The 57297-nt window shown below is 59.3% G+C and carries 46 protein-coding genes and 6 pseudogenes (1 of these 52 only partly in view); 22 read left to right on the top strand and 30 right to left on the bottom strand.

Going from position 1 to position 57297, the window contains the following annotated elements:
* Nucleotides 1-657: the 5' portion of a sensor histidine kinase gene (locus tag KGA85_RS20025; RefSeq protein WP_223456919.1), read on the bottom strand. It extends 237 nt beyond the left edge of the window; 657 of the gene's 894 nt are visible here — the first part of the coding sequence; the start codon lies at nt 655-657; the stop codon falls past the left edge of the window.
* A 502-nt stretch (nt 658-1159) separates the two neighbouring features.
* Entirely contained in the window at nt 1160-1630 is a 471-nt protein-coding gene (locus tag KGA85_RS20020) for a hypothetical protein (RefSeq protein ID WP_150726326.1), read from the bottom strand.
* A 463-nt stretch (nt 1631-2093) separates the two neighbouring features.
* On the opposite strand from KGA85_RS20020, the gene KGA85_RS20015 reads away from it, so the two are divergent.
* Together KGA85_RS20015 and KGA85_RS20010 are read left to right on the top strand one after the other, a co-directional pair.
* On the top strand, nt 2094-3029 hold the full coding sequence (locus KGA85_RS20015) for a chemotaxis protein CheV (protein WP_223456904.1): 936 nt from the start codon (nt 2094-2096) through the stop codon (nt 3027-3029).
* A gap of 88 nt (nt 3030-3117) precedes the next feature.
* Nucleotides 3118-3924: an MOSC domain-containing protein gene (locus KGA85_RS20010; RefSeq protein ID WP_223536619.1), complete on the top strand. Its 807-nt coding sequence runs from the start codon at nt 3118-3120 to the stop codon at nt 3922-3924.
* 84 nt (nt 3925-4008) lie between these two features.
* Here the strand turns inward: KGA85_RS20010 and KGA85_RS20005 are convergent, their stop codons facing one another.
* The 8 genes from KGA85_RS20005 to KGA85_RS19970 form a co-directional block, all read right to left on the bottom strand.
* Nucleotides 4009-4293 carry a pyrimidine/purine nucleoside phosphorylase gene (locus KGA85_RS20005; protein ID WP_007940055.1) on the bottom strand — a complete coding sequence of 95 codons (285 nt, stop codon included), beginning with the start codon at nt 4291-4293 and terminating at the stop codon, nt 4009-4011.
* Between the two features lie 69 nt (nt 4294-4362).
* Nucleotides 4363-4905, bottom strand: coding sequence for an exonuclease domain-containing protein (locus tag KGA85_RS20000; RefSeq protein ID WP_223456895.1), 543 nt, complete (start codon nt 4903-4905; stop codon nt 4363-4365).
* A 71-nt stretch (nt 4906-4976) separates the two neighbouring features.
* On the bottom strand, nt 4977-6938 hold the full coding sequence (locus KGA85_RS19995; RefSeq protein WP_223533340.1) for an acetyl/propionyl/methylcrotonyl-CoA carboxylase subunit alpha: 1962 nt from the start codon (nt 6936-6938) through the stop codon (nt 4977-4979).
* A gap of 121 nt (nt 6939-7059) precedes the next feature.
* Nucleotides 7060-7857: an enoyl-CoA hydratase/isomerase family protein gene (locus tag KGA85_RS19990; protein WP_223533339.1), complete on the bottom strand. Its 798-nt coding sequence runs from the start codon at nt 7855-7857 to the stop codon at nt 7060-7062.
* The gene (gene atuD, locus KGA85_RS19985) at nt 7854-9011 is read right to left on the bottom strand and encodes a citronellyl-CoA dehydrogenase (RefSeq protein WP_015094073.1); all 1158 of its coding nucleotides are present in this window, start codon (nt 9009-9011) and stop codon (nt 7854-7856) included. The genes KGA85_RS19990 and atuD overlap by 4 nt, the downstream gene beginning before the upstream one ends.
* A 24-nt stretch (nt 9012-9035) precedes the next feature.
* Nucleotides 9036-10652, bottom strand: coding sequence for a geranyl-CoA carboxylase subunit beta (atuC, locus tag KGA85_RS19980; RefSeq protein WP_223456888.1), 1617 nt, complete (start codon nt 10650-10652; stop codon nt 9036-9038).
* 3 nt (nt 10653-10655) lie between these two features.
* A complete protein-coding gene (locus KGA85_RS19975) occupies nt 10656-11525 on the bottom strand; it encodes an SDR family oxidoreductase (RefSeq protein ID WP_223456886.1) in 870 nt (289 codons plus the stop codon).
* Nucleotides 11526-11537: 12 nt separating this feature from the next.
* Nucleotides 11538-13340 carry an acyclic terpene utilization AtuA family protein gene (locus KGA85_RS19970; protein ID WP_223456884.1) on the bottom strand — a complete coding sequence of 601 codons (1803 nt, stop codon included), beginning with the start codon at nt 13338-13340 and terminating at the stop codon, nt 11538-11540.
* 178 nt (nt 13341-13518) lie between these two features.
* Here KGA85_RS19970 and KGA85_RS19965 point away from each other — a divergent pair, with 178 nt between their 5' ends.
* The 4 genes and pseudogenes from KGA85_RS19965 to KGA85_RS19950 all read left to right on the top strand — a co-directional run bounded on the left by KGA85_RS19965 (nt 13519) and on the right by KGA85_RS19950 (nt 19154).
* Nucleotides 13519-14145, top strand: a complete 627-nt coding sequence (locus KGA85_RS19965; RefSeq protein WP_223456883.1) for a TetR/AcrR family transcriptional regulator — start codon at nt 13519-13521, stop codon at nt 14143-14145.
* 93 nt (nt 14146-14238) lie between these two features.
* Nucleotides 14239-15033 carry a substrate-binding periplasmic protein gene (locus KGA85_RS19960; protein ID WP_223456881.1) on the top strand — a complete coding sequence of 265 codons (795 nt, stop codon included), beginning with the start codon at nt 14239-14241 and terminating at the stop codon, nt 15031-15033.
* Nucleotides 15034-15212: 179 nt separating this feature from the next.
* A complete protein-coding gene (locus tag KGA85_RS19955) occupies nt 15213-17885 on the top strand; it encodes a hypothetical protein (protein ID WP_223456879.1) in 2673 nt (890 codons plus the stop codon).
* Between the two features lie 267 nt (nt 17886-18152).
* Nucleotides 18153-19154, top strand: a pseudogene (locus KGA85_RS19950) (GNAT family N-acetyltransferase).
* A gap of 133 nt (nt 19155-19287) precedes the next feature.
* Here the strand turns inward: KGA85_RS19950 and KGA85_RS19945 are convergent.
* Nucleotides 19288-19836: an RNA polymerase factor sigma-70 gene (locus KGA85_RS19945; RefSeq protein ID WP_223456877.1), complete on the bottom strand. Its 549-nt coding sequence runs from the start codon at nt 19834-19836 to the stop codon at nt 19288-19290.
* A 395-nt stretch (nt 19837-20231) separates the two neighbouring features.
* Between KGA85_RS19945 and KGA85_RS19935 the strand changes: the two are divergent.
* Nucleotides 20232-24618 (top strand): annotated as a pseudogene (locus KGA85_RS19935) (amino acid adenylation domain-containing protein).
* 220 nt (nt 24619-24838) lie between these two features.
* Here KGA85_RS19935 and KGA85_RS19930 read toward each other — a convergent pair.
* A complete protein-coding gene (locus tag KGA85_RS19930; protein WP_223456873.1) occupies nt 24839-25165 on the bottom strand; it encodes a helix-turn-helix domain-containing protein in 327 nt (108 codons plus the stop codon).
* 457 nt (nt 25166-25622) lie between these two features.
* Between KGA85_RS19930 and KGA85_RS19925 the strand changes: the two genes are divergently transcribed.
* The 6 genes from KGA85_RS19925 (at nt 25623) to KGA85_RS19900 (ending at nt 33528) form a co-directional block, all read left to right on the top strand.
* On the top strand, nt 25623-26678 hold the full coding sequence (locus KGA85_RS19925; protein WP_223456871.1) for a hypothetical protein: 1056 nt from the start codon (nt 25623-25625) through the stop codon (nt 26676-26678).
* A gap of 560 nt (nt 26679-27238) precedes the next feature.
* Nucleotides 27239-27754 (top strand): CS1 type fimbrial major subunit, encoded by a 516-nt coding sequence (locus tag KGA85_RS19920; protein WP_223456869.1) that lies wholly within the window; start codon nt 27239-27241, stop codon nt 27752-27754.
* Between the two features lie 104 nt (nt 27755-27858).
* Nucleotides 27859-30381, top strand: a complete 2523-nt coding sequence (locus tag KGA85_RS19915) for a TcfC E-set like domain-containing protein (protein ID WP_223543335.1) — start codon at nt 27859-27861, stop codon at nt 30379-30381.
* Between the two features lie 50 nt (nt 30382-30431).
* Nucleotides 30432-31652, top strand: a complete 1221-nt coding sequence (locus KGA85_RS19910) for a hypothetical protein (RefSeq protein ID WP_223533336.1) — start codon at nt 30432-30434, stop codon at nt 31650-31652.
* Between the two features lie 57 nt (nt 31653-31709).
* Nucleotides 31710-32447: a molecular chaperone gene (locus KGA85_RS19905; protein ID WP_223456863.1), complete on the top strand. Its 738-nt coding sequence runs from the start codon at nt 31710-31712 to the stop codon at nt 32445-32447.
* Between the two features lie 268 nt (nt 32448-32715).
* A complete protein-coding gene (locus KGA85_RS19900) occupies nt 32716-33528 on the top strand; it encodes an alpha/beta fold hydrolase (RefSeq protein WP_223456861.1) in 813 nt (270 codons plus the stop codon).
* Nucleotides 33529-33622: 94 nt separating this feature from the next.
* On the opposite strand, the gene dsbG is transcribed toward KGA85_RS19900, so the two are convergent.
* The 4 genes from dsbG to KGA85_RS19880 form a co-directional block, all read right to left on the bottom strand.
* The gene (gene dsbG, locus KGA85_RS19895; protein WP_046040574.1) at nt 33623-34390 is read right to left on the bottom strand and encodes a thiol:disulfide interchange protein DsbG; all 768 of its coding nucleotides are present in this window, start codon (nt 34388-34390) and stop codon (nt 33623-33625) included.
* Entirely contained in the window at nt 34366-35220 is an 855-nt protein-coding gene (locus KGA85_RS19890) for a TlpA disulfide reductase family protein (RefSeq protein WP_223456853.1), read from the bottom strand. Before KGA85_RS19890 ends, dsbG begins: the two co-directional genes overlap by 25 nt.
* On the bottom strand, nt 35220-36962 hold the full coding sequence (gene dsbD, locus KGA85_RS19885; protein ID WP_223543334.1) for a protein-disulfide reductase DsbD: 1743 nt from the start codon (nt 36960-36962) through the stop codon (nt 35220-35222). Before dsbD ends, KGA85_RS19890 begins: the two co-directional genes overlap by 1 nt.
* Nucleotides 36963-37085: 123 nt before the next feature.
* On the bottom strand, nt 37086-37922 hold the full coding sequence (locus KGA85_RS19880) for a tetratricopeptide repeat protein (RefSeq protein ID WP_223543333.1): 837 nt from the start codon (nt 37920-37922) through the stop codon (nt 37086-37088).
* 304 nt (nt 37923-38226) lie between these two features.
* Between KGA85_RS19880 and KGA85_RS19875 the strand changes: the two genes are divergently transcribed.
* The gene (locus KGA85_RS19875; protein WP_008020398.1) at nt 38227-38907 is read left to right on the top strand and encodes a response regulator; all 681 of its coding nucleotides are present in this window, start codon (nt 38227-38229) and stop codon (nt 38905-38907) included.
* Complete coding sequence (locus KGA85_RS19870) at nt 38904-40229, top strand: ATP-binding protein (protein WP_223533334.1); 1326 nt, start codon at nt 38904-38906, stop codon at nt 40227-40229. Before KGA85_RS19875 ends, KGA85_RS19870 begins: the two co-directional genes overlap by 4 nt.
* A 111-nt stretch (nt 40230-40340) precedes the next feature.
* On the opposite strand, the pseudogene KGA85_RS19865 reads toward KGA85_RS19870, so the two are convergent.
* Nucleotides 40341-40616, bottom strand: a pseudogene (locus tag KGA85_RS19865) (IS481 family transposase); the annotation flags it as partial.
* Between KGA85_RS19865 and KGA85_RS19860 the strand changes: the two are divergent.
* Together KGA85_RS19860 and KGA85_RS19855 are read left to right on the top strand one after the other, a co-directional pair.
* Nucleotides 40601-41576 (top strand): annotated as a pseudogene (locus tag KGA85_RS19860) (aminotransferase class III-fold pyridoxal phosphate-dependent enzyme); the annotation flags it as partial. The pseudogenes KGA85_RS19865 and KGA85_RS19860 sit on opposite strands and share 16 nt — an antisense overlap.
* Before the next feature lie 81 nt (nt 41577-41657).
* Nucleotides 41658-41819: pseudogene (locus KGA85_RS19855) on the top strand (MbtH family protein); the annotation flags it as partial.
* Between the two features lie 242 nt (nt 41820-42061).
* Here the strand turns inward: KGA85_RS19855 and KGA85_RS19850 are convergent.
* From KGA85_RS19850 to KGA85_RS19810, 9 genes and pseudogenes are all read right to left on the bottom strand, one after another.
* Nucleotides 42062-42976: a metal ABC transporter substrate-binding protein gene (locus tag KGA85_RS19850; RefSeq protein ID WP_223536653.1), complete on the bottom strand. Its 915-nt coding sequence runs from the start codon at nt 42974-42976 to the stop codon at nt 42062-42064.
* Nucleotides 42977-43876, bottom strand: a pseudogene (locus KGA85_RS19845) (metal ABC transporter permease).
* Entirely contained in the window at nt 43876-44637 is a 762-nt protein-coding gene (locus KGA85_RS19840; RefSeq protein WP_223536656.1) for a metal ABC transporter ATP-binding protein, read from the bottom strand. The pseudogene KGA85_RS19845 and the gene KGA85_RS19840 overlap by 1 nt, the downstream one beginning before the upstream one ends.
* Nucleotides 44634-45560, bottom strand: coding sequence for a metal ABC transporter substrate-binding protein (locus KGA85_RS19835; protein ID WP_223536659.1), 927 nt, complete (start codon nt 45558-45560; stop codon nt 44634-44636). The genes KGA85_RS19840 and KGA85_RS19835 overlap by 4 nt, the downstream gene beginning before the upstream one ends.
* A gap of 35 nt (nt 45561-45595) precedes the next feature.
* On the bottom strand, nt 45596-46168 hold the full coding sequence (locus tag KGA85_RS19830) for a DUF6162 family protein (protein WP_223536662.1): 573 nt from the start codon (nt 46166-46168) through the stop codon (nt 45596-45598).
* The gene (locus KGA85_RS19825; protein ID WP_223543332.1) at nt 46165-46494 is read right to left on the bottom strand and encodes a hypothetical protein; all 330 of its coding nucleotides are present in this window, start codon (nt 46492-46494) and stop codon (nt 46165-46167) included. The genes KGA85_RS19830 and KGA85_RS19825 overlap by 4 nt, the downstream gene beginning before the upstream one ends.
* Nucleotides 46491-47033, bottom strand: a complete 543-nt coding sequence (locus KGA85_RS19820; protein ID WP_223543331.1) for a thiamine pyrophosphate-binding protein — start codon at nt 47031-47033, stop codon at nt 46491-46493. The genes KGA85_RS19825 and KGA85_RS19820 overlap by 4 nt, the downstream gene beginning before the upstream one ends.
* Nucleotides 47030-48232, bottom strand: coding sequence for a PepSY-associated TM helix domain-containing protein (locus tag KGA85_RS19815; protein ID WP_223456831.1), 1203 nt, complete (start codon nt 48230-48232; stop codon nt 47030-47032). Before KGA85_RS19815 ends, KGA85_RS19820 begins: the two co-directional genes overlap by 4 nt.
* A 289-nt stretch (nt 48233-48521) precedes the next feature.
* Nucleotides 48522-48980, bottom strand: a complete 459-nt coding sequence (locus KGA85_RS19810) for a VOC family protein (protein WP_223456830.1) — start codon at nt 48978-48980, stop codon at nt 48522-48524.
* Nucleotides 48981-49270: 290 nt separating this feature from the next.
* On the opposite strand from KGA85_RS19810, the gene KGA85_RS19805 reads away from it, so the two are divergent.
* From KGA85_RS19805 to KGA85_RS19790, 4 genes are all read left to right on the top strand, one after another.
* Entirely contained in the window at nt 49271-49540 is a 270-nt protein-coding gene (locus KGA85_RS19805; RefSeq protein ID WP_223543330.1) for a hypothetical protein, read from the top strand.
* Nucleotides 49541-49641: 101 nt separating this feature from the next.
* Nucleotides 49642-50256 (top strand): LysE family translocator, encoded by a 615-nt coding sequence (locus KGA85_RS19800; RefSeq protein WP_223543329.1) that lies wholly within the window; start codon nt 49642-49644, stop codon nt 50254-50256.
* 206 nt (nt 50257-50462) lie between these two features.
* Complete coding sequence (locus KGA85_RS19795; RefSeq protein WP_223456828.1) at nt 50463-51620, top strand: cysteine desulfurase family protein; 1158 nt, start codon at nt 50463-50465, stop codon at nt 51618-51620.
* Between the two features lie 65 nt (nt 51621-51685).
* On the top strand, nt 51686-53494 hold the full coding sequence (locus KGA85_RS19790; RefSeq protein WP_223456826.1) for an aminopeptidase P family protein: 1809 nt from the start codon (nt 51686-51688) through the stop codon (nt 53492-53494).
* 158 nt (nt 53495-53652) lie between these two features.
* Here KGA85_RS19790 and KGA85_RS19785 read toward each other — a convergent pair whose 3' ends face one another.
* Both KGA85_RS19785 and KGA85_RS19780 read right to left on the bottom strand, forming a co-directional pair.
* Entirely contained in the window at nt 53653-54243 is a 591-nt protein-coding gene (locus KGA85_RS19785; protein WP_223456823.1) for a 2-hydroxychromene-2-carboxylate isomerase, read from the bottom strand.
* A gap of 36 nt (nt 54244-54279) precedes the next feature.
* Nucleotides 54280-55008, bottom strand: a complete 729-nt coding sequence (locus KGA85_RS19780; protein ID WP_223456821.1) for an SDR family oxidoreductase — start codon at nt 55006-55008, stop codon at nt 54280-54282.
* Nucleotides 55009-55101: 93 nt separating this feature from the next.
* Between KGA85_RS19780 and KGA85_RS19775 the strand changes: the two genes are divergently transcribed.
* Nucleotides 55102-55662, top strand: coding sequence for a TetR/AcrR family transcriptional regulator (locus KGA85_RS19775; protein ID WP_150755959.1), 561 nt, complete (start codon nt 55102-55104; stop codon nt 55660-55662).
* A 14-nt stretch (nt 55663-55676) separates the two neighbouring features.
* Here KGA85_RS19775 and KGA85_RS19770 read toward each other — a convergent pair whose 3' ends face one another.
* Complete coding sequence (locus KGA85_RS19770; RefSeq protein WP_223456820.1) at nt 55677-55958, bottom strand: hypothetical protein; 282 nt, start codon at nt 55956-55958, stop codon at nt 55677-55679.
* Nucleotides 55959-56127: 169 nt separating this feature from the next.
* Nucleotides 56128-57015, bottom strand: a complete 888-nt coding sequence (rhtA, locus tag KGA85_RS19765) for a threonine/homoserine exporter RhtA (RefSeq protein WP_223543328.1) — start codon at nt 57013-57015, stop codon at nt 56128-56130.
* Nucleotides 57016-57297 lie beyond the last annotated feature (282 nt).

Raw genomic sequence — 57297 nt, 5'->3', positions numbered from 1 at the left:
CTGCAGGCACACCAGCAGATTTTTGGCCTGGGCATGTCGCAGGATGTTGGTGACCGCTTCCTGGGTGATGCGGAAAGCCGCCACGGCCATTTCCTCCGGTATGCCGGTCAGGCGCTGCTGGCATTCCAGGCTCCAGTGCACCGGGGTGTTGGCCAGGGTCTTGAGCAGGTGTGCCCGCAGACTGGCTTCCAGCCCGAGGCTGGTCAACTGCCGGGGATTGAGAATGGCGGATACGTCACGAACTTTGGCCAGGGTTTCTTCCAGCGTGTCGCAGAGGACCGAGCATTGCTCCTGGAGTTCTTCGGGCATCCGGCGTTTGAGCCAGTCACTTTGCAGTTTGGCGGCGGTCAGCAATTGACCGATGTCGTCATGCAGTTCCCGGCTCAGCCGGTGACGCTCGTTTTCCTGAACCTGCAACAGCCGGTCGGCCAGTTCCTGAGGCTGGAATTTGATGGATTTGCGCGAGAGGCAGTACTGCACGGCAACACTGGCCAGCGCTGCAACGCTGAGCACCAGCAACGACAGGGGCAACGGGATGGACAAGCCATAGACCAGTAGACTGCCGAGGGTCGAGCAGGCGCATAGCAACAGCGTGAATGTGCGTGCATATGCTCGGGAAGGTGGCCACATGGCGATTGACTTGAGGCTGGCGTGCATAGCGGATGGAGCCAATGGATGTTCGCTGCGGGCTGACCGGTCATGCTGGCTGACAGGCCCCTGTTTTCTAATGTGGAGCGCCGACTTCAACGGGATGTACTTTTTGCTGGAGAGTTCAGCTCCGAACCGGAGCGAGCTGTATCCGGCTGCATTCACACTGCCATTAATTGGCGTCAACTAACAGGCGGCATAGTAGCACTTAAGATACCGTTGGTCGCGTCCGTATGTATGTCCGAAAAGTCAGGAGTCCAGTCGTCTGGACGACGGTTCCATAATGAAACAAGTTGGTTGTTGCCGTCGCAAAATGCCGATTGCCCCTGGGTTTTGTTGTTGATACCAGGCAATGCCCTGGTCAAGACCAGCGCGCAATTGTCGAAGGGCAATAGTGGTTGTTAATAGATGTCGCTTATAGCTATGAAATATTCATCTGCGACATGTGCGCACTCAAGTTACAGCGCGGTATTGATAACCAGAACACGCCATACGGCATGGTTTGGCAAGTTCAGGCCTGTCGTTCCGAATAGGATACGAGGGTGAACGGCCTGGAATTGACCGGTGGTCGAAATCGGCTTTGCCCGACCTGAAAGGCAAAGGCTTCGATCAGGGTGACCTGCTCGCTGTCGTCGAGACTGAGCTGTCCGGTGGTCTGGTCGATGAGTTCGAGTTGCCAGGCAATCAGGGTCAGGCAGTCTTTCAGGGCACTCAGCGCCTCGTCGTGCAGGCTCATGGTGTTCTGGGCGTGGTTCAGCAGGCCATGAATATGCAGAGAAAATTCTGACACGGCCGCCAACGCCAGGGCATCGGCCTTGTTGGCCAGCTTGAGCAGTATGCTGAGCATGCAGTCGATGGCGTCCTTGTCATTGCTGATCAACTGCAGATGACTCAGGCATTCCTCGGTTTTAGCCAGGAGTGTTTCAGCTTCGACGAGAAACTCGGGGAGCCGCTGGGCCCACTCTTTACGGTCGTTCGGCATACTTATCTCCACAACGTCATTTCAAATGAGGGGGATATGGTGTGTGTCGACAAGGGCGGTCGGGACCCCGGCATTGCCGAGTCGTCGGGTGAACGAGCTGCGGCTGGCCCGGAGGCAGGCTGGGGAACACGAGAGGGTGGTTGGCCACTGACTTGCGATCGCACACAAAAGCCTGACTCCGTTCATGCAATGAGAATGGCGTCACATTAATGGCTATTGGATATTGCGAACATCAGGTTGCACCTGATTGTTGATAGGGGAATCCCTTACACAGGGGAACCTTTCGCACGAACAAGGGTCGCGTGGCGCAGAAGTGCAGCAGATGTAATCACAGCGCCAGTAAAGCATGATGTCAATATGACATCAATACCCGGCGTGGCATTTTAGAGAGGGTCAAGCTTCGGCAAAAACAGCCGATAACCTTTCTTAAGTGAATTCATCCGAACAAGACCAGGAGTCATTGATGGCCGGCATTCTCGACACGGTAGACCAACGCACGCAACTGGTGGGTGAGAATCGCCTGGAAATCCTCATGTTCCGGCTCGCTGGACGGCAATTGTTCGCGATCAACGTCTTTAAAGTACAGGAAGTCCTGCAACTGCCAAAGTTGACGCTGATGCCGCAGCGCCATCCTTTTGTGTGCGGCGTGGTCAACCTGCGTGGCCAGACCCTGCCGGTGATCGACCTGTCCCAGGCCATTGGCATGCGCCCGTTGGTGCCGGGGCCTGGCAGCACGATTATCGTCACCGAATACAACCGTTCGGTTCAGGCCTTCCTGGTCGGTGGTGTGGACCGGATCGTCAACATGAACTGGGAAGCCATCCTGCCGCCTCCGGGCAGCGCCGGTCGCGAGCACTACCTGACGGCCATCAGCAAGGTCGATGATCAACTGGTGGAAATCATCGACGTCGAAAAGGTCCTGGCCGAAATCGTCCCGTACAACGCCAAAGTCTCCCGCGATAAGCTCGAAGATCCGGTGCTGGAACGTGCCCGTGGCCGTGAGGTGCTGCTGGTGGATGACTCGAATGTGGCCCTGGCGCAATTGCGCGATACCCTGGGACAGCTGGGCGTGAAGATGCACATCGCCAGCGACGGGTTGAAGGCCTTGAACATGCTCAAGGCCTGGGCCGATACCGGCGTACACATGACCGACAAACTGCTGATGGTCTTCACCGATGCGGAAATGCCGGAAATGGATGGCTATCGCCTGACCACCGAAATCCGCAACGACCCGCGCCTGCGTGGCTTGTACGTGGTGCTGCACACCTCGCTGTCCGGCAGCTTCAATGACTCGATGGTCAAGAAGGTCGGCTGCGACAATTTCCTCTCCAAATTCCAGCCGGACAAACTCGTCGACGTGGTGCGCCAGCGCCTGATGCTTGACGAAGTACCGGCGTAAGAAGGGCCTGCGCAACCACACATTTTGCTCTTTGATTCGATCATCAAGCTCGTATAGGGTGGCGTTTTTACCTACCAGGGAGCTGGCCATGTTGCGTCTGAGCGCGCTGTATCGTTATCCGTTGAAATCCGCCCAAGGCGAGAGGCTGCAAGCGATCGGTCTCGATAAACTCGGGCTGGACGGCGATCGCCGCTGGATGCTGGTGGACGAGGCCAGCGGGCGCTTCCTGACCCAGCGTGCGGTGGCGCAGATGAGCCAGTTGTCGGCTTTGTGGAATGCCGAAGGCGGCTTGACCCTCAGCGCGCCCGGCCATTCGCCGCTCGACATAGCTTTGCCTGGTAACGATGCACAACTGCGAGGCGTGACGATCTGGCGCGATACCTTGCGAGTCCCCGATACAGGCGATGAAGCAGGGGCCTGGGTCAGCCAGTTCATCGGAAAACCGACACGCCTGGTGCAAGTGCCGCTGGATCGGGCACGGATGACGGAGGCCGGCTACGGCAAGGATGACGATCAGGTGGCGTTCGCCGATGGCTATCCGCTGTTGCTGATTGGCCAGGCCTCTCTCGAGGACTTGTCGCAACGGGTCGGGCGTCCGTTGGAGATGCTGCGTTTCCGGCCGAATCTGGTGATCGAAGGCAGTGCAGCGTTCGCCGAGGACGGCTGGAAGCGTATCCGCATCGGCGAGGTCGAGTTCCGCGTGGTCAAGTCCTGTTCGCGCTGCATCCTGACCACCATCGACCCGCAAACCGGGGAGCGCAGCGACGACCGCGAACCCTTGGCCACTTTGCAGAAATACCGTTCCCAGGCGGACGGCGCAATGTTCGGCCAGAACCTGGTCAACGACGGCAACGGTCGACTCGAAGTCGGCATGCCGGTGGAGATCCTCGAGTAATTTTGCGCAGAATAAAAAATGCCCGTGTCGAAAAACACGGGCATTTTTTATTGCGGCGACTTTTTTGGTTGAGGCCCCGCAGGCTTAGCCGCGGTATTCGCACAGGTAAGCGGTGTCGACGGCAACTTTCAGTTGGAACTTGCTGTTGGCCGGCACGTTGAACTGGCTGCCGGCGGCGAAGGTTTCCCAGTCGCTGCTGTCGGGCAGTTTGACGGTCAATGCGCCGCTGACCACGTGCATGATTTCACGCTGGCTGGTGCCGAATTCGTACTCGCCCGGAGCCATGACGCCGATGGTCGCTGGACCTTCTGCGGTGCCAAAGGCGATCGACTTGACGGTGCCGTCGAAGTACTCGTTGACTTTAAACATGGGCGATTCCTCGAAAAGGGCTAAAAAGGGCCGGCCAGTATGCACAAGGCCCTGAGTGTCGTCACCTGTCTAAAGCGGAAGAACCAGCGGCAGCAGGCGTGCGGTATTGCGCGCATCTTCCAGCGCCCGGTGTTGCTGGCCGGTGAACTGCAGGCCGGCCAGTTGCAGGGCACCGTTGAGCCCCAGCGGGCGTTCCAGGCGTCGGGCCTTGGCAAAGCGCTGTTTGAGGTTCATGTGCGGCACGTTGGCCAGCATGCTGGCGAGTCCCAACTGCTGCCAATCCTGGAGCAGTTGTTTGCGATCGTAATCGCCCCAGCTGGCCCAGCCTTCAAGTCGTGTGTGGTGTTGGCCGAGCCAGCGTTCAAACGCCGGCCAGACTTCGCCCAGCGGTTGCGCGGCATCGATGTTGGCTTGGGTGATGTGCGTCAGCTCGCGGCAAAACGGCGTCAGCAACGGCCGCCGCAAAGGCCGGACGAAGCGCTGGAACTGGTCCAGTTCGCGTCCCTTGCGATCCACCAGGGTGGCGCCGATTTCAATGATTTCCATATCCGTTACGGGCCAACCCCCCTCATCGGTGGTGGCCTCCAGATCAATAACCAGCCAGTGAGGCATTGCAGGTTTCCTGGTATCCGCGTCCTGATAGGCTTTGAGCGTAGCCAAACCCGGCGGTTCCGCCTAGCGGCTTATTCGACCTCCAACAGAATCTGCCGGTTTTTCACCTGATCCCCGATTTTGACTTGCAAGCGTTTCAGAACACCGTCGATGCCCGACTTCAATGGGTGCTCCATTTTCATCGCCTCCAGTACCACCAGCAGTTGGCCCTTGGTCACCTGGCTGCCTTCGTTGACCAGGACGTCGACAATCGCGCCGTCCATCGGCGCCTTGAGGGTGCCAGAGCTGACACTGGCCTGGCCGGTAACTTGCACCTGGGTGCGATCCACGAACTGCAGACTGCCCGGCCGGGTAAACAGCCAGAGACGCCCGGCCTCCAGGCGATAAGCGTGGCGTTGGCGAACGCCTTCGATTTCGAGGGTGGCCCAGCGTCCGTCGCTGTGGATGATCTTCAGTTCGAGGCTGCGCTCGGCGACCTGAATGCGCAACGGCTGGCCCGGGATCGCCTGCAACGCTACCGGCCAGTCCTGATCTTCAAGGCCGATGCGATAGTGCAGCGGCACACTGGCGTTGTTGCGCCAACCGCAAAGTGGGGCCGGGTGAGCCTGTGCTGCAGCCTGATAGAACAGGGCGGCGGCGATGGCCAAGTGGTGTGCGCCTGGGGTTTCGGGATGCAGGCAGGCGTGGTCGGCGAAATGCTGCGCGATGAAACCGGTACTGAAATCACCGCTGGCGAACTGAGGGTGTTCCAGCAGGCTGGCAAGCAGGCGTTGATTGCTTTGCAGCCCCAGCAGCACGCTGTCTTGTACGGCCCGCAGCAGTTTGCGCCGGGCTTCTTCGCGGGTGGCACCGTGGGCGATGAGCTTGCCGAGCATCGGGTCGTAGAAAGGACTGATGACCTGGCCTTCGATCAGGCCGTGGTCGATCCGTACGCCGTCCTGTAACGCCGGCTCCCAGGCCACGACGCGCCCGGTTTGCGGCAGGAAACCCTGGGCCGGGTCTTCGGCATACAGGCGCACTTCCATGGCGTGGCCCTTGAGTTGCACCTGTTCCTGGCGCAGCGGCAATGGTTGCCCCTCGGCGATGCTCAACTGCCAGGCCACCAGGTCCAGCCCGGTGATCAGTTCGGTCACCGGGTGCTCCACTTGCAGTCGGGTGTTCATCTCCAGGAAATAGAACTGCCCGCGCGCATCCAGCAAAAACTCCACGGTGCCCGCGCCGACGTATTTCACCGCTCGCCCGGCCTTGAGCGCCGCCTCGCCCATGGCTTGGCGCAGCTCAACGGTCATCACCGGGCAGGGTGCTTCCTCGATGACTTTCTGATGCCGGCGCTGTACCGAACAATCGCGCTCGCCGAGGTAAATCAGGTTGCCATGCCGGTCACCGAACAACTGGATCTCGACGTGACGGGGTTCGACCAGTGCCTGTTCGAGGATCAGTTCGTCGCTGCCAAAACCGTTCAGGGCTTCGGAGCGCGCGGTGCGAATCTGTTCCAGTAAATCGCTGGCGTCGTGCACCAGGCGCATGCCGCGTCCACCGCCGCCAGCGCTGGCCTTGATCATCAACGGATAGCCGATGCGCTCGGCTTCGCGGCTCAGGGTGGCGTCGTCCTGCCCAGCGCCTTGATAACCGTTGATGCACGGCACACCGGCTTCGATCATGGCGATCTTCGACAGGCGCTTGCTGCCCATCAGTTCGATGGCCTCGGGGCTGGGGCCGATGAAGGTGATGCCGGCGTCGCGGCAGGCGAGGGCAAACCCGGCGTTTTCCGAAAGGAAACCGTAGCCCGGATGGATTGCATCCGCGCCCGTGCGCCGAGCCGCGTCGAGGATGGCCGGGATGTTCAAATAAGACTGTTGCACCGGGGCCGGACCGATGTTGACCGCCTCGTCGGCCATCTGCACGTGCAGTGCATCGGCGTCGGCGTCGCTGAACACGGCGACCGTGCGATAGCCCAGCGCCTGGGCCGTGCGCTGGATGCGGCAGGCGATTTCACCGCGGTTGGCGATGAGGATTTTTTTGAGTCCGGGCATGGGTTGTTCCCTTGGTTTTGCGATGTCTGTTCGGGCCTCTTCGCGAGCAAGCCCGCTCCCACAGGGGAATGCATTCCAGTGTGGGAGCGGGCTTGCTCCGGGCGGCGTTCCGACGAAGCTTTTAAATGGCCCACCCCGGTTTGCGCTTTTGCACGAAGGCCATCGTTCCCTCGATGCCTTCGGCTCCGGTCACTGCCTCGCTGAACCATTCAGCCGCTTGATCAAGCAACTCATCCGACGGCTGTCCGGCACTCGCCAGCAAGAGTTTCTTGGTCATCGCATTCGCCCCCGGCGCACAACACAACACATGGGCCAACACCTCATCGAGACGTTCGGCCAGGGCCTGCGGATCATGCTCGACAAAATGCACCAGCCCCATGCGCCGTGCCTGGTGACCATCAAAACGCGCCGCCGTCAGGGCCAGGCGCCGGGCCTGGGTCAAGCCGATGCGTTGCACCACGAACGGCGCGATCTGCGCAGGCAACAGGCCGAGGCTGGTTTCCGGCAGGCCGAATTGCGCCTGGTGATCGGCCAGGGCGATATCGCTGACACAGGCCAGGCCGAGACCGCCGCCGAGCACCGCCCCCTGCAGCACCGTGATCACCACTTGCGGTGCGTGTTGCACCTCTTGCAATAGCGCGCCGAACACCCGGTTCAAATCCCGGTGCGCAGTTGGGCCTTGAGCGCGGGCGTTGGCCATGTCCTTGAGGTCGCCGCCGGCACAGAAGTGCCCACCGACGCCGCCGATCACCAGTGCGCGAACGCCTGGTTTATCGCGTACCGCGGTCAGCACCGAGCGCAATTCGGCGACCATTTGCAAGCTCATCGCATTGCGGCATTCCGGGCGGTTGAGGGTGATGTGCAGCACGCCGTTGTGCAGTTCCAGCAGCAAAGTCTGGCAAACCGGCAGGTTGTTCATTTCTTTTTCCCCGGCAGAATGCCCATCAGTTTGCAGATGATCCCCAGCATGATTTCGTCGGCGCCGCCGCCGATCGACACCAGCCGTACATCGCGGTAAGCCCGGGCCACCGGGTTGTCCCACATGAAGCCCATGCCGCCCCAGTATTGCAGGCAACTGTCACTGACTTCGCGGCCCAGCCGCCCGGCCTTGAGCTTGGCCATGGAGGCCAGGCGCGTGACGTCCTGGCCTTTGACGTATTGCTCGGTGGCTTGATAAACCAGCGCCCGCAGGCATTCGATTTCGGTTTGCAGTTCAGCGAGGCGGAAGTGGATCACCTGATTGTCGATCAGCGCGTTGCCGAAGGTTTTGCGCTCCTTGCAGTATTCGATGGTGCTGTCGACGCAGTACTCCAGGCCCTTGATCATGTTGGCCGCGCCGAACAGGCGTTCCTCCTGGAACTGCAGCATCTGCATCATGAACCCCGCACCTTCGTGGCCGATGCGGTTGCGCTGCGGTACGCGCACGTTGTCGAAAAATACCTGGGCGGTTTCCGAGCTGCGCATGCCGAGCTTGTCCAGGTGCGAGCTCAAGCTGATGCCCGGCGTGTTCATCGGCACCATGATCAGCGACTTGTTGATGTGCGGTTTGTCGTCCGAGGTGTTGGCCAGCAGGCAGATGAAGTCGGCGCTCGGCGAGTTGGTGATCCACATCTTGCTGCCGTTGATCACGTAATCGTCGCCGTCCTTGCGCGCCGTGGTTTTCAGCCCGGCGACGTCGGAGCCGGCGCCGACTTCGGAGACGCCGATGCAGCCGACCTGCTCACCGCTGATGGCCGGGCGCAGGAATTCTTCGCGCAGCTCATCGGAACCGAATCGGGCCAACGCCGGGGTGCACATGTCGGTCTGCACGCCGATGGACATCGGTATGCCGCCGCAATGAATGGTGCCGAACTCTTCGGCGGCGACGATCGAATAGCTGTAGTCGAGCCCCATGCCGCCGAATTTTTCCGGTTTGGAAATGCCCAGCAAGCCAAGATCGCCGGCCTTGCGGAAGATGTCGTGGATGGGGAAGCGCCCGGCCTTTTCCCATTCCTCGACGTGCGGGTTGATCTCGTGCTCGACGAATTGGCGCACGGTGCGGCGCAGTGCTTCGTGTTCCTGGGTGAAGATCATTTTTATTGTTCTCCTTGAGCCGGCCTAGAGCCGGGCTACGCCAAAACTGTTGGCTTGCAATGGCCGCACCTGGGCCTCGTGACAGATATCCAGCAGGTAACCAAGCAAGGTCCGGGTATCGCGCGGGTCGATCAAACCGTCGTCCCAGAGGTTGGCGCTGCCGTAGAGCGCCGTGGCCTGGCTGTCGAGTTTCTGCGCGGTGACCTGTTCGAGCATGTCGAGCATTTTCGGATCGGGCACCAGGCCGTCCTTGGCCTGTTTGGCCTCAGTGACGATGCGCAGCACTTTGCCGGCTTGCGCGCCGCCCATCACGGCGGTGCGGCTGTTGGGCCAGGCGAAGATGAAGCGCGGGTCGAGACCGCGCCCGCACATCGCATAGTTGCCAGCGCCGTAGGAACCGCCGACGACGATGGTCAGCTTCGGCACCCGGGCGTTGGCCACCGCTTGAATCATCTTCGCGCCGTGCTTGATCACGCCTTGCTGTTCCGATTCGGTGCCGACCATGAACCCGGTGGTGTTGTGGAAAAACAGCAGCGGCGTCTGGCTCTGGTCGCACAGCTGGATGAACTGGGCCGCCTTGCTCGCGCCTTTTGGCGTGATCGGGCCGTTGTTGCCGATGAAGCCACAGGCGCGGCCCTGAATTTTCAGATGACCGCACACAGTCTGCTGATCGAACTCGCCCTTGAATTCAAGAAAGTTCGAAGCGTCGGCGAGACGGGCGATGATTTCGCGCACGTCGTAGGGCTTTTTCGGGTCATCCGGGATCAGGCCCAGCAGTTCGTCGATGGGGTAGAGCGGTTCCTCCCAGTGACGTTCGGGTAGTGGAGGCAACTGCTCGTTCCACGGCAGCAAGGCGACGATCTCGCGCACCTGACGCACACCATCGGCGTCGTTTTCAGCCAGGTATTCGGCGGTGCCGGCGGTTTGTGCGTGCATCTCGGCGCCGCCCAGCTCTTCATCGGTGGCGACTTCGCCGGTGGCGGCCTTGAGCAGTGGCGGGCCGGCGAGAAACAGCTTGGCCTTGCCGCGTACCACCACCACGTAATCCGACAAACCCGGTTGATAGGCGCCACCCGCCGTGGCCGAGCCGTGCACCACGGTGATCTGCGGCAACCCCATGGCCGACATCCGGGCCTGATTGGCAAAGCTGCGCGCGCCCTCGACGAAAATCTCCGCTGCGTAATTGAGGTTGGCACCGCCGCTTTCGGCGAGGGTGATCACCGGCAGTTTGTTTTCCATGGCGATCTGTTGCAGGCGCAGGGATTTCTTCAAGCCGCTGGGGGAGATGGTCCCGCCCCTGATCGCGCTGTTGTTCGCCACCACCAGCACGCGCACGCCGGACACGTAGCCGATCCCGGCGATCAAACCACCACCGGCGGAACTGCCATCCTTGTCGTCGTGCAATTTGTAACCGGCCAGGCTGGCCAGTTCGAGAAACGGCGCGCCGGGGTCCAGCAGCAGATTGAGGCGCTCGCGAGGCAGCAATTGGCCGCGTTTTTCGAACTTCGGCTTGGCTTCGGCCGCCTTGTTCAGCAGGTTCTGTTCGAGCACGCGAACTTGCTCGATGGCGCTCAGCATCGCCGCACGGTTCCTGGCGAACGGTTCGCTGTGGGGATCGAGTTGCGACTGAATCACCGGCATGGGTTATTCCTTGTCCTTCAACACGTCGGGAAGGTACGCACGGTGAAAACCGTTGTACGACTCGCTGTTGGTCGCCTTGTGGATTGGCCAGGCGCGGCCGCCGAGGCTGGCGGCGCCGTCGATGCGCAAGGTGCTGCCGCTGACGAACGCCGCTGCAGGGCTGAGCAGGAAAACAATCGCCGCGCTGACTTCCGATTCGGTGCCGATGCGCTTGAGCGGCACGTGTTCGCGCAGGGTCGGGATCACGGCCTTGAAGGCGCCTTCGTAGGTGTCCATGCCGCTGGAGGCAATCCACCCCGGCGCCACGGCGTTGACCCGCACCCCGGCATGACCCCATTCGTAGGCGGCGGTCTTGGTCAGGTTGTCCATGCCCGAACGTGCCGCGCCGGAGTGGCCCATACCGGGCATGCCGCCCCACATGTCGGCGAGCATGTTGACGATGGCGCCGCCGTGCTTGCTCATGGACTGGTTGAACACTTCCCGGGCCATCAGGAAACCGCCCACCAGATTGGTGCGCATCACGGTTTCGAAACCCTTCTGATTGATCGAGGCCAAGGGTGACGGGTACTGCCCGCCTGCGTTGTTGACCAGGCCATGAATGGGGCCATGCTTGCGGATCAATTCGCTGACCAGGTGCTGCACCAATTCTTCCTCGCGGATGTCGCAAACCGCCCAATCGGCCTTGCCGCCGTCCTCGGCGATCTCCGCCGCAACGGTTTTGAGCTTGTCGGCCCTGCGTCCGACAAGCAGCACATGGGCACCGAGGGCCGCCAGTTCGTGGGCGGTGCAGCGGCCGATGCCAGTGCCGCCCCCGGTGACGATGATGTTTTGACCGGCAAACAAATCGGCTTTGAAAATCGAATCGTAGGCCATGGCGGCAATCCTCTAGTTGAACTGGTCGGCGATGCGCTGCGGCACCGGGATCTGGATTTCCAGCAGCTGCTGGGCGAAGGCCTTGCCTTGCGGATCGATGCGCAGGCTGGCGACACCGCCGCCGCCGAGGGCGTTTTCCAGCAGGAAATTCAGGCTGTGGCTGGCGGGCAAGTACCAGCGTTCAACCCGCCCGTGGATAGGATCGAGGACGTGGCCCATCCAGTCGACGATCACTTCCGGGGTCAAGGCTTCGGCAATCCATGGCAGGAATTCGGGCGCGCGGGCTATGACGCCGATGTTGCTGTGGTTGCCCTTGTCGCCAGAGCGGGCGACCGCCAGTTTGACCAGGGCCACGCTGGCGTCGGCCAGGCCAACCGGTTTCGGTGGCGCGAGCGGGGCTGGCAGGTCCAGCGGGTCGAGCACATCGAGGGCGGGCAGGGCACACGGGTGGCGCTGGCCCATGAAATCAATGTCCAGCGTGCAGGCGGTTTTGTCGATGAGGAACGAGAACAGCCGGATCAGCGTATACACCGTCGGCCGGCCACCGACAATGCCGGTCAGCCCCGGCGCCATGCCGGTGGCGGCCTGGGCTATTTCCCGGGAGAACACGATCAAAGCTTGCTTGTCCGGATGGCGCACCGCGAGTTTGATCACCACTTCGCGACTATCCTGACGCTGGCCGTGGGGGCCGTAGGTGGCCTCGCTGCCCAGCAACTCGATACTCACGTCGCTGTACGGCGCCCAGCCGCGTTGGCGGAACATTTCCGAGGTCTTGTTGGTGATCGCATCACCGACCCGCCGGGCCTTGTCGACGGCATCGATACCGGCGATCAGGCAACTGGCGGTGCAGCGAAAACCATCGGGGTACGTGGCGCTGACCTTGTATTGAGCGGTTGGCGGCAGGCCTTTGGCGCCGTGCACTTGCACCGCGTTCTTGCCTTGTTGCAGCAGTTTGACCTGAGTGAAATCGCACACCACGTCGGGCAGCAGATACGCCCGCGGGTCACCGATTTCATACAGCATCTGTTCGCCCACCGTCAGCGGCGTGACCAGCCCGCCCGTACCTTCAGGTTTGCTGACGATGAACTGGCTGTCGGCGCTGACTTCGACGATGGGAAATCCGATGTGTTCGTAGTCGGGCACGTCGCGCCAGTCGGTGAAGTTGCCGCCCGTGCACTGGGCGCCGCATTCGATGATGTGCCCGGCCAATGCCGCCTGGGCGAGCTTGTCGTAGTCGTGCCACGACCAGCCGAACTCATGCACCAGCGCGGCGCTGACCACCGCACTGTCGACCACGCGTCCGGTGATCACGATGTCCGCCCCCAGGCGCAAGGCTTCGACAATGCCGGGTGCGCCGAGGTAGGCATTGGTCGAGACGCACATCGATGGCAGGGGCGCGCCGCTGAACATTTCATGAATGCCCAGGTTGCCCAGCTGTTTGAATTGCGGCTGCAGGTCATCACCCAGCAGCACGGCGATCTTCAGCGCCACCCCGGCCTTGTCGCAGGCTGCTTGCAGGGCGGCGGCGCAGGCTTGGGGATTGACCCCGCCAGCATTACTGATGACCCGGATGTTTTGCTGCGCGAGCTGCGGCAGCAAGGGCGCAAGCACTTCGATGAAGTCGCCCGCATAGCCGGCCCGGGGATCTTTCATCCGTGCGCCGGCCATGATCGACAGGGTGATCTCGGCCAGGTAATCGAAGACCAGATAGTCCAGATGCCCGTGTTCCACCAGTTGCGCGGCAGCGGTCGAGGTGTCGCCCCAGAAGGCGCTGGCGCAACCGATGCGAATTGTTTTAGGCGCAGTCCATTCCATAGCCACCTCCAACCGAAGTGCGTCGACATTACCAAGCAAGCGCTTGGTTTGTAAATGACTTGATTATCTTCTGCCCAAGCGCTTGCTTGGTTGCATCCATGCGCTTAAATTGCCCGCGCAACCCCGCTGTTTTCGGGGGGATCGGCGTTATTGATTGAACGACTGTAGGAGAGAACGGGTGGACGAGCAAAAAGCCCTGAAGGTGATGCGCCAATTGGTCGACGACGGCCAATTGACCGACCCGGACAGCGCCCGTGGCAAGCTGCTGCAAGTGGCGGCCCACCTGTTCCGCAATAAAGGCTATGAACGCACGACCGTGCGCGATCTGGCCGGCGCCGTGGGCATTCAGTCCGGGAGTATTTTCCATCACTTCAAAAGCAAGGACGAAATCCTGCGCGCCGTGATGGAAGAAACCATACGCTACAACACCGCGTTGATGCGCGCGGCCATCGCCGAGGCTGGCAATGTGCGCGAGCAGGTGCTGGCGCTGATCCGCTGTGAATTGCAGTCGATCATGGGCGGGAGCGGCGAGGCCATGGCCGTGCTGGTCTACGAATGGCGCTCGCTGTCCGAAGACGGCCAGGTCAAGGTCCTGGCGCTGCGGGACGTCTACGAAGACATCTGGCTGCAAGTACTGGGCGAAGCCAAGACCGCTGGTTTTATCCGCGGCGATGTGTTCATCACCCGACGCTTCCTGACTGGCGCATTGTCCTGGACCACCACCTGGTTTCGCGCCGGCGGCAGCATGAGCCTTGATCAATTGGCCGATGAGGCGTTGATTCTGGTGCTGGAAGACCGGCAATAAGTTAGTGTTGGCCAGCATTGAACTGGCTAACTGGAAGAAACCGCCTAGCTTGAATGCATTGATGCTGTTTTATTGAGGAGTGGGGTCGTTTTGATGGGTTCGCCAATTCGGTCAGCTTCGCGGCTGTTACTGTCGATGTTTGCGGCGTCAACGATGATGCCGTCCCAGGCTGCGCAACTGGTGCGTATTGGTGCCGCGCACTTTCCGCCTTACACCGTGCGCCCGGAATCCGGGGCCGATACCGGGTTGCTGCCGCAACTGGTCGAGGCCCTGAATGCATCGCAAAGTGACTACCAGTTTGTCCTGGTGCCCACTTCCATTCCCCGGCGCTTCGGTGACTTCAAGCAGGGCCGGGTCGACATGGCCATCTTCGAAAATCCCGCCTGGGGTTGGGAAGAGATCCCTCACACGGCCGTCGACATGGGGCTGGAAGACGCCGAGATTTTTGTTGCGCAACGCCTGCCCGATCGACAGCAAAGCTATTTTGCCGACCTGAACGGCAAGCGCCTGGCACTGTTCAGCGGCTATCACTACGAGTTCGCCAACTTCAATGCCGACCCCCAGTACCTCGCGAAAAACTACAACGCCACACTGACCTATTCCCACGACAGCAATCTGCTGATGGTATTGCGCGACCGGGCCGACATTGCCCTGGTCACGCGCTCCTACCTGAGCGACTACTTCTTGCGCAATAAAAAAGTCGCCGATGAATTGCTGGTGTCCCAGCGCGTCGACCAGATCTATCACCACTACGCCATTCTGCGTCCGACCGCGCCCATCAGCGGCGAGGCCTTCGGCAAGTTGTTGCAAGGCTTGCGGGACAACGGCCAGATGCTGAGGATTTTCGATCCGTATAAGATTGCGCTGGTGCCGACGATACGGGAATAAGGCGACATTGCAGGATGGATACATTTTTGACCGCGCCATTCGTCGAACAAGTTCTTTTTCTAGAGCAAAACTGTCAACTTTGACAGTAGCCACAACCTTCTTGCCGAAGATTAGATAGCCGTATGGTCCCGTGTGGAAGCGGGGGGCGGTTAATCCTCTATCTGCAAGGAAGATTCGACATGGCAAAAAAATTGTCTAAAAGAGTTCCCAAGGAACCGCGTTCCGTTGCGGAGTTACCCATTCCGATAGTTGCGCATGCCTCTTCCAATAGCACGCTCGATCCCATGCTGGTGCTGCAAGGTGCCAAGGTAACGGTTGCATTTGAGGGGATGAGTCGTGACCACAAGATTCAATTGTATTGGGTCGGTCCGCCAGGTCCAGGCCAGCCGACGCTACCCGTCCGGGATGGCAGTGACAGCGGCAGCATCGATATTGAGATCGACGTCTCTGTGGTCGGTGCCTGTATCGGCAGGACCGTGCCTATCAGGTACACCGCTACACATAATGGTAAGACTGAAACGTCCCTGACGCTTGAGTTGACGGTGCAGCAAATGGAATCGAAAGATTTGCCGGCACCGGAGTTTCTCGATGTGTCGACTGAACATGGCGCTCGTTGGCTGGACATGCGCAAATTCGCCGGCGATGTCAGGCTTCATCTGAATCCCTGGCCGCTTATGGCGCAGGGCCAGCGGCTGTGGATTCTAGCGGTCGGCAATGAACACCATGTCGGCAACTACAGGTTCCAGTGGGTGCTGGAAAATCATCGGGTGACTCCGCTGGACATTCGACTGGGTTTCAGGGACGTGTTGTCCCGCCTTTGGGCGGGGGGGAATGAAGACTACTCTTCAATAACCTTGCAAGCGGCTGTCACTTTCGACGCTGCCCTAGGTGAGCCGCCAGCAGATCCGACGGTTTCCTTGCTCCCGGCAAATGCCCTTGAGCTCAGGTTCACTACTGAAAACCTGCGAGTGGGTGAACCGGAACTGCACTTGCTAGCGCCGAGCGTGCTGGAGGCCACGGAATGCGGAGCAGAGGGGTGCCTGCTAAACCCCATCAACGCAAAAGACGGCGCGACGATTCACGTGGCTTACGAGGGGATGGCACAGACCGACTGGGTGTGTGCCTATTTCGAGGGGACTGCTGGTGCCGGGACTCCGTCGCTGGCTTGTAAGTACGGATCGAACAATGGTTTTGTCGATTTCCAGGTACCGGCTTCGGCGATCAGTGCCAACTTGTGTAAATCGGTCACTGTGCGCTACACGGTCTTGCGTGAAACATTGTGGTCATCTCTGCCGTTAACTCTCAAGGTGCTCAATCTCACTGATTTGCCCACGCCTGAGGTGACCCAAGTCACTGGGGGCGAGTTGGATCTCAGAACGTTCTCGGGAAACGCCGAATGCACAGTGGCCCCGTGGTGGTTTATCGCCGGAGGCCAGCCGACCTGGTTATGGGTAACAGGCGAATTGGAAGATGGCACGCCTTACAGCTTCGATGTCTTGATGGGGCAAGGGCTTCCCGCGTCGGGTGAGGATGACGGTGTCATCAGTTGCTTGCCGCGTCATGAGTTGGAAAAACTGGCGGATTGCAGCAAGTTCCAGGTGCGGTTCGCGGTCAACTTCAATGGCCAGATCGATCATTCCAGTGCGGTCGAGTTCCCGCTGCGGGAGCTGAGGGTGCATCAGCAAGACCTGAACCTGATCCCGCCGATAGTACTTGAGGCGGCGAGGAATTTCCTCAACCCGGAAAACGCGAGAGAAGGCGTCACTGTGCAAGTGGAGTATGACCGTATCAGTCCTCGCCACACGATTCAGCTTCACTGGGTACGGCCGGATGGAACGAGTTTGCCGATCGAGGCCAAACTGGGTAATGGCGTGCCAGGTTATGTTGAGTTCAAGGTGCCGCTCAATGAGGTGATCGCTTGTATCGGCAAGACCGTGTCCCTTCGTTACACCGTGACAAGTCAATGCAAGCAGGCCTCCTCTTTGGATCTCAACCTGAACGTTCTCGTGCCTAGAAACTGGCCGAAATTAGTCTTGATTCAGGCGACCAATAGCATTTTGGACTTAAGTAACTTTATCGGTGATGCCACGGTCAAGGTCAAACCATGGGCCCCGTGGATGGTAGAAGGTCAAAGGATCTGGTTGATCGGCACGGGCACCCATAAGAACGGTGCGGTTCATACGTTTGAGGTCATTAGCGGGGATGCTGTGACTGCAGATGAAGTGATGGATGGTTTAGTCAAAACAGTGAAACGTACTGATCTTGATGTGTTGTTGGATAACAGTGACTTGAGGTTTACTTGTTGTGTTTCATTGGATGGCAGTCTTGTTAGAACTGAAGCAGTTGTATTGCCTATTTTGCATTTGACTGTTCGGGCGGTGCCTGAAATTCATTACGAAAATTTTGATGGTCAGCCCAATCAGTTTATCAGTGGTGGGCAGAGCATTGATAACCCCGATTTAAAGATGAGGATAAGGCTATTGGCGGGTTCGGATGGAAGGGCTGGGATCATGACATTTGGGCACCCTGTTTCAGGTATGTTATCCGGACCCGCAATTGTAATGTCCTATACGTTAGATCACGCCATTCCGGAACAGCGTTTGTGGTTGGATTTCCGAGTGCCGTATCGACGTGTCAGGTTTGCCTATACTTATAATCATCGGCCCACGAGAGTCATATTTTATGATGAGTCTTATAATGTAATAGATGAATTACTTTTTCAGGGGCAAATTAGTGGTGGGCTGCTGCACAATTGGGTTGATGTGTCTGCTCCTGTCGGAAAGTGCATTTTGTTCATTGAGTTAGTGCAAATGGACTATTCCTTTCTGGATTATTTCACCCTGTGGAAATGATGTGAGTTTTTTCACTCTGTTACATGAGTAATGATAAGTGCTCCCCCTAACCGCAAGCCCTCAGTTTTTCGGTTTGCGGATTAGGGGTATTGATAAGGTGCTCTTTGCTTCAGTCTTCAGATTGTCGCTCTGAAATGGGCTTGTCATGGTAGTGCGTTCGGTCTTTCACTCCGTTGTGATTGCAATTGGCAATCTGGATGGACGATTAAATTTCCAACGGTGATCTACGTCTATTGTTGAACTGTCGATGATTATCGTGAGCCCAATCTGAATGACCTGACCGCCCTGGCCTTACCGACCGGCGGCCGTCTTGTAGCCGATGAAACTGAAAGCCGGCTGAGCTTCAACCTTGAAGGTCAACCGCTGATTCAACTGCGGCTGACCCGCGATCCGGAACTGCGGTTGCAAGTAGAGTAAGGTTTCGGCCGTCTTGACCGCCACACAATCTGGGCTGTCTGCTACTGGCTGTTAGCCCGTGATCCTGCCTGCCAGCGCTTGACCTGGCAACTCGATGAAGCCCCAACCGAGGCATTGCTCAGCGGTTTGCTGATCCCGACGGAAACGGCCGGTCAATACCGTTGCGAACGCACGCTGTTCTGGCAGTTGCCACAGCCCTGGCTGACGCAGGCGTCGAGCAGCTATCCGCAGCAAATGGTCATCAGTGGCGGCAAGCGTCATCCATTGCGACCGATCAAGCCGCGAGGTGAAGTTTACCGGCGTTTTGATGCGCGCCTGGGGATGTGGATTTCCCTGCGCACGCTGGACATCGAGCAAGACCTGGCACGCTTCAACCGTTGGCAGAACAGCCCGCGTGTCGCGAGTTTCTGGCAGGAGGAGGGTAGCCTCGACCAGCATCGCCAATACCTGAGCAAACTCGAAGCCGACCCGCACACACTGACGCTGATCGGTTGTTTCGACGATCAGCCATTCGCTTATTTCGAAGCCTACTGGGCCAGGGAAGATCGCATCGCACCCTTCTACGAGGCCAGCGATTACGACCGTGGCATTCACATGCTGGTGGGTGAAGAACATCACCGTGGTCCGCACAAGGTGGCGAGCTGGTTATCGGCGCTGGTGCATTACCTGTTTCTCGATGATCCGCGCACCCGGCGCGTGGTTGCCGAGCCGCGTGCCGATAACGCGAAGATGATCGGATACATGCAGGAGCAGTGCTTTCACTGCGAGAAAGAGTTCGACTTCCCGCACAAGCGCGCGGCCCTGATGGTGTTGGGGCGGGAGCGGTTTTTTGATCGGTGCAGACTGGCTTGAGGCTTGAGACTCAAGATTCGTTGCGGTCTTGAGTCAGCCTTCGCGAGCAAGCCCGCTCCCACATTTGTCCTGTGTTCGCAGGACCCTGTGGGAGCGAGCTTGCTCGCGATCGGCGCGATGCAGATCCCGGATCTTAGTGGCGAGCGGTCGCATCGCCACGCTTGCCCGACACCTTGCGGCAGTGCACCAGCGCATCACGGATCATGAAGTTCACCAGGGTCGGCGAGACGCCGAGTTCCTTGGCGATGTCCTTTTGCGGTACGCCGTGCAGGCGATACATCTCGAAGGCGTAGCGGGTACGGCTCGGCAACTCGGTCAACGCATCGGCAATGTGCTCCAGCGTCGAGAAATTGATGTGCGACGTTTCCGGTGACGCACCCTGGATCACCACATTCAGCCCTTCCTCTTCAGGGCCGGAATACTTCTGTTCCAGCGCCTGCTTGCGGTAGTGGTCGATTGCCAGGTTGCGCACGATCTGGAACAGGTAGCTGAGCTGAGCCTTGATCGAACTGGTGATGGGCGGGGCCGATTGCAACCGGAAGAATGCATCCTGCACAACATCTTCGGCACGTGAGCGGCAACCAGTAATTCGGGCTGCGATCTTCACCAGAATCAGTCGATTGTCGACGAATGCCTGAAGTAGCGGTGTATCGCACCTGCTTGTGGATACTGGTTCCATCATGGAAATCACCCTGCTGCCAAAAGGTTAGTGGGACGGCGAATGAACCGGGGGGCCGTCCTACAGATCGAGCGCCAAATTAGGCTTAATGATAATTATTCTCAAATGAGAAAAATAACTAATGCGCTTCAAAAATGCAGAGTGATAACTGCGACACGCTGACTCACTTCCGTCCGCTTTGTGTTCCAGCCAGCGACTAATTATTTCAAGACGCCATCCGTTCTCATTGGTGAATGGAACAGCGCAATCCTCATAACCCTGTAGGAGCGAGCTCGCTCCGGGCGGCGTTCCGACGATGCTCGTCAACGATGGCGATGGGCGCCTGACACCCCGCGGCGTTCTCCGGATTTTCGCGAGCAGGCTCGCTCCTACCAAGCCGAATTCAGGCAGGAAACCTCATGACTGACGCGTTCGAACTCCCCAGTACAATGGTCCAAGCCCTTCAGCGCCGCGCGGCCCTGACGCCGGATCGGGTGGCCCTGCGCTTTCTCGCCGAGACCCCGGATCAGGCTGTGGTGCTCAGCTATCGCGAACTGGACCTGCGGGCGCGGACGATTGCCGGTGCGTTGCAGGCTCAAGCGGAGTTTGGCGACCGCGCCGTGTTGCTGTTCCCCTGCGGCCCGGATTACGTCGCTGCGTTCTTCGGTTGCCTGTACGCCGGGGTGATCGCGGTGCCGGCCTACCCGCCGGAGTCGACGCGCCGTCATCATCAGGAGCGCCTGTTGTCGATCATCAGCGATGCCCAGCCGCGCTTGCTGCTGACCAGCGCCGGGCTGCGTGATGCGTTGCAGCAAATCGACGGGGCGCCGCCGTTGCTGTGTGTCGATACCCTCGACGGTGCACTGGCCGAGCGCTGGGTCGCGGCGCACTTGCAGGACGATCACATCGCCTTCCTTGCAATACACCTCCGGCTCCACCGCGCTGCCTAAAGGCGTGCAAGTCAGCCACGGCAATCTGGTGGCCAACGAATTGCTGATTCGACACGGTTTCGGTATTGACCTGAACCCCGACGACGTCATCGTCAGCTGGCTGCCGCTGTACCACGACATGGGCCTGATCGGCGGCCTGTTGCAGCCGATTTTCAGCAGCGTGCCTTGCGTGTTGATGTCTCCGGCGTACTTCCTCGGCCGGCCGTTGCGCTGGCTGGAGGCGATCAGCGAATACGGCGGCACCATCAGCGGCGGGCCGGATTTTGCCTATCGCTTGTGCAGCGAGCGGGTCAGCGAGTCGGCCCTGGAGCGGCTTGACCTGAGTGGCTGGCGCGTGGCGTATTCCGGTTCCGAACCGATTCGCCTCGACACCCTGGAGCGCTTCGCCGAAAAGTTCTCCACCTGTGGCTTCAGCGCGGACAGTTTCATGGCCTCCTACGGTCTGGCCGAAGCCACCTTGTTCGTGGCCGGCACAGCGCGCGGTAAAGGCATCGGCAACCTGCGGGTGGACGATCAGGCCCTGGCGCAGAACCGTGTCGAAGTGGACGAGGGCAGCCCGATCATGAGTTGCGGTATCAGCCAACCGGCGCACGCGGTGCTGATCATCGACCCGGTCTCGCTCAGCGAACAGGCCGACAACGTCGAAGGCATGCTGCTGCACACCTTGCTGGAGCCGGGCACCGGCCTGTACTACATGCAGGACCGCTACCGCATCAACAGCGAACTCGACCCGCTGCGTTTCGCCCAGGCCTGGCAAGCGGTGATCGCCCGCCACGAAGCCTTGCGCGCGTCGTTCTGCTGGAACGTCGGCGAAGACATGCTGCAAGTGATCCACAAACCGGGCAGCACGCCGATCGAATACTTCGACTGGAGCGATCTCGCCGAAGCCGAGCAAGAGCCGAAGTTGCAAACCGTGCTCAAGACCGAACGCGAGGCCGGGTTCGATCTGCTCAACCAGGCACCCTTCCACTTGCGTTTGATCCGTGTGGGCGCGGCGCGCTACTGGTTCATGATGAGCAACCACCACATCCTCATCGATGCCTGGTGCCGTTCGCTGCTGATGAACGATTTCTTCGAGATCTACAGCGCCCTCGGCGAAGGCCGGGAAGCGCAGCTGGCGGTGCCGCCACGTTATCGCGACTACATCGGCTGGCTGCAACACCAAAGCCTGGCCGAAGCACGGAAGTGATGGAAAACTAACCTGCAGGGTTTCGAACGGACCACACCGATCCCGAGTGACCGGCCATTGCTGCGCGAACATGCCGGCGACAGCGGCGGCATGATCGTCGGCGACCGCTACACAAGGCTCGATGCCCGGGACGGCGCACAATTGCGCGAACTGGCCCAGGCCCATCAGTTGACCATCAATACCTTCGCGCAGGCGGCGTGGGCGCTGGTGCTACGGCGCTTGAGCGGTGATCGCGACGTGCTGTTCGGCGTCACCGTGGCCGGGCGTCCGGTGGACATGCCCCAGATGCAGCGCACCGTCGGACTGTTCATCAACAGCATCGCGCTGCGGGTGAAAATGCCCGAGGACGGTCAGCGTTGCAGCGTGCGTCAGTGGCTCACCGGTTTGCTCGACAACAACATGCAACTGCGCGAGTACGAATACCTGCCGCTGGTGAACATCCAGGAGCAAAGCGAACTGCCCAAAGGCCAGCCGCTGTTCGACAGCCTATTCGTGTTCGAAAACGCCCCGGTGGAAGTCTCGGTGCTGGACCGTGCGCAGAGCCTCAACGCGACCTCGGATTCAGGCCGCACGCACACCAACTTCCCGCTGACGGCGGTGTGCTATCCAGGTGATGATCTGGGCTTGCACCTGTCCTACGACCAGCGCTACTTCGATGAGGCCACGGTCGAGCGCATGCTCGGCGAGTTCAAGCGTTTGCTGCTGGCGCTGGTGGACGGCTTCCATGGCGACATGGCCGACCTGCCGTTGCTGGGGGCGCAGGAGCAGGATTTCCTTCTCCATGGCTGCAACCAGAGCGAACGCGACTACCCGCTGGAGCAGAGCTACGTCGCATTGTTCGAAACCCAGGTCGCCCGACACCCGCAGCGGATCGCCGCCAGTTGCCTTGACCGGCAGTACAGTTATCTGGAGCTGAACCAGCGCAGTAACCGCCTCGGCCATGCGTTGATCGCCGCCGGTGTCGGGCGCGATCAACCGGTGGCGTTGCTGGCCGAACGCAACCTCGATTTGCTGGGCATGATCATCGGCAGCTTCAAGGCGGGGGCGGGTTACCTGCCGCTGGACCCGGGTTTGCCGGGTCAGCGTCTGAGCCGGATCATCGAACTGAGCCGCACGCCATTGCTGGTGTGCACGCAAGCGTGCCGTGAGCAGGCGCAGGCCTTGCTCGAGGAGTTCGGCTGCGACAGCCGGCCACGGCTGCTGGTCTGGGAGGAAGTCCAGGCCCTTGCGCTGTCGGCGGACAATCCTGGTCTTTACAGCAGCCCGGACAACCTGGCCTACGTGATCTACACCTCCGGATCCACCGGGTTGCCCAAAGGCGTGATGGTTGAACAGCGCGGCATGCTCAACAACCAGTTGAGCAAGGTGCCGTACCTGAACCTGAGCGACGCTGATGTGATTGCGCAAACCGCCTCGCAAAGCTTCGACATTTCCGTGTGGCAGTTCCTCGCCGCGCCGTTGTTCGGTGCGCGGGTGGATATCGTGCCAAACACCATCGCCCACGATCCCCAGGGCTTGCTGGCGCATGTCGCGACCCAGGGCATCACCGTGCTGGAAAGCGTGCCGTCGCTGATCCAGGGCATGCTCGCCCAGGAGCGCATGAGCCTCGACGGTCTGCGCTGGATGCTGCCGACCGGTGAGGCGATGCCACCGGAGCTGGCGCACCAATGGTTGCAGCGCTATCCGGACATCGGCCTGGTAAACGCCTACGGTCCGGCGGAGTGCTCGGATGATGTGGCGTTCTTCCGTGTCGATCTGGCCTCGACCCGCGGCAGCTTTTTGCCGATCGGTACGCCGACCGACAATAACCTGTTGTATGTGCTCGATGACGCGCTTGATCTGGTGCCGTTGGGCGCGGTGGGTGAACTGTGCGTGGCAGGAACCGGAGTCGGCCGTGGCTATGTCAGCGATCCGCTGCGCACGGCACCGGTGTTTGTGCCGAACCCGTTCGGCGCACCGGGCGAGCGTCTGTATCGCACTGGCGATCTGGCCCGCCGTCGCAGCGATGGCGTGCTGGAGTATGTCGGCCGGGTCGACCACCAGGTGAAGATTCGCGGCTACCGCATCGAGCTGGGCGAAATCGAAGCACGCTTGCATGAACAAGCGGAAATCCGTGACGCAGCGGTCGGTGTGCAGGAAGGCGTCAACGGCAAGCACCTGGTTGGCTATCTGGTCGCGGCCGATGCTTCGCTTGATTCAAGCGAGCGACTGGAGCGAATCAAGCTGCGACTGCGTGCCGAACTGCCGGAGTACATGGTGCCACTGCACTGGTTGTGGCTGGACAAACTGCCGCTCAATGCCAACGGCAAACTGGATCGCAAGGCGCTACCGGCGCTGGAGATCGGCCAGATTGGGAGTCAGGATTACCAAGCGCCGCGCAATGACCTGGAACAGACCCTTGCCGACATTTGGGCCGAGGTGTTGAAGGTCGAACAGGTGGGCGTTCGCGACAACTTCTTCGAGCTGGGCGGACATTCGCTGCTGGCCACGCAAATCGCCTCGCGGGTGCAGAAAACCCTGCAGCGGGACGTGCCACTGCGGGCGATGTTCGAATGCAGTACGGTGGAGGAGTTGGCCGGGTACATCGATGGATTGGCGGCGAGTGAGATCACCGAGGAGAAGGTGGATCGTTTGAATGATTTGATGGCGGAGTTGGAGGGGATTTGATTCTCTAGCGGGCTCCACGGGAATGCTGAGCTGGCCTAAGGATTTTGGACACTTCAATCGGGCGCCATGATGGCGCCCCAGTCTGTGGTAATCCCTGCATACCGCTGCGGGCGATGAACGAGTGCAGCGCGGTGGAGGAACTGGCCGGGTCAACCCCCGGCGAGCCGGACTCTGTCAAGTCAACCTTATGCACGTTGGTGCGCTACAAACGTCTTGATGCTCATCGAGTTTTCTGTTCAGCCGATAGATGAAGTTCTGCCTCTCCCCCCAAGTGAAATATTCCCATTTCAAGTGCTTTGACCAGCGCAAGCCAGCGCGAGCTGACGCCGAATTTTCGACGAATATTGCAGAAGTGATAATTAACCCCCGCCTCAGTGCAATTGAGGATCCGTCCGATCTCCCAGGACGATTTGCCATTGGCGCACCACTTCAGGATCTCCTGCTCTCTGGCGGAGAGTTTCGGGCGGACTTGAGGTGTATTCGCGTAGCCGTGTGGCTTGGCGGGCGGTGTTTTAGATCGGGCCTGGGCTGGGCTCGCAGAATACATGGCTGGTCTCCCGGGGTAGGGGCGCCTTGGAGGGCGGTGAGTAACTCCAGGACTGTGTTATAGCGCGATTTTGGGTGGTTGAAACCTGTAAGAAATAACAGTTCGGGGCGCTGTGTTCGTGGGCTGTTTGCGAGTGCAGTGGAATCGATCATCCAGGTGTTCAGGTCGACCAGAGCCCGAAGCGCTCGGGCCTGTCTCGTCAAGCGGCGCCCGAGCCGAGCCTCCATAGGATGTCCAAACCCCGACTGCCGGATGCTTACGGCCATTTCACTGCTGGGAAAGGTTAACGTGGCAGTCTTTTCAAATGGCGACGCAGTCGCCGCAAGTTGTTCGGAGTTTCTCTAGCAGAACTGATAGTGTGTTTGGAGGCGGAGTTGTGTTTAAGTATTGATGTATTTCATTAGTCTGAAATACGGGAGGTCGATTTATTTTTTAGTTTATTATGAAGGGATGAAAAATGACTAATTTGGTGAGCGATTTCGCAATTAGCAATGCGCTTCAAATCAGAACGGATTGGGAGGATTATTATGCCGTAAAGGTTAGCTGGCCAGTTTCCGACGAATTTACTGAATATCGTCTTATGGGGGCGCCAGGATTGCCTATTAATCTAGCTGAGAGTGAAATAACGCTAACTTCGTTGAGCCCGGATACGATGTATCGGCTCTCTCTTTATGGAAGGCAGAAGCACAATGGCCAATGGGGCAGTGAGGGGCCTAAGCATGATGTAAGGACAAAAAGTACTAAACTTCACCTCTGGGTGACTGACGTTACAAAGACATCTTTCAAGTTGAATTGGCCAGGTGACACACAACGAGTAAAAGTGAAAATTGATAATGGTCCGGAAGAGACTCATCATAGTTCGAACCGTTGGAAGATAGTTAATGCAAGGCCTGGTCAGTCAGTAAGGTGTAGTGTTAGGTTGGATAATGCACAGGAATGGAATGACCTTGATTTTACGATGCCTAGAGACCTGCCGACCGCACCTGCCTATTTAGGTAAGTTTGAGCACACCAGCAATTCGGTTTTGTTGCATTGGGGGCCGGGAGCTGTCGATGGCGGTAAGATTCTTTACAGGGTGCGGCGCGATGAAGTAGTGCTTGAAGAAACAGAAGATACTGCTTACAGGGATTTAACCCCAGAGCAAGGCCGCACTTATGTTTATAGCGTTTGTACAGTCGATGATCAGTACAACGAATCGGAGCGGACTACACTGACCCTCAGGTTCGATGACCTTACCCCTCCCACAGAAATATCAAACTTGAGAACCACTGATCTTAACCTGCAGGTGCTCTGGGATTCGGCGTATGACTCTTCCGAGCGTCTTAAATACCATGTGTATCTGAATGGTGACCATAAGGGAACCACGGATGAGACGGCATTTTCTATTACCGAGATGGAGTCAGGGAAGCGCTATCAGATCTGTGTAGAGGCTGAGGATGCTTCCGGTAATAAATCAGAACAAGTATGTACAAGCTATCCGCCTATCGGCATTCCTTTAAAGCGCAAGCAATAACCGTGTAACGTCGTTGGCTTTGCGCGCTTGACCCAGTCCCGATGCCCAGGCATCGGGACTTTTGGTGCTTGGGGTCTGTTGCGTTGCATGCCTTGCCAATCGGTGACAGTCGTAAAAGTCCTTCTTTCAAACCGCTGTGTGTTTCCGCCTTAACTGACGCACTGAATGCCACGCCCCCTCGATCTGCCTGTACGCAGATGCTCCCTTCGCTCGTGCCACCAATCTATAGGTGCGCCTTGGTTTTCGAACCCTGATCCTTCTTGTGCTTGATAACGCTGATACTCCTTATTTTGAGGTTGTCAGCCGAATACTCGCCCCTGCATTTGTAGCGAAAATACCTACAAGCATTAAACAGAAGGTGTGGAAGCTTCCTCTACGGGTGGGGAATAAATCCTACAAGTAGATCGGATAAGTCTTGCATACCCGTCCTTCAGAAAGCGCGAAGATGCGCCCCGTTGAAATGCAATGCCAACTCTCTTGTTGGTATGACAACCCGGTGCTGGACTTTCGTCACTTGGCTGAAGCTTGCACTCTTACTTAGCTGTTTAAAGGTGAATTTAATGTTCAAGAAAGTTGCAATGTCTACCTCTGTGCTGGCTTTGGCTTTGGCTTCTTCGGCTGCACTGGCTGTTCCTCAGCAACATGATATTACTGTAATTGCTGATATTCCGGGCACTGATTTTTATGTGCAACCGGAAGACATGAGCACCATTCGCGACGAGCAACGCCTGCTTTGGAATCAGACGACCTCGAAGTTGGAAGGTATTACCCGGATGTTCAAGGTTAAGAGTTCCACTGGTGCTGCGGCAGGTCCTGATGTTGAGGCAACTCTTATGGAAGCCGCTGAAATTGTGGATATTGCCAACGCGAGTAACAAAATTAACTTGAACGTAAGCTTTAATGGTCGTGCATTGACGACTGTAGGCACCCCTGTCGTGGTTGTTGACAGTGGAGATGCGACAACTGAAATGCGAGCGCCTCTGGTAATTACCCCAGTTGAGCCAGCCAGCCCAGGTTACGTTGAAGGTAACTACCGCGGTTTCGTTAAAGTGATGTTCGACGCGCCATCGCCATAATGGTGAGTGGATTCTAACTGTCAGTACGTTGTTTGTGTGGCCGGCGCTCTAAGCCGGCCGCATTCTTCCTTGCGCATGCAAGCGCTAACTTGAGAAATATTTCCATGTTTTCGAAAGCTCCTATCGCAGGAGTGCTTGCGCTAATTATTTGCGCGGGTGCGCTTGCCAGTGAATCCAAACCTGCGGATAAATCCGTCAGTTTGCTGCAACAGGCTGAAGGCTTACCCGCGGAGTTTCATGAATTCTTTTTTGATGTGCCATTGGCTGTTCGCGTCGAAGTCGACCAACAGTTTCTGGGTGAGGCCATGATCCTGTTGACCCGAGATGAGCGGGTCACGTTGATCAATTTTACCGATACCCGCAACAGCGACCTGACTTCGACCGAACGTGATGAGTGGTCTGCGTTCTTGAGCCAGGGCGTGGCGCTGGGATCGTGCAAAAGCGCCTGCCCTCGGCAATTGCAGTCGGTTCACTACAGCCTTGCAGACTCCATGGTGTCGCTGGTAACGGCCAATGCCGAGCGCGACCCGCAAACCCGACAGTTTCACGATCAACCGGAAGGCGGCAGCGTCGGGTTGATTGTGCGCAATCAATTGAACATCAGCGGCGGTCAGGAGCAGAACGCGGCCGGTCGTTATGGCCTGGAGGCAAGTGCGAGCCTGGGCAACTGGACTAACACGTTCAACGCTCAACTTTCGCGCATGTCCGGGGTAGACACTGGCATCAAGCACGCGGTTCACGAGTTGCATGCCCAGCGGGAACTGGAAGGCAACTTCTTTCGTGCCGGGTACTTTACGCCCAGCGCCCAGGGTTTGACTCGGTCAGCGCGGACAATCGGCGCCGGCCCCGATACAGTGTTGGGCATGATGTACGGCAGTTCCGACAGCCTGGCGGTCGACGACCCTAAGCCGAGCCTCTATCCGATTTCGGTGACCGCCAATCGACAGGCGATGGTGGAGATTTATCGTAACGGGGTGCTGATCAACAGTCAGCAGGTGGCCAGCGGCCTTCAGACTCTGGACACGCGTCCGTTGCCGGGCGGCATCTACGAGGTGGAAGTACGCCTGATCGAAGACGGTCAAGTGATTTCCACCAACCAAGAGCTTATTTACAAGCCCACCAACTGGCGCAACCCGGAAAATCGCTGGCGTTACAACCTGTTTGCCGGTCGCGAAAGCAAGTTGCTCAGCAATTGGCAAGAAAGCGATGACGGCGATCTGACGGCAGGCGCTGCCTTCAACTTTCTGCTGCACCCACGAGTGGTCCTGGGCTTGTCCGCCCGACAGGTCAAGGAGCAGATGCAACTGGGCACTTCCGCGGAGTTGACGGTGAGCGACAAGACCTCCGTCTTTACCAGCCTGTCCCAGACCAAGGGCGAAGGCACGGGCGTGGAAGTGCAGGGCGTGCATCACTACAACGGTGGCAGTCTGGTGTTGCGCCACCAGCGCAGTTGGCTGGACACACGCAACACTTACGAAACGCTGCCGGACGGAACGCACATCCGCCAACGCAATACGTACAACGGGCAAACCAGCAACACGTCGCTGTCGATGAGCCAACGCCTGAGCAGTAAGAGTTCGATCAGTGCGCAAATTTCCCATAGCGAGGGTTATTCCGAAGGTATGGGCATCGATTTGAGTTGGACCCGTAATGCACAGTTGTTTGGCAATGCTGCCGACTGGCGCGTGGCCGTGTTCGACCGGCCGGGTACCGTAGGTACTGCCGACCAGCGTAATCGCGGGATCGATATCAGCCTGCGCCTGGCACTGGGTTCAGACGGTCACCAGGTGTCCGGTAGCATCGGTCAGCGTACTTCGCGTGACGGTGGTCGGGATGCCAATGCGTCCGTCACCTATCGTCGGGACCTCAAGGATCACGTTTTGCAAAGCGTATCCGCCACCGCAAGCAGAGATGTATACGGGACCGGCCTGGCGGGCACGGTCGACTTCAAGACTGACCAGGTCAACGGCTCTATGCATGCGCAGCGCTCTTCCTACAACGGTGGTGTCACCGGTGGGTTGAATCTGGACAGTACCCTGGCGGTCAGTGGAAAAAACGTAGTACTTAGCAGCCAGGCCACAACTCGCGAGGCGGGCATGATCGTTGATGTTGAGAGCGACGTGGATGATATCCAGTTGCGCGCCGACGACTTCTCCGGCACCCACTCCACGCTGCGGGCAGGTCGTAATTTCATTCCGGTGTCGGCCTACAAGAACGGTACCGTGAACTTCGATTTCAACGGGACGGATGTACCCGCGGCGACCATCCAGCCGGCGCGTACCACCTATCACTTGAACAAGGGCGGCGTGGACTATCGTCAGGTACGCATTCTGAAGACTGTGACAGTCATGGGCCGCTTGGTGGATGCCGATGGAAAACCGCTGAAAGGCCACCATGTTATCAACCATGCCAGTCGTGGCGTCAGCGAAGTCGATGGGTTCTTTTCCATGGAACTTAGTGAAAAGTCTCCTACACTTGAAGTGCGGCACGACAGTCAGTTGTTATGCCAGTTCAGGCTCGATCCCACCTCCCAGCGTCGAGAGAACGATGTGCTGATGGTAGGCGATCTGCGGTGTCATCCAGACACCTTGGCCGAAGCTGCTTATAAGTCTGAGAAAGCCAGTTGATGGGCACTTATACAACAGCGGTCTGAATATGGCGTACACAGGAAAGTCAAATGAACAAGTTAATGAATCGCCTTGTATTGGCGGGGATGCTTTGCGGGTTTTATCCGGGTTCTGCCCATGCAGCCACATTGAACGTAGATGCAGAAATAAAGCCGGATCCGAGTAATCCGGCCAGTGCTGAAATTATTAACAACACCCCAGTTACCGGATTTTGTGTGGAATACCCGGGCCAATGCGCTAGCAATCGTATTCGAAGTAATACTTTTAATATTACTTTTCAATCGTCTGGGGCTATTCCGCAGGATGGCAACCTGCCCTTTAGTTTTCCAGCGACATGGCGCAAATTTAATGTCGCCCATGAGAGTATTCCTGGCGAAACCGCAGAGATCGAAATCCGAATTGCCGGAGCAGGAACCCGTTATCGCTTGAGTGACACTGCACAAGCGCTGACGGGGCGACCACCGGGTGTCACTCCTCATGAATACCATGTCACTCTTTGGAGGCCCTCATGGGCTAACGCGATTGCCCCCTGTACTTCGGTGATTTCTGATGGTGCTGATCCAAATGGAAGGGACTACACAACTTTCTGGAAAATCTCTGAAGTGGCCAGCACCTGTGGTCCAAGAATCGCACGATTTGCAATTCCGTGGATGACTTTAGACAGGCTCGATGTAGCTTATGAGTTACGAGCCGTTCGCCCGGAAAAACTGATCAGTGGCAACTATGTAGGATCGTATACCTACACAATACCCAGCGACTTGAACATGGGTAATTTGAATGCCAGTGATCCTTCAATGACATTCAACCTGAACCTGTCAGTGAAACAAGACGTCAAGGTCGTCATGTCCTCCGACAGGGTTGCCCTCGCGCCCAAGGGCGGATGGATGGAGTGGATTACTAACGGTCGCAAAGAGGAGAAGTTACTGGGGGACCTGCGGTTTTCCATATTGAGCTCTGCGCCGTTCAAGATGGAACTTACTTGCGAGCGTTTTTTTGGTGAGACTTGTGCGATTGGAAATGGATCCCATCAAGTACCGGTCGATATGAGTGTCAGTCTGCCACCTCCGTGGGTCGATGATATGAGTCAGCCTATATCGCGGCGTCCGCTAACAGTGACCGGCACCGGTTTGCAACATCTAAAACTGATAGGTTTGCCCACTGGGCAGCCCAGTCTTTTGCACTTCGAGGTGCAACCAGACTCAGTTAAGGATATGCAAAGCGACAGCAGTTATCGCGGAACCGTATATGTCACCTTTGATTCGGACATTTAATGGCAGTAGCACGGCCTGAGGCTTAACCAGGCCAGTTTCCAGCACGAGGTTTATCTCATGAATTTTTTTTATACGTTGCTTTGCACATTGATGTTCAGCCTGAGCGCTCATGCAGGCCCGAGCCTGCAAATTGGTACCTTCTATGACTTTATGAGAGGTAATCAAAGTAGTTATCTAAAACGTATTCATAACGGCGGTACATCAACGGCATTCGTAAAAGTCGAGATCAAGGAGATTTTTTACGAGAAGAACGGGGAGTCTCGAGAAGAGCCCTTGAAGACCGTCGAGGGCAGTACTCGCGATGGCCTGGTTGCCAGTCCGGCCCGATTGATCGTGCCAGCCAAGGGCACTCAGGGCACCCGCCTGTTGTATACCGGCGATCGTAGCAAGGAGCGATATTTCCGGGTCCGCTTTTTGCCGGTAGTACCTGAAAAAGAAGATAAATTCGCCGTCGCCGAAAGTGAGCGCGAATCCTATGAAAAGAGCATGTCTGCCGGTTTCAACGTAATGGCGGGTTATGGCTCAGTATTTTTTGTCCGCCCGGCCGATACCCGGTTTGATACCAAAATCGATAACACTGCGGATCGTTATAAAGTGCAAAATAATGGCAATAGCGTAGTTGTCGTCGACGCGTTCAAGGACTGCGCGGCCAAGAACGAAGATGATTGCAAGCCGACCAAAAAAGTACACTTGATTCCAGGTCATGATTTCGCGTTCGACAAACAAGCGGGTCGAGTCTATCGCTACAACCTGATCGAGGACGAAAAGAAAACACCTGTGCAAGTGAAGGGGTAGTTAGCGTTCATGAGTCATGTTTCCCAAACCAGACAGGCAGGCAAGTGGGACATGGATCAGCGCTGGGATAGTTCGGTTTGCGTGGCCACTGTCATTTTGACTATGGCCACGCTTGCTTTTAGGGGCTGATTACCAGTCATCGAGGGCCTGGCGGCCAGCTACATCACCGGAGAGAAGGCGGTGGCACAAACGCACACACTCCAGCGATTGACGAGGGACTGTCAGCCACTCAGTCTTCCGGCTCCATTTTTACTCGCGGAGACAGTCGATGCCCTACGTAACGATAGATGGACAAGCCCATCACTACATCGATCAAGGCACCGGCCCGGCGGTACTGCTGGCCGGTAGTTACCTGTGGGACCAGGCCATGTGGGCGCCGCAGATTGCCGCGCTGTCGCAACAGTATCGGGTGATAGCTATGGACCTCTGGGGACACGGCCAATCCGGGCCGTTGCCTGTCGGTACGACGTCGCTGGATGACCTGGCGCGTCAGGCATTGGTCTTGCTCGACCACCTGGACATCGAGCGGGTCACACTGGTCGGCCTGTCGGTGGGCGGCATGTGGGGCGTGCGCCTGGCGCTGTCGGCAGCGTACCGGCTCAATGGCCTGGTGTTGATGGACACCTACGTCGGCGCCGAACCGGAGCCGACTCGCCAGTATTATTTTTCACTGTTGAAGCAGATCGAAGAGGCGGGTTTCATCACTCCAGCGCTGCTGGATATCGTGGTGCCGATTTTCTTCCGGCCGGGCATTAATCCGCAGTCGGCGCTCTACCGGAATTTTCGTGCTTCCCTGGCGGGTCTACCCTCGGATCGCCTGCGTGAAAGCATCGTGCCGATGGGGCGGATCACATTTGGGCGGGATGACCAGTTATCACGTCTGGGCGAACTGGACGCAGCGACCACTTTGGTGATGTGCGGCGATCAGGACAAGCCTCGGCCACCGAGTGAAGCCCGTGAAATGGCCGAGTTGATTGGCTGCCCGTGTGTGCTGGTGCCAGAGGCTGGGCATATTTCCAATCTGGAGAATCCCGGGTTTGTGACTGAAACTCTGTTGGCATTTTTGGCCGGCAGGGCTTAGTCGAATCTACCGACGCCATCGCGAGCAGGCTCGCTCCCACAGGCAATCGCCTATCCCTGTGGGAGCGAGCCTGCTCGCGATAGGGGCGCAGAAGTCACTTCGGTCCGAGAATCTTCGCCAGTTTGTCCGGCGAAGGCGCGCCTTGCTGCTGTTGCAGATTACCCTTGTCGTCCATGTAGAAAATCGCCGGCGTCGCCTGCAACTCCAGCTCTTCCATCAATTGCATGTTGGCCGCGAATTTTGCCTGAATCGCTGGCGGTACTTCCTTCAAGGCTTTGAGCGAACTGTCCTTGCCAGCGGCTTCGTGGTCCTGCAGGGCCTTTTCCGGGTCTTTGGCGGCGAGCAGTGCGGCGGATTTGCCCGGGCTGTCTTCGCGGATGATGCCCACCATGATGTGACGCAGTTGCACCTTGCCGGCCTTGACCCACGGCCGGGCCTGTTCCCAGAACATGTTGCAGTACGGGCAGTTCGGGTCACTGAACAGGTACACCACGCGCGGCGCATCCTTCTTGCCGTCGCCGATCCAGTTGCTGGTTTCGAACTTGGCCCAGACTTCCTTGGCCATCGGGGCATACACCAGTTTTTGCAATGGCGCACTGCTCAGGTCATTGCCCTCGGCGTCATACAGGTTGCCCAGCAACACGTGTTTGCCATCCGGGGTCAGGTACAGCGCCATGCCGCGGTTCTGGTATTGCGCGGCATAACCGCGCAAGCCGTCGGGGGCGTCGAACTGGCCGACGATTTTCGCGCCCTTGGCCTCGATTTTCTTGATCGCATCGGGCAACTCTTCGGCCTGCACCGATGGCAGGTGCAACAGGGCGGCACCGAGGCTCAGGGTCAGCAGGTGGCGGAGGCGGGGCATGGCAATTTCCTTGAAGAGGTGGCGGGTACGGTGTCGAAGTTTTCCAGCGCGCGGGCCAGGCTGGCTTCCGACAACTCGCCCAGATGGCTACCCAGCAGGCGACCTTCGGGGTTGTAGAACAGCGTAGTCGGCAATGCCATGGAACCGACGGCCTGGCTCAGACGCCCGCTGCCGTCGAACAGCACGTTGGACAGGCTCAGGCCCTGGGTTTCCAGAAAGGTCGCGACGCTTTGCATGCTTTCCGCCTGATTGACGAACAGGAACGTCAGGTCCGGTCGTTGTTGCTGGGCGTTTTCCAGCACCGGCATTTCCCGGCGGCACGGTGGGCACCAGGTGGCCCAGAGATTGATCACTAAGGGGCCGCCCTTGTAGTCGGCCAGTTGCACGGTTTCGCCGGCGGCGTTGCGCAGGGTGATTTCCGGCAGGCGTGTGCCTTGTTCATAAATCGACAGGGAGAAGGTCGCCAACAGCCAGAACACCAGGCCACTGACCACGCCATAGCCCAATGGACGGCGCAGACCCGGGCGACGCCAGCCGCGATACAGCGTGGCGAGCAAAACCACGACCACCCCCGGCCAGGCGAGAAAACCGCCATCGCGCAGGTCGATGACCTGCCACGGATCATTGCGATAGTGCACCCAATAGGCCGCCACGAAACTGATTCGGGCCGCCAGCATGCCTAGTAGGAACAGGCTGAACAGCACCGACTCGGGGTTTTCACCACCACGCTTGGCGACCCGCCAGCCGACAAAAGTGGCCAGCGCCAGCGCACTGATTAGCAGCAAGTGATTAAGCGCGATGGCAAAGGTGCCGAGGGTGAAGGTCAGCATTAACGGGCGTCTCGGGTGTTGGTCCAGCGTTGCAGGAAAGTATCGGCATCGACCTCGCCGGTGATGCGCTGGCTGCGACGCTCTTCACCGTCCACGCCAATCCACAGCAGGCTCGGCGGCCCTGGCACTTTGTAGCGGCCGAGCAGTTCGCGGCTGGCGGCATTGTCGGCGGTGACGTCCAGTCGGAGCAAGCGCACATCGCCCAAGGCTTCGAGGACACGGGTTTTGCCGAAGACCTGTTTTTCCATGACCTTGCACGACACGCACCAGTCGGCGTAGTAGTCCAGCAGCACCCACTGGCCCTGATCCTGCGCGGCGTCGAGTTCCCGTTGCAGTGCCTGTGGATCCTTGATGGTGGTGAAGGCATCGTGGCCAACCGGCACGGCGGCCACAGCCTGGTTCGAGGCGCGGTAGACCTGCAATGGCTTGAACGGATCATCGCCGCCACCGGCCGCACCGATCACCAACAGGCCACCCCATAAACCGAGCAGCAACGAACTGGCGCCAAACAGGTGCGCGATACGGCCAAAACCTTCCGACTGTTTCCAGGCGCTGTAGGCGGCGATCAACAGCAGCGCGCCGCACAAGCCGACCCACAGGGATTCGTCCAGCACCGGGCGCAGCATCAACAAGGCGGTGGCGAGGAACAGTAAGCCGAAAATGCCTTTGATCAGGTTCATCCAGGCCCCAGGCTTGGGCATGAAGCGATTGCCGACGGTCACCAGCAACAGCAGCGGCACACCGATGCCGATGCCCATGGCGAACAGAATCAATCCGCCATGCAATGCGTTACCGCTTTGCGCGATGTAGAGCAGGGCGCCGGCCAGCGGTGCGGTCATGCACGGGCCGACCAGCAGACCGGACAGCGCCCCCAGCACCCCGGCGCCGATCAGGTTGCCGCCGCGCTGATTGCGCGAGACGTTTTCCAGGCGATCACGCACGGCGACCGGCAGTTGCAGTTCGAAGAAGCCGAACATCGGCAGCGCCAGCAGCACGAAAATCGCCGCGAAACTCCCCAGCAGCCAGGGGTTCTGCAACCAGGCTTGCAGGTTCGCCCCTAGGGAGGCGGCCAGGACACCCATCGCCGCATACACCAGCGCCATGCTGATTACGTAACTGCTGGCCAGGGCAAATCCACGTTTGGGCGTGGCGCCGCTGCCGACGATCAACCCGGCCAGAATCGGCAGCATTGGCAATGAACAAGGCGTGAAGGCCAGCAACAGGCCCAGGCCGAAGAACAGCAAAAGGCTCCAGCCAAGCGCCCGTTGTTGCAGGCTGCTGGCCAGCGCCTGGTCCGGTGCTTCAGTGGCTGCATTCAGTGCATTGGTATTACCCAGGTCGACGACTCTGGTTTGTGGCGGATAACACAAACCGGCATCGGCGCAGCCCTGGTAACTGACCTTGACCTGACCACTGGCACCCGCCGGAATCTTCAGTTCCAGGCCCTGACGGTAGACTTGCTGTTCACCGAAAAACTCGTCGCTGTGGGCTTCACCTTCCGGCAACGCAGGATGCTGTTCGACAGACAATCCGTCGAACTTCAAGCGTTTCTGGTACAGGTAATAGCCGTCGGTGATCTGCCAATAGAGCTGGGTTTCACCGGATTCCAGACGTTCGGAAGTGAAGGTGAAGGCTTTGTCGACGGAAAGAAAGTCGGGTTTGGTTTCAAAAGGATTGTTGCCAGCCTGGGCCTGACTCAGGCTGGCAAACAATGCCAGCAGCAAGAAAACGAAGTAACGCATCGACAACACCTGGGGCTTACATAATTCATGCACGATGATGGTCGTCGATTAACCGGGTGTTAACGCAAAAAAGTCGAGCGTGCGCATGGACTGATACAACATGGCGTTACTGGCCAGGCCGAGTCACTTGATATCGCTATAGGTCAACCTGTACTCGGACATTGGCGGATGATCGACCTCCCACTGCCGGGCAAAGACTTTGGCGGCGGTGATCTGATCGGCTGTCATGATTGTTGCAACGGACTGGAGGTCCTGTGTGGCCAGGGTATGCACGGACAACTCCCGGGTGGTTTCGGCGATCAGCCAGAACAAACCGTAACTTTTGACCAGATCCTCCGTGAAGCCATATTCGTCAGTGCCATCTTCAGTGGTGTAAAAACCACCGAGGGCACGGCCATAGTTCAGCAGTCCGTAGACATCATTGCGCTGTGCGCGTTTTTCAACCAATTGACGCCTGACAGGGAGATCCCAAAGGGCTGGCGGTCGATTGGCAGACCAATGCATGGCCCTGGAGAAACCACTGTCAGCGGCTTTTTTCAGCAAGCCGTGGATGGCGGTATCTCTCTCTGTCTCGTCAACAATGAGCGTTTTGTCCTCCTCGTACTTGATCGCGAGAATGAACTGGGCCTCCATTGAGCCGGCATCGGCCGCTTTTTTAAGCGTCGCAATGTTCTGGTCCAGTTCGTACAGCTCAAGCATGGCGTCGGCATTGCCTTTATCCGCCTCTGCCTGAGCCAGTTCCTTGGCTTTTTTCAGCGAGTCATCGTCGCCCAGCCGCATCAGGGCGTACACGTGATTTTGCGCCGCGGCCAGTCCATACCACTTTTTCGCGTCATCGGTCAGGCCCTTTGCCCGGCGCCTGAAGACTTCGCCCAAGGCGTATTGCGCATCCCGATTGCCAGCCGTTGCGCCGATAGTCAGATAGGTTTGCGACTGGGTGAACTCGCCCAGGTTGTACAATGCCAGCCCCTTGGTCGTGGCTTGTGTTGGCAGCTCGGTCACCTGGGTGGTTTGCATTTCCAGCCCGTCAGGCAGATTGAACAGTGACTTGAGCGCGGGTTCGTGGGTATACATAGTGGGTACCTGTGATGAATTGAATGTGAGTGCTACCCGACACAGACTATTGAGATAGGTGGGTATGGATGCGGTACATATGTATTGCATTCAATCAATCCTGGCGCGCCATCGTTACCCTCTGGTTCTCAGGCATAATCCGGGGTTAATCGGCGGTGTATTCAATCGCCATATTTGCGAAGGTTTCACCATGCACGTACTGGTTTGTGAAGACGACGAGCTGATCGCCAGCGGCATTGTCGCCGGCCTGACCGCCCAAGGCCTGACCGTGGAACACGTTGCCACGGCGTCCGCCGCGCGGGCGATGCTCAAGGTGGCGGAGTTTGACGTCATGGTGCTCGACCTCGGATTGCCGGACGAGGATGGCCTCAAGCTGCTGCAGCAGTTGCGCCATCAAGGCCTGGAGTTGCCGGTCTTGATCCTCACCGCCCGGGACTCGGTCACTGACCGTGTCGATGGCCTGCAAGCCGGTGCCGATGATTACCTGCTCAAACCATTCGACCTGCGCGAACTCGCTGCGCGCCTGCACACGCTGTTGCGGCGGGTGGCGGGGCGCAGCGTCAACCTGATCGAGCATGGTGCCCTGACCTACGACCCGAGCAGCCGCGAAACCACGCTCGCGGGGCAGCCGGTGGACCTGTCGCGTCGCGAGCAGTCATTGCTGCAAGCCTTGCTGCATAACCGTGGCCGCGTGTTGTCCACCGAGCAACTCAAGGACAGCGTCTACGGTTTCAACGACGAGCTGGAAAGCAATGCCCTAAACGTCCATATCCATCACCTGCGGCGCAAGCTCGGCAACGGCATTGTCGAGACGGTGCGTGGCCTGGGCTATCGCCTGGGGCCGGCTGATGGCGGAGAAGAATCGAAGTGATGAGTCTGCGTTTGCGCCTGAGCCTGACGCTCGGTGCCGCATTTGCCTTGATCTGGGCCCTGGCCGCGGCCTGGATGCTCAGTGATCTGCGCAATCAAATGATGTTTTCCCTCGACCAGCGCCTGGTGGCGTCGGCACGCATGGTCGCCGGCCTGATGGAGCAACTGCCGCCCGTGCCGAGCAAGGGCGAGGGCACTCATTTCAGCGCCGAACAGCTGAACATTCCGGGTGGCATGGCGTGCCAGGTCAGCTCGTTGCGCGGAGAAATCCTCGCCCGCAGTCACACCGAACCGCAGCAGACCCTGGAGGCCGAGAAACTCGGGTTTCACGATCAGATGATCGACGGCGCGCCATGGCGCAGTTTCACATTGGCCCGGGGCGATCTGCGCATCACCACCGCCGACCGGCAGATCGAGCGCGAGGCGTTGAACATGTCGATCCTGCTGGCCGCTTCGGTGCCGGTGGGCGTGGCGCTGCTCGGTTGCCTGTGTTTGCTCTGGCTGGGTATCGGCCAGGGGCTGGCGCCGCTCAACCGCATGCGCGACGCCTTGATGCGCCGCAGCGCCGATTCCCTCGAGCCCTTGCAGATCCAGCCGCTGCCCAGCGAGCTGCAACCCTTGCTGGAAACCCAGAACCAGTTGCTCCAGCGCATCGGCAAGACCATCGAGCGCGAACGTCGCCTGACCGGTGACGCGGCCCACGAACTGCGCAGCCCGCTGACCGCAATCAAGACCCACCTGCAAGTGGCACGGATGACTGAAGGTAGCGCCCGGGATCAGTCCCTGGCCCGGGCCGAAGAGGGGGCGGACCGCATGCACCGGACCCTCGAACAATTGCTGTTGCTGGCGCGCGTCGAGGGCAGTCTGTCGTTCGACGACGGTGTGCAATGCAACGCCGAGCAAGTGGCGAAACTGGCGATCCAGGACGCGGCGAGCGGTGATCGCCAGCGCATCAGGTTTCAGGCGCCGGGCAAGGTTTCCGTCGCACCGGTACAAATGCCCGCCGTGCTGTCGATTGCCGCGCTGCGCAACTTGCTCGACAACGCACTGCGCCATACCCCTGCCGACAAAACGGTGGAGTTGAGCCTGGAAACCACCGGCAATCGTGTGCAGTTCGTGGTGCGCGACCATGGGCCGGGGATTGCCGAAGAAGACCTGCAACACCTGACCCAGCGCTTCTGGCGCAACGGCCAGAGCACCGGTTGTGGTCTGGGGCTGGCGATTGTCCAGGCCATCGTACAGCGTTGCGGTTGCACGCTGCATTTCGATAGCCGGCCGGACGGCTTGCGGGTCGAACTGACGATGCCGCTGCAACCAGTCTGAAAAACACCACAGATCCCTTGTAGGAGCGGGCTTGCCCGCGAAGAGGCCGTCACATTCAACATCATTGTTGACTGTTACACCGCCTTCGCGGTGTAGAAACGGGGACATCCTTTACAAACGAAACCGGGGACATCCTTTACGTTTTTGCGGGTTTGAAAGGCGGTTTTCACCGCTTTTCAAACGACCTAAAAGGTAATTGCACAAAAACACTTCCCAGACCTCATCTTCCACCTCCTGAAGCCCCAGCGATTCACTCACAAATACCATCCCGCCTTTCCACTTAATTGAACCGTTTTGCCGGACCTTCCTGACCAGCATCTGTGCAGGATAATTCACCTCCGGCACATGCCCGTCGTAGAGGCGGCTGGATGGCACATAAACTGGTGCGCACCGCCACTGGTCGCAGCACCGTACTGTCGTTCCAGAGGGGGTACCACGGCATGAGTCAGGGCGCGTTGAGCCTTGATGGGCAGCCTGGGGCCGAAAAAGCCCCTGGGTGCCTTGCTCGGCAGCGGCGTGCAGTTCATGCCGTACCCTTACGATTACCGCTGCCCGTTCGGGCTTGGCGGCGCGCAAGGGGTCAAAGCCAACCTGAGTTACCTGGAAAATCTGCTCAGCGACCCTGAGGCGGGGGTGCAATTGCCGGCGGCGGTGATCGTCGAAGTGGTGCAGGGCGAGGGCGGGGTGATCCCGGCGGATCTGGACTGGTTGCGCGGTGTGCGGCGGATCACCGAACAGGCTGGCGTCGCGCTGATCGTCGATGAAATCCAGAGTGGCTTCGCCCGCACCGGCAAGATGTTCGCCTTCGAGCATGCCGGGATCATTCCCGATGTCGTGGTGATGTCCAAGGCCATCGGCGGCAGTCTGCCGCTGGCGGTCGTGGTCTATCGCGACTGGCTCGACACCTGGCTGCCGGGCGCCCATGCCGGGACGTTCCGTGGCAATCAGATGGCCATGGCCGCCGGTTCCGCGGTGATGCGTTATCTGGTGGAGCACAAGGTCTGCGAGCATGCCGCCGCGATGGGCGAGCGTCTGGCCGAGCACCTGCGCATCCTGCAGCGGGACTTCCCGCAACTGGGTGACATTCGCGGGCGTGGCTTGATGCTCGGCATCGAACTGGTCGACCCGACCGGCGCACTGGATGCCCAAGGCCATCCGCCGGCCTTCGCCCGCCTGGCACCCCTGCTGCAGCGTGAATGCCTCAAGCGTGGCTTGATCCTGGAACTCGGTGGTCGTCATGGCGCAGTGGTGCGCTTCCTGCCGCCGTTGGTGATTACTGCTGCGCAGATCGATCGCGTGGCCGAAATCTTCGGCCGGGCCCTGGCCGCCGCCACTGCCAATCCTTAAATTTTCCGCCCTGCGGAACGTTCTTTCTACATAACGGCTGCGCACACAGCGCAGCCCGCCCGAAAACGATGGAGAGACACCATGACGTCAGTATTCGACCGCGAGGACATCCTCTTTCAGGTCGTGGTCAACCACGAAGAGCAGTACTCGATCTGGCCCGACTACAAAGCCGTGCCACAAGGCTGGCGCACCGTGGGTAAAAGCGGGCTGAAAGAGGAATGCCTGGCTTATATTGAAGAGACCTAGACCGACATGCGTCCGTTGAGCCTGCGGCTGAAGATGGATGAGCAGACGGCTGTGGCGCACTGATCCGTCACGCCAAAAGAAGCCCGCTGGACTGGTGACAGTCGGCGGGCTTTTTCAGGTCTGGAGTTTGTGTTGTCTGTAAGGCCGCCTTCGCGAGCAAGCCCGCTTCCACAGGGGACCGCATTTCCAATGTGGGAGCGGGCTTGCTCGCGAAGAACGATAACGCAGTCCAACTGAGGTTACACGCCACTAAGCCCCTTGATGACCAGATCCACATTCCCTTCCAGCTCCGCCACCGGATCCTCGGCATCGGTGCTCAACACCACCAACCGGCTACCCGACCCGGCAATCACCGCTTTCAGCGCATCCGACGGTTGCCGGTGATGCAGCACCACCGCCACGTCATTGTCCTTGAGCTTCGTGGCCAATTGCGTGAGCGCCTCCGGAGTCCACTCGGCATCGGCATCGGCATCGGCGCGTGCGTCCTGGCCAATCAATTCCAGATTGAGACTGCCGATCAGGTAACCAAAGTGATCGCTGAGGCTCATCACACTGAGTTTGTCCGCATTGGCCAGCCGCGCTTCGCTGGTGGCACTGAGCTTGAGCAAACGCTGCTTGAGTGCTGCCAGGTTAGCGTCGATTTTCGGCTTGGCCTCGGGGGCCAGGCGCACCAGGTCCGCCGCCATTACATCGGCCATGCGCCCCATGTTATTGCTGGAGAACCACGGCTGACTGTTCAGCCCGTCGACCTTGTTGTCGGGCTGTACGGCTATGCCGGGCAGGGCGCCGTCCAACGGGCGGGCGGCGTCGACTTCGACGATGCGGATGTTGCTGCGCCGGGAGATCGGGTAAAGCGGGTCATCCGGCCACAGTGAGCGCAGGTCGATCACCGCATCGGCACCGTCCGCCAGTTTGGCCAGCGCCGGGGCACCACGGCCGGTGAAGTAGGCGGTCTGGCGGCTGCCGGGCAAATTGGCCGGGGCCGCACGTTCGAGGCTGACATCGGTACCCTTGAGCAAGACTTCACCGAGACCATAAGTAATCGGCAAGGTGGCCAGCACACGCAGCGGTTTGCCGTTGTCGGCGGCAATGGCCGTTGTCGCCAGTCCACACAGGGCGACGGCGAGGGTCAGTTGGCGCAGTGAAAAAATCATTTATCCAAGGTTCCCTTTCAGGCTGGGGACGACACCGCGCGCGAGGGCGGCCAGGGCGAAGGCGATACCGGCCACGAGGATGATCGCGGCGCCGGACGGGATCGGCAGGTCGAAGACGATCGGCGCGAGAATCCCGCACAGGGTGCTGACCGTGGCGATCAGTACCGAACACCAGAAAAAGCCCTTCAGCGATTGGCTGAGCAGGCGTGCCGCGGCGGCCGGAATCACCAGCAGGGCGCCGACCAGAATCGCGCCGATGACCTTCACGGCGGCGACGGTGATCAGCGTCACCAGAATCACGAACAGGTAATCCAGGGTTTTCACCGCCACCCCGCGTACCGCCGCCAGTTACGGGTTGAAACTGGCGAGCATGATGCGGTTGTACAAAGGCAAGGCCAGGGCCATGACCAGCGAACCGACGATGGCCAGCACCAGCAGGTCATTGCCGTTGACCGTCAGCACCGAGCCGAACAGCACGTTTTCCAGAATATGCACGTTGATCTTGCCCGCCAGAATCAGCAGCAGGCTCGCGCCCAGGGCGAGCGACACCGAGAGAAACACACCGATCAAGGTGTCCGGCGCCAGGCCGGTGCGGTTGCGCAGGTAGTTGAGCAGGATGCCGAACAGCAGGCAGTAGCCGAACAGGCTGCCGTAAGGCCCGGTGTAGGGTTCGCCGAGCAGAATGCCGATGGCCACGCCGGTCAGCGCTGCATGACCGACCGCCTCGGAGAAAAACGCGAAGCGCTTGACCACCACCAGCGTGCCCAGGCCTCCCAGCACCGGGCCGATCAGCAGTCCGGCGATCAATGCGTTGACCACGAACCCATAGGCCAGCGCCTCGGGCAGATAACCCGACGAGGCCCAGTCCTGGACCATCAGGCGAAAAGCTTCGTAACTCATCAGGCAAGGCTCCGTGGGTGGGTCGAGAACAGGGTCAACAGACGCTCCGGTGTCAGCGCCTGTTGCGGCGTGGCGTCGAACAGCACCCGGCGATTGAGCCCGGTGACGTGATCGGCCAGGCGCCCGACAGCTTCCAGGTCGTGCTCGATCCACAGCACGGTGATGCCCGCCGCTCGCCAGTCGCCGAGCAAGCATTCGAACACCTGAATCCCGGCTTCATCGAGGGCCGACATCGGTTCGTCGAGCACCAGCAATTGCGGAGGCGGAATCAGCCCCTGGGCCAGCAGCACCCGTTGCCGTTCGCCGCCGGACAGCGCGCCCATGCGGCGCTTGCGTTTGTCCTGCATGCCGACCCGCTCCAGCGCCTCGCCGATCGCCGCCGCGTAGTGTTTGCTCAAACCGAGAAAGGCCGGGCGCCGCTGGCACATGGCGGCCATGAAATCGTCGACGGTCATCGGCAAGCCCCGGTCGAACTCCAGCGCCTGTGGCACATAGCCGATGGTCCCCGGCCCGGCGGGCCATTGCAGGCTCAAGAGACCCTGGTGCGGCATCTGCCCGAGCAGGGTCTTGATCAGTGAACTCTTGCCGCCACCGTTGGGGCCGACCAGTGCGTGCACGCTGCCGGACTGAACCTGGAAGGTGACGTTGTCGAGGATCGTCGTGCGCCCGAGGGTCAGCCTGATGTCGGAAAAATCCAATGTCGGCCCCGCTCCCACAGGGTATTCGGCGTTTGGGGCGATGAGCGTTTCTTTCGATGTCATGCCCCCGACTCCTGAATCGCCCGCACCACGGTGTCGAGGTTGCCGGTCATTTCCTTTTCGTACTTGTCGGCGGTGTACTCGCCGTAGGAAATGTGCGACAGCGGATACAGCTTCACCCCGGACTCGCGCTGGATGGTATCGACGTAAGTGGAAGGAAAATCCATCTCCGAGAAGATCACCTTCACGTCCAGCTCACGCAGTTGATCGATGGTTTTTTTCAGCTGACTCGGGCTCGGTTCGATGCCATGGGCCGGTTCGACCACGGCCGTCACTTCCAGTCCGAACTCACGCAGCAGGTAGACGTAGGCCGCGTGCACGGTTGCCACCCGCAGTTCGGCGTTCGGTGCCTGGGTCAGTTTGGCCAGGGCATCGGCGCGCATCTTGCGCAGGCGCTTGCCGTAGGCGCGGGCGTTCTCGGTATAGGTCTTGGCATTGGCCGGGTCGAGCTTGCCCAGCTCCCGGGCGATGTTGTTGACCTGGGCAATCGAGGCGCTGATCGACAGGAAGGTGTGCGGGTTCACCACTTTACCGGCACCGCGTGCTGCCACGCCGGTGGCGGCCAGCAGCGGCACGTTTTCGTTGGCTTCGATCACCGGCACGTTCGGGGTTTCGCTGGCGGCGATCATGCGGTCGGCGAAATCGTCATGGCCGACGCCATTGAGCACGATCACGTCCAGCCCGCTGATGCGCTTGATGTCTTCGGCGCGGGGCTCGTAGGCATGCGGGTTGAAACCGGCCGGAATCAGCGGCACCACCTCGGCCTTGTCGCCGACGATGTTCGCCACGTAGCTGTAGTAAGGATGCAGGGTGATGCCGATGAGCAGGCGCTTGGCTTCGTCGGCGCTGGCCAGTGATGGCAACAGGCAGGCGAGCAAGCCGACCAGCAGCAGGCGCAAAAAACAACGTTGAGATGAATTGGGCATGGGAAAGCGGTCTTCTCTCGGAAAAAGGCGAGGGTTCAGTGCCGGTGCTGGCGGGTCACGCCGGCATCGAATTGCGCGACGACCTGCTGCCAGCCGGCGCTTTCGAGCGCGGCGTCGCTGAGGTCGGCAGGGGCCGTGAGCTTGCTGGCGCGGTTGAGCCAGATGTCCGGTGCATCATTGGCTGCGGCCAGACGCATCAGGAACGAACCGGCAACCGTCGGCGTCTGGCTCTGGCCGAAATAGGCCTTGGCGTCGAGCAATTGCCAGGCATGGCCGCCCCGGCTGACGGAGCTTGCGTCCCGGGCAAACGGGGCAAAACCTTCCTCAGCTAGCGCCTCGGGAGTCGGCAGCGCTTGCTGTTCCTGGCGCAGCAAATGAATCTCGTCCAGCGTCACCCGCAAATCGGCGTAAATACCTTGCTCGGATGCACTGAGGTCACGGCGCGCATCCAGTTGATGGCTGCTGACGCTGCTCACCTCATGGGATTCACCGCGCCAGAGCACCACCGAGCCGGCCACCGCCAAGATCATCAGGCACAGCAGCAGAATGTAGAGGGTTTCGTGACCGGCCCCGACCGGGCGCACGACTTGGGTCGTTGGAGTGCTCATGGTGCCTCGATGTCCGCTTGGTCGATTTCCACGACGTGACCGGGACCTGCGTCGAACAGTACATAGAACTCGGCGCCGGGCTTCTTGAAGGTCAGGGTCGAATCAGGCCCGAGCTTTCCCGGCACCAGGATGGTTTCGTCGTAGCCGATCACATCGAGGGTCACGCCCGGAGCGCCGCTGCCGTCGGAAAAACCGCCGGTGCACTTGATCTGCTCCGCGTCGATGGCCTTGCATTCGCACATCGGGTTGTGGGCCAGGGCGCTGGCGCTGAAGCCGGCGCAGAGCAGCAGTAACGTGGCGTTGAGCGAGCGAAGAGGGTTGATCATGGTTTGCCTCCTTGTTTGTTCAACCAGGCGATGGTGGCGGGGGAGGCCTGGCTCAACGGAATGGATGCCTGATGCATGGCGCCGTCCCAGCCTTCCATGGTGATCCACAGTTCGGCGTCGGCCGTGGTCTTTTCCGGGACTGGCAGCGAAGCGCCCATGCGGTACGGGGCGCCGAAGAAAATCACCCCGGCGGCGCGCAGGCTGCGGGGCTTGCCGATGCGCAGGTAAGTGGCCTTGACCTGGCCGATACAGGCCTCGCACAGCGCGGCGTTGAAACCCTTCATGTAGCCGGCGGGGCCTTCGAGCATCGGGGCTGAATTGCGCAATTCCGCCAGGCGCAGGCTCCAGGGACCGACCCGGACTTCGCCGACTTCCCGTTCGCCAAGGCCACTGTCGCCGCGCATCAATGCCTCGTCGGCGAAGTACTTGGGCATGAAACCGAGTGGAATCAGCAGCAACAGGACGTTCAGGTGAAAGCGCCATTGGTGCCAGAACACACTCAGGCGCGAAGGTTGCGGGGCTGCAATGTCTTTGCTCACAGGTCGACCCTCGACACTTCGTTGCTCGTGGCCGGTTGCGCCGCGGTGTCGCGCTGTTTCTTGTTGCTGCGTTTGAAGGCATTGGCCGTGGCCAGCGCCGTGCGCTTGGTCCAGATCAGCAGGCCGCTGAGCACCATCATGCTCAGCAACAGGCCGAAGAATGCCCAGATCAGCTTGATCCACAGTCCGCCGAAATCACCGGTGTGCAGCGGGCGCATGGACTCGGTGACGAACTCCAGGGCCGAACGGTCCGAGATCAGGCGCGAGGCGGCGATTTCGCCGTTGTACGGGTTGATCGTGGCGGTCTGGAACATCAACGGATACCAACCGCGCCCGCCGACATCCAGGTGGCTGTAGGCATTGCCCGGCAGGCTGACGAAACTGGCTTCCAGCCCGGAGATTTCCTGCGTGGCGATTTCAATCGCGCGGTCAAGGTCGATACGCGGTGGGGGCGAGCCATCGGGCGACAGTGGCACCGCTTCGCGGGACATCGCCGGGATGATCTTTTCCGTGGAAATGGAAATCTGGTTATCGGACAGCAATGCCTGGATCAGGAACCAGGTGCCGGTGACGGAAATCACCGCGATGAACCAGATCGACCAGATGCCGCTCAAGCGGTGAAAGTCGCCCCAGAAAATCCGCGCGCCGTGGCGAATGCGCAGGGTCGGGCGGAAGAAGCCTTTCCAGAAGCGTTTGTAGACCACCAGCCCGGTGATCAGCGACGCCAGCAATGGCAAACCGAGAAACGACACCAGGTACCAGCCCCAGCTGTAACCATTGGTGAACGGCACCAGCCACCAAGCGTGCAGTGCGCGGGTGAAGGCGCGGAAGTTGAATTCCGGCGCGACGCCCTGGATCACGCCGCTGTACGGATTGACATAAATCACCACCGAGCGCCCGTCGGGGTAGCTGACTTCGACATCCAGGGCGAAGTGCGACTCGTCGGGGCGACTGATGCTCTGCACCACGGTCTGCGGTTCGGCCCTATTGATGGCTTCGATGACCTGTTGATAGCTGAGCAGCGGAGCATCGTCCGAGGGCTGGCTGGCGCGCATTGACGGGTTGGCCAGCCAGACGATTTCCTGGCTGATGACGGCCAGGGTTCCGGTCACACAGACGATCAGCACGAAAAACCAGATCGGCAACGCCAGCCAGCTATGGACCAGGAACCAGATTTTTGAACGGGACTTCTTTGACATGTTGGAGGTCTTGGCTCGATGAGAGGCAGCTCGGCTGCGGGCTTCGCAGGGATGAGCGCCCTGAAGGTCCGATCGTGGCTTTTGCCTACGCGAAAGGACTGCATCTATGTAGGACGGATGAGCAGGGGAAATACCGAAAGGGGAAATGAAAGAAAATGTTTCTCATTGCCGACAGGTCAGGGGCGGGCATGCTTGCGCAAGTGATTAGCAAGTCGGCGGTGCTGTTGAAGGCGGGGCCCCTGTGGGAGCGAGCCTGCTCGCGAAGAGGCCCGCTCCAGCACCCGGGATTTCAACCTTGGGCAAACATCTCCTTGGCCCGTTGCTCAATCTGTTCCTGAGTCAGATCTTCCTTGTGAGTGGCCAGGAACCACAGGTGCCCGTAGGGATCCTTCAAGGTCCCGGAACGGTCGCCATAAAACTGGTCCTTGACCTCCGATACAACGGTTGCGCCGGCATCGATCGCCTGTTTGTAGGACTTGTCGACATCCGTCACATACAAATGCAGACCCACGGACGGCGAATTGTCCGGATTGCTCAGCGGCCCTTGATCGCACGGTGTGCCCAGCATGATCGGGCAATCGCCGATGCGCAGTTCAGCGTGGCCGACACTGCCACCGGGCATGTCCAGGCGCATGATTTCAATGGCGCCAAAGGCTTTTTTGTAGAAGGCGATGGCTTCGGCGGCTTTGTTGATGCCCAGATAGGGGGTGACGCTGTGATACCCCTCTGGAATGGGTTTGACGCTCATGATGGATCTCCCTGTTGTTGTTTTGTGAATGGAAAGTACCTGTGCCGTTGTACGACCGAATAAATATAGGCCAGCCTCTTTCGCCTCACCGAGTGCCCGACGAGCAGCAGCGCCATTTAAGTGCCATCAAGCCGGCTCCAACCAGTGCGCTCCCGGGCCGCGTTCTCCCAGCACATCGACAATGATCGCCATTTCTTGATAGCCACTATTGAAAGCGTTGATTTCTGCTGTCCGGGAGGCGCGAGTAGCCTGTGTTCATTGCCTCGAACCCAGTCGCCAGGACGCCAGAAATGAAACCGATGATTGCCACTTTGCTGATGCTCGCCGTCGCCGTACTCGCCGGATGTGCCAGCCATGTTTCCCCTGAGCTTCGGCCTTACACGGCTGAAGAAAGCAAGGAACTGGCACTGGAGGCGTTGAACCGCCGCGGTCTGTCCTTCGACGAATACCACGCGAAAAAAGCCGAGCTGCTCGGACAGCCGCAAAAGTCGTTCAACTTCGACAACCAGGGTGAAATGAACGCCGGGCGATCTGTACAGCTTCACGGTCGTTCAAGCTGAAGCGAAACTGTACTGCTCCAAGTTTCGCGTAACTGTCCATGGGTTTCATCCAGGGTGTGCGATAGGGTCAACACCTGACCGACCCTGACGGACTACCACCCATGACGCTCTCTCTCGACCTGCTGCTGGGCTTCGCCCTGTTTGCCCTCGTCACTTCGATCACGCCCGGCCCGAACAACACCATGTTGCTGGCATCCGGGGTGAACTTCGGCTTCAACCGCACTATTCCGCACATGCTCGGTATCACCTGTGGCTTCTTTGTACTGGTGGTGGCGGTCGGTTTTGGCCTTGGCGCGGTGTTCCAGACTTACCCTTTGCTCTACACCGTGCTGCGTTATGCGGGGGCGGCGTATTTGCTGTATCTGGCGTGGAAAATCGCCCATTCCGGGCCCATGTCGGAGAGTCGGCAGGGCGAGGCGAAACCGATCAGCTATCTGGGCGCCGCCGCGTTCCAGTGGGTCAATCCCAAGGCCTGGATCATGGCCATTGGTGCTATCAGTACCTACACGCCGATGCAGGGTTACTTCACCAATGTGATCGTGATCGCGGCCGTCTTTGCGATCATCAACCTGCCGAGTGTCGGTGTCTGGGCCGCTTGCGGCACGCTGTTGCGCAACGTCCTGAAGGATCGCCGCTGGCTGCGCCTGTTCAATTGGGGCATGGCCGCGCTGCTCGTGGGTTCGCTGTATCCGCTGTTGCTCGAAAGCTTTAGCTGACGCATTGCTTCAACCGCTTGCCCGATGCCTGTTAAGCTGACTTTTCAGGAGCGTTCCTACGCACTTTTAAATGAAGTAGTTCTTCTTTAACGGCATCCGATCAGGTATTGGTAGCGTTCTGAAAACAGCGCGCAGCTCACAAGGCTGCGTTTTGCCGTTTGCAGTCACGAGCTTCCTGATCCCGGAACACGCTCTGCGAGTCTTTTATGAATAAACGTCCGTTGTATTTCGATTACGCCGCCACCACGCCGGTGGATGAGCGGGTCATCAAGGTGATGGTCGAGTGTCTGGGCTTTACCGGCAATTTCGGCAACCCGGCCTCCAGCTCCCACGTCTTCGGCCAGCAGGCCCGGCAATCGGTCGAACAGGCGCGATGCCAGGTCGCCGAACTGGTCGGCGCGACGCCCGGGCAGATCGTCTGGACCTCCGGCGCCACCGAATCCAACAACCTCGCGCTCAAAGGCGTGACCCAGGCCCGCGGCACTGGCGGCGGCCATATCATCACCAGCCAGATCGAACACAAGGCCATTCTCGATACCGCCAGGCAACTGCAGGAGGCCGGTGTCGCGGTGACCTATCTGGTGCCGGACGCCGAGGGCCTGATCACCGCGCAAGCAGTCAGCGAAGCCATGCGCGAGGACACCTTCCTGGTGTCGCTGATGCTGGTCAACAACGAACTGGGCACCCTTAACGACATTCCCGCCATCGGTCAGGTCGTGCGTGATCGCGGGGCGTTGTTCCATGTCGACGCCGCACAGGGCGCGGGCAAAGTAGCGATCGATCTCGGGCAGTGGCCGGTGGACCTGATGTCGTTTTCCGCACACAAGCTCTATGGCCCCAAAGGTATCGGCGCGTTGTACGTCGGTCCGCGTGCACAACAACGATTGCAGGCGCAGATCCATGGCGGCGGGCATGAGGGCGGTTTGCGTTCCGGCACACTGGCGACCCATCAGATCGTGGCCATGGGCGCGGCCTTTGCACTGGCGGCGGCTGTGTTCGATGAAGAGAAAGCCACCATCGTGCGTTTGCGTGACCGCTTGCTCGAGCAATTGCAGAGCGTTCCCGGTGTGCGTCTCAACGGCAGCCCGACCCGGCGCATTCCCCATACCCTGAGCCTGACCTTCGACGAAGGCGAGTTCAACCCGGCGGCGTTGCTGGCCTCGATCGCGTTTTCCGCGACTTCGGCCTGCAGTTCCGCGAGCAATACCCCATCCCACGTACTGCTGGCCCTGGGGCACGATGCCCGCTCGGCCGGTCGTACCATCCGCTTGAGCCTCGGGCGTTTCACCACCGAGCAGGACATCGACCAGGCGGTTCAACTGATCAAGGCAGCCTGCGCCAGTGCTCCGGCATTCTGGCAATAGGGCGACGAAGCGCCGACGTTGATCGGCACTCAACAATAATGAACAAGTGATTAGCAGGAGACACGATGAATACGCAGCTTTCGATCAATGGATCGGTGCCCCAGCGCCTGGCGCAAACCCGCGAACTGATGAGCCGGGAGGGCATTCACGCCTTGCTGGTGCCGTCGGCCGACCCGCACCTGTCCGAATACCTGCCGGGTTACTGGCAAGGGCGCCAGTGGTTGTCGGGCTTCCATGGTTCGGTCGGCACCCTGATCGTGACCCCGGACTTTGCCGGCGTCTGGGCCGACAGCCGTTATTGGGAGCAGGCGACCAAGGAACTCAAGGGCAGCGGCATTGACCTGGTCAAGCTGCAACCGGGTCAACCCGGGCCACTGGAATGGCTGGCCGAGCAAACCCCCGAGGGTGGCGTTGTCGCGGTCGACGGCGCGGTCATGGCCGTGGCTTCGGCACGGACCCTGAGCACCAAGCTTGAAGAGCGCGGCGCTCACCTGCGCACCGACATCGATCTGTTGAGCGGCGTCTGGAGCGCCCGCCCAGGCCTGCCGAACGAACCGATCTATCAGCACCTGCCTCCACAGGCGACCGTCAGCCGTGGCGAAAAACTCGCCAAACTGCGTGAAACCCTTCAGACGCGGGGTGCCGACTGGCATTTCATCGCCACCCTGGATGACATCGCCTGGCTGTTCAACCTGCGTGGCGGCGACGTGTCGTTCAACCCGGTGTTTGTTTCTTTCGCCTTGATCAATCAGCAAACGGCCACGCTGTTTGTCGCCTTGAGCAAAGTCAGCGCCGAGTTGCGCGCCATCCTCGAACAGGACGGCGTGACCTTGCGCGATTACAGCGAGGTCGCCGCCGCTCTGCGCGCCGTACCGAGCGGCGCGAGCCTGCAAGTCGACCCGACGCGGGTCACGGCGGGATTGCTGGACAACCTCAACAGCGGGGTGAAGCTGATCGAAGGCCTAAACCCGACGACCCTGGCCAAATCGCAAAAAAGCCTGGCCGATGCCGAACACATCCGTCAGGCCATGGAGCAGGACGGCGCAGCACTGTGCGAATTCTTCGCCTGGCTGGACTCGGCACTGGGGCGCGAGCGCATCACCGAACTGACCATCGACGAAAAACTCACCGCCGCCCGTGAGCGCCGTCCGGATTATGTGTCGCTGAGTTTCAACACCATCGCCGCATTCAACGCCAATGGCGCGATGCCGCACTACCATGCCACCGAAGAAGAACACGCAGTGATCGAAGGGGACGGCCTGCTGCTGATCGACTCCGGTGGCCAGTACCTGGGCGGCACCACCGACATCACGCGGATGGTTGCGGTGGGCACACCGACCGATGAGCAAAAACGCGATTGCACCCGCGTGCTCAAGGGCGTGATTGCCTTGTCCCGCGCGCAGTTCCCGAAAGGCATCCTGTCGCCGCTGCTCGATGCCATCGCCCGTGCGCCCATCTGGGCGGAAAGTGTCGACTACGGTCACGGCACCGGTCATGGCGTCGGCTACTTCTTGAACGTCCACGAAGGTCCGCAAGTCATCGCTTATCAGGCCGCACCTGCACCGCAAACCGCGATGCAACCCGGCATGATCACGTCCATTGAGCCGGGCACCTATCGTCCGGGCCGTTGGGGTGTGCGGATCGAAAACCTGGCGATGAACCGTGAGGCAGGCAAAAGCGAATTCGGCGAGTTCCTGAAGTTCGAAACGCTGACCCTGTGCCCGATCGATACGCGCTGCCTGGAAACCTCGCTGCTGTCGGACGAGGAAAAACAGTGGTTCAACACCTACCACGCCGAAGTGCGCGAGCGCCTGAGTCCGTTGGTTGAGGATGCCGCGCTTGAGTGGCTCAATACCCGCACCGCGGCTATCTGATTGGCTGTAGCCCGGGCGCTGTCTCCAGCGCTTGGCTTATTTAGTCGACAAAGGCTCTGCCCCTGGCGAATTGGCGACGATTCGCCGGGGCAAACCACAAAAACCGCCCATCTGCTGCTCTTGTCGGGAGCGGCGACGGGGCGGTTGGTGGTCGGGGCTTAGCTCAAGGCTTCGAGCACGAAGTCCAGTCGATCCTGGCCGAAGTACAACTGGTTATCGACAAACATGCTGGGTACGCCGAATACGCCGCGCTGCACCGCTTTCTCGGTGTTGTCCTTGAGCGTTGCCTTGACTGTTTCGTCGGCGGTCAGTGCCAGCACCTCGTTGGGATCGAAACCGTTGTCGCTCAGCACCGCGGCCACGGTTGCCGGGTCATTGAGGTTGCGGCCATCGACCCACAGGGCCTTGAACAGGCAGTCAATGAAGGCGACAAAACGCTCGGGGTGGTGCAACTGAATGCCGGTCACGGCACGCATCAGCATCAGGGTGTTGATCGGGAAATGCGGATTGAACTTCAGTGGCACGCCATAGCGCCGGGCATAACGGTCGAGGTCCAGAATCATGTGGCGGCCCTTGGCCGGAATGGTCGCCGGGGAGGCGTTGCCGGTGGCCTTGAACACACCGCCAAGCAGGATCGGGATGTAGATCAGCTGGCTGTCGGTTTGCTCACAGATTGCCGGTAGCTGGGTATACGCCAGGTAAGTGGTGGGGCTGCCCAGGTCAAAAAGGAATTCCACGGTTTTGCTCATGGTCGGTGCGCTCTGCTTATTGTTGTAGGGGAGGGCTTACCAGCGTTCGCTCCAGGGGCGAAGGTCCAGTTCGAAAGTCCAGGCGTCGCGGGGCTGGCTGTGCAGGTACCAGTAATTCTCGGCAATGTGTTCGGGGTTGAGGATGCCGTCCTGATCCTTGGTCGCGTATTTCTCGGGGAAGCTGTCGCGGATGAAATCGGTATCGATGGCGCCGTCGACGACGACATGGGCAACGTGAATATTCATCGGGCCGAGCTCTCGGGCCATGCTTTGCGCCAGTGCACGAATTCCGTGCTTGGCACCGGCAAATGCGGCAAAGCCGGCGGCACCGCGCAGGCCGGCGGTAGCACCGGTGAACAGGATCGTGCCCCGCTGGCGCTTGGCCATGCGTTTGGCCACTTCCCGGGCGTTGAGAAACCCCGAGAAACAGGCCATTTCCCAGATCTTGAAATACTTGCGGGCGGTTTCTTCGAGAATGCTGCACGGCACGTTGGCACCGATGTTGAACACGAACGCCTCGATGGGGCCGATCTCGCTTTCGATCTGCTCGACCAGTGCCACCACATCGTCTTCCTTGCGAGCGTCGCAGGCAAAACCGTGGGCCTCGCCACCATCGGCCCTGATGGCATCCACCAGTGGCTGGAGCTTGTCTGCACTGCGGCGGGTGACGCAGGCGACAAAACCCTCCCGGGCAAAACGCTTGGCTATGGCGCCACCCGTGGCATCACCTGCACCGACGACCAGTACGACCTTCTTGTTATTCATGGGTAGATCCCTTTTGGTAAACGATCGTTAACTAAACGAACGTTATGCTATGATTCGACAGACGTCAAGGTGAGCAATTCAAGGGGAAGGGCAATGCGTTATTCGGCCAGTCACAAGCTGGAAACCAGGCAAAGGCTGCTGGAAAGCAGTGCGGTATCGGCCAAGAAGTCCGGATTTTCAACGGTGGGCGTGGACGGCCTGATGAAAGCGATTGGCTTGAGTGGCGGCGCCTTCTATAGCCACTTCTCGTCGAAAGACGAGCTGTTCGCAAGCATAGTCGAGCGTGAGTTGGGGCAAAGTCTGACGCGACTGGGGGAGGGGCAGGACCGTGACAAGCTTGAGCGCTGCTTGAAACAGTACCTGAGTATGTCTCACGTCGAGAATCCGGAGACCGGTTGTGCATTGCCGGCATTGGGGGCGGAAATTGCCCGTTCCGACGTGACTGTCCGTCAACAGGCAGAGCACTGGATTTGTCGACTTCAGGAACGTTGGGCGGGTGTTCTGCAAAGCGACAGCCTGGCGTGGGCGATTCTGTCGCAATGTATTGGCGCGCTGGTCGTAGCGCGCATGCTGGCTAGTCCGGATATCCAGCGCACTGTGCTGAAGTCCAGCTACGAGGAAATTGGCCGTCAGATCGCAAGTCCGAGAACCTGAAACGACGGCCCTGCCTATTTGCAGATGACAATCATGCTGCGGCTGGTATAACCCGCAGGATTGAGGCCAAACGGATAATCGCCGGGCTCTTCCACGGCATCTCCCGATTTGGCGATGACCTTGTATCCCTTGGGTGCGCAGGAGTTGGCAGCGCTGGCGTAGCATTTGTCCCAGGACGAAGACAGTCCGGAACAGTTGATGTGTAGCCCTTTCTTGCCGTGCTTGATCTGTGTGTTTGACGTCGCCGCGCAGCCCGCAATTGCAAGTACGGCGATCAAAATCAAAAATCGTTTCATTACTGTCCTTATAGCATCCCCGGATCTGGTGCCCGGGTCTGGCTGCATTCGCTTTCGCTAGATGCGTACCTATATCCCTACCTGAAATTATCCGTGGTATGACTCTGGGTTGCGGGGCTAAACATGGCCTAATTGAGCGGCAAATACCAGACCCGTGTCATCTCCGTTCTCAATCTGCCGTTACTACTGGTCTGGCGGCAGTGCTCATGGTCATGGTTGCGCCGACGGATGCCAGAATGATGCACATGATTGCCATCCATTGTGACAGCGAGAGGTATTCATGAAGGAACAGCAAGCCAGATAGTGCGCCGAAGGCAGGCTCGATACTCATCAATGTGCCGAAGGTTCTGGCCGGCATGCGGGTCAGCGCGATCATCTCCAGGGTGTAGGGGAGGGCAGTGGACAAGATGGCGACGCCGAGGGCCACAGGGATCAATGACGGGGTCAGCAGAGCGGAGCCGGCATGGACAATGCCGATGGGGGCTACGAATAGCGCAGCGATCATCACCCCCAGCGCGGCGGTTTGCACGCCATTGTCGGCCCCGGCTTTTTGGCCGAACAAAATGTACAGTGCCCAACATACCCCGGCACCCAAGGCATAACCGGTGCCTACCAGATCGATGCCTGCGGTCGCTTCTCCTGTTGGTATCAGTAACAGTAAGCCGACGGCAGCCAGGGCGATCCACAAAAAGTCGATCGCGCGACGCGAGGCGTAGATCGCCACGGCCAGTGGGCCGGTGAATTCAAGCGCCACCGCGATGCCCAGCGGGACGGTTTGCAATGACATATAGAAGAGGAAGTTCATGCCGCCCAGCGCCATCCCGTAGACGATGACAGTGCGCAGGGACCTTGCGGTGAGTTTTGCCCGCCATGGACGCAGTATCAGCATCATGATCACACTGGCAAAAATCAGTCGTAATGTTGTCGTCCCCTGAGGGCCAACAACGGAGAACATGCTTTTGGCCAGGGAGGCCCCGGACTGGATCGACGCCATGGCTATGAGCAGCAGCCCAACCGACAACAGGGTAGAGGCTAGGCTGCGAGGCTGATCATTCATTGCGTGGCATCGTCCGAAATATAGGAATCAAGGGTATTTCTATTTGTGTTGGGCAATATACTGCGCATTCCCCGCGGGCGCGTCTATATATAAGCAGCGTTTTTGCACATTTCGGTAGAAACCCAAATCAGTGCTTGACGGCAGATTCTGGAAGCCTATAATTCGCCCCACTTCCGGCGCAGTCGAAACGGAAAACTCCTTGGTAAACAAAGAGTTACGCAGTTTTCGGCAGCAGGTTGCTTCAGGTCATCGAAGCCAAAACGAAGTTGAAAAAGAGGTGTT

Source organism: Pseudomonas sp. GL-B-12, assembly GCF_019955895.1.
Classification (GTDB): domain Bacteria; phylum Pseudomonadota; class Gammaproteobacteria; order Pseudomonadales; family Pseudomonadaceae; genus Aquipseudomonas.
Note: the sequence above shows the minus strand (reverse complement) of the source record. Positions and strands in the feature narration are given on the sequence as shown.

Excerpts from the sequence above, each read along its gene's own strand:
- KGA85_RS20020 (WP_150726326.1), bottom strand. The coding sequence starts at position 1,630 with ATGCCGAACGACCGTAAAGAGTGGGCCCAGCGGCTCCCCGAGTTTCTC.
- KGA85_RS20015 (WP_223456904.1), top strand. The coding sequence starts at position 2,094 with ATGGCCGGCATTCTCGACACGGTAGACCAACGCACGCAACTGGTGGGT.
- KGA85_RS20010 (WP_223536619.1), top strand. The coding sequence starts at position 3,118 with ATGTTGCGTCTGAGCGCGCTGTATCGTTATCCGTTGAAATCCGCCCAA.
- KGA85_RS20005 (WP_007940055.1), bottom strand. The coding sequence starts at position 4,293 with ATGTTTAAAGTCAACGAGTACTTCGACGGCACCGTCAAGTCGATCGCC.
- KGA85_RS20000 (WP_223456895.1), bottom strand. The coding sequence starts at position 4,905 with ATGCCTCACTGGCTGGTTATTGATCTGGAGGCCACCACCGATGAGGGG.
- KGA85_RS19995 (WP_223533340.1), bottom strand. The coding sequence starts at position 6,938 with ATGCCCGGACTCAAAAAAATCCTCATCGCCAACCGCGGTGAAATCGCC.
- KGA85_RS19990 (WP_223533339.1), bottom strand. The coding sequence starts at position 7,857 with ATGAACAACCTGCCGGTTTGCCAGACTTTGCTGCTGGAACTGCACAAC.
- atuD (WP_015094073.1), bottom strand. The coding sequence starts at position 9,011 with ATGATCTTCACCCAGGAACACGAAGCACTGCGCCGCACCGTGCGCCAA.
- atuC (WP_223456888.1), bottom strand. The coding sequence starts at position 10,652 with ATGCCGGTGATTCAGTCGCAACTCGATCCCCACAGCGAACCGTTCGCC.
- KGA85_RS19975 (WP_223456886.1), bottom strand. The coding sequence starts at position 11,525 with ATGGCCTACGATTCGATTTTCAAAGCCGATTTGTTTGCCGGTCAAAAC.
- KGA85_RS19970 (WP_223456884.1), bottom strand. The coding sequence starts at position 13,340 with ATGGAATGGACTGCGCCTAAAACAATTCGCATCGGTTGCGCCAGCGCC.
- KGA85_RS19960 (WP_223456881.1), top strand. The coding sequence starts at position 14,239 with ATGGGTTCGCCAATTCGGTCAGCTTCGCGGCTGTTACTGTCGATGTTT.
- KGA85_RS19955 (WP_223456879.1), top strand. The coding sequence starts at position 15,213 with ATGGCAAAAAAATTGTCTAAAAGAGTTCCCAAGGAACCGCGTTCCGTT.
- KGA85_RS19945 (WP_223456877.1), bottom strand. The coding sequence starts at position 19,836 with ATGATGGAACCAGTATCCACAAGCAGGTGCGATACACCGCTACTTCAG.
- KGA85_RS19930 (WP_223456873.1), bottom strand. The coding sequence starts at position 25,165 with ATGTATTCTGCGAGCCCAGCCCAGGCCCGATCTAAAACACCGCCCGCC.
- KGA85_RS19925 (WP_223456871.1), top strand. The coding sequence starts at position 25,623 with ATGACTAATTTGGTGAGCGATTTCGCAATTAGCAATGCGCTTCAAATC.
- KGA85_RS19920 (WP_223456869.1), top strand. The coding sequence starts at position 27,239 with ATGTTCAAGAAAGTTGCAATGTCTACCTCTGTGCTGGCTTTGGCTTTG.
- KGA85_RS19915 (WP_223543335.1), top strand. The coding sequence starts at position 27,859 with ATGTTTTCGAAAGCTCCTATCGCAGGAGTGCTTGCGCTAATTATTTGC.
- KGA85_RS19910 (WP_223533336.1), top strand. The coding sequence starts at position 30,432 with ATGAACAAGTTAATGAATCGCCTTGTATTGGCGGGGATGCTTTGCGGG.
- KGA85_RS19905 (WP_223456863.1), top strand. The coding sequence starts at position 31,710 with ATGAATTTTTTTTATACGTTGCTTTGCACATTGATGTTCAGCCTGAGC.
- KGA85_RS19900 (WP_223456861.1), top strand. The coding sequence starts at position 32,716 with ATGCCCTACGTAACGATAGATGGACAAGCCCATCACTACATCGATCAA.
- dsbG (WP_046040574.1), bottom strand. The coding sequence starts at position 34,390 with ATGCCCCGCCTCCGCCACCTGCTGACCCTGAGCCTCGGTGCCGCCCTG.
- KGA85_RS19890 (WP_223456853.1), bottom strand. The coding sequence starts at position 35,220 with ATGCTGACCTTCACCCTCGGCACCTTTGCCATCGCGCTTAATCACTTG.
- dsbD (WP_223543334.1), bottom strand. The coding sequence starts at position 36,962 with ATGCGTTACTTCGTTTTCTTGCTGCTGGCATTGTTTGCCAGCCTGAGT.
- KGA85_RS19875 (WP_008020398.1), top strand. The coding sequence starts at position 38,227 with ATGCACGTACTGGTTTGTGAAGACGACGAGCTGATCGCCAGCGGCATT.
- KGA85_RS19850 (WP_223536653.1), bottom strand. The coding sequence starts at position 42,976 with ATGATTTTTTCACTGCGCCAACTGACCCTCGCCGTCGCCCTGTGTGGA.
- KGA85_RS19840 (WP_223536656.1), bottom strand. The coding sequence starts at position 44,637 with ATGACATCGAAAGAAACGCTCATCGCCCCAAACGCCGAATACCCTGTG.
- KGA85_RS19835 (WP_223536659.1), bottom strand. The coding sequence starts at position 45,560 with ATGCCCAATTCATCTCAACGTTGTTTTTTGCGCCTGCTGCTGGTCGGC.
- KGA85_RS19830 (WP_223536662.1), bottom strand. The coding sequence starts at position 46,168 with ATGAGCACTCCAACGACCCAAGTCGTGCGCCCGGTCGGGGCCGGTCAC.
- KGA85_RS19825 (WP_223543332.1), bottom strand. The coding sequence starts at position 46,494 with ATGATCAACCCTCTTCGCTCGCTCAACGCCACGTTACTGCTGCTCTGC.
- KGA85_RS19815 (WP_223456831.1), bottom strand. The coding sequence starts at position 48,232 with ATGTCAAAGAAGTCCCGTTCAAAAATCTGGTTCCTGGTCCATAGCTGG.
- KGA85_RS19810 (WP_223456830.1), bottom strand. The coding sequence starts at position 48,980 with ATGAGCGTCAAACCCATTCCAGAGGGGTATCACAGCGTCACCCCCTAT.
- KGA85_RS19805 (WP_223543330.1), top strand. The coding sequence starts at position 49,271 with ATGAAACCGATGATTGCCACTTTGCTGATGCTCGCCGTCGCCGTACTC.
- KGA85_RS19800 (WP_223543329.1), top strand. The coding sequence starts at position 49,642 with ATGACGCTCTCTCTCGACCTGCTGCTGGGCTTCGCCCTGTTTGCCCTC.
- KGA85_RS19795 (WP_223456828.1), top strand. The coding sequence starts at position 50,463 with ATGAATAAACGTCCGTTGTATTTCGATTACGCCGCCACCACGCCGGTG.
- KGA85_RS19790 (WP_223456826.1), top strand. The coding sequence starts at position 51,686 with ATGAATACGCAGCTTTCGATCAATGGATCGGTGCCCCAGCGCCTGGCG.
- KGA85_RS19785 (WP_223456823.1), bottom strand. The coding sequence starts at position 54,243 with ATGAGCAAAACCGTGGAATTCCTTTTTGACCTGGGCAGCCCCACCACT.
- KGA85_RS19780 (WP_223456821.1), bottom strand. The coding sequence starts at position 55,008 with ATGAATAACAAGAAGGTCGTACTGGTCGTCGGTGCAGGTGATGCCACG.
- KGA85_RS19775 (WP_150755959.1), top strand. The coding sequence starts at position 55,102 with ATGCGTTATTCGGCCAGTCACAAGCTGGAAACCAGGCAAAGGCTGCTG.
- KGA85_RS19770 (WP_223456820.1), bottom strand. The coding sequence starts at position 55,958 with ATGAAACGATTTTTGATTTTGATCGCCGTACTTGCAATTGCGGGCTGC.
- rhtA (WP_223543328.1), bottom strand. The coding sequence starts at position 57,015 with ATGAATGATCAGCCTCGCAGCCTAGCCTCTACCCTGTTGTCGGTTGGG.